General features: G+C 75.5%; 57 protein-coding genes, 1 tRNA gene and 2 pseudogenes (1 of these 60 running past the window's edge). 23 read left to right on the forward strand and 37 right to left on the reverse strand.

The features are described 5' to 3' along the window. Positions 1-813: pseudogene (locus tag F1544_RS11165) on the reverse strand (hypothetical protein); the annotation flags it as partial. A gap of 177 nt (positions 814-990) precedes the next feature. On the opposite strand from F1544_RS11165, the gene F1544_RS11170 reads away from it, so the two are divergent. After that, complete coding sequence (locus F1544_RS11170; protein ID WP_167585358.1) at positions 991-1,419, forward strand: MerR family transcriptional regulator; 429 nt, start codon at positions 991-993, stop codon at positions 1,417-1,419. A 21-nt stretch (positions 1,420-1,440) separates the two neighbouring features. On the opposite strand, the gene F1544_RS11175 is transcribed toward F1544_RS11170, so the two are convergent. From F1544_RS11175 to F1544_RS11185, 3 genes are all read right to left on the reverse strand, one after another. After that, on the reverse strand, positions 1,441-2,295 hold the full coding sequence (locus tag F1544_RS11175; protein ID WP_167585267.1) for an SMP-30/gluconolactonase/LRE family protein: 855 nt from the start codon (positions 2,293-2,295) through the stop codon (positions 1,441-1,443). A 64-nt stretch (positions 2,296-2,359) separates the two neighbouring features. Further along, the gene (locus F1544_RS11180) at positions 2,360-3,067 is read right to left on the reverse strand and encodes a response regulator (RefSeq protein WP_167585269.1); all 708 of its coding nucleotides are present in this window, start codon (positions 3,065-3,067) and stop codon (positions 2,360-2,362) included. After that, the gene (locus F1544_RS11185) at positions 3,064-4,752 is read right to left on the reverse strand and encodes a sensor histidine kinase (RefSeq protein WP_167585271.1); all 1,689 of its coding nucleotides are present in this window, start codon (positions 4,750-4,752) and stop codon (positions 3,064-3,066) included. Before F1544_RS11185 ends, F1544_RS11180 begins: the two co-directional genes overlap by 4 nt. A 33-nt stretch (positions 4,753-4,785) precedes the next feature. On the opposite strand from F1544_RS11185, the gene F1544_RS11190 reads away from it, so the two are divergent. The 4 genes from F1544_RS11190 to F1544_RS11205 all read left to right on the forward strand — a co-directional run bounded on the left by F1544_RS11190 (position 4,786) and on the right by F1544_RS11205 (position 9,137). Then, positions 4,786-6,144 (forward strand): cation:dicarboxylate symporter family transporter, encoded by a 1,359-nt coding sequence (locus F1544_RS11190; RefSeq protein WP_167585272.1) that lies wholly within the window; start codon positions 4,786-4,788, stop codon positions 6,142-6,144. A gap of 147 nt (positions 6,145-6,291) precedes the next feature. Beyond that, positions 6,292-7,116: a globin domain-containing protein gene (locus tag F1544_RS23485; RefSeq protein WP_208971697.1), complete on the forward strand. Its 825-nt coding sequence runs from the start codon at positions 6,292-6,294 to the stop codon at positions 7,114-7,116. A gap of 39 nt (positions 7,117-7,155) precedes the next feature. Continuing rightward, positions 7,156-8,298, forward strand: a complete 1,143-nt coding sequence (locus tag F1544_RS11200; protein WP_167585273.1) for a globin domain-containing protein — start codon at positions 7,156-7,158, stop codon at positions 8,296-8,298. Next, entirely contained in the window at positions 8,295-9,137 is an 843-nt protein-coding gene (locus F1544_RS11205) for a DivIVA domain-containing protein (protein ID WP_167585274.1), read from the forward strand. Before F1544_RS11200 ends, F1544_RS11205 begins: the two co-directional genes overlap by 4 nt. Positions 9,138-9,152: 15 nt before the next feature. Here the strand turns inward: F1544_RS11205 and metX are convergent, their stop codons facing one another. Further along, positions 9,153-10,346 carry a homoserine O-acetyltransferase MetX gene (metX, locus tag F1544_RS11210; protein ID WP_308470009.1) on the reverse strand — a complete coding sequence of 398 codons (1,194 nt, stop codon included), beginning with the start codon at positions 10,344-10,346 and terminating at the stop codon, positions 9,153-9,155. A gap of 41 nt (positions 10,347-10,387) precedes the next feature. Further along, positions 10,388-11,689: a bifunctional o-acetylhomoserine/o-acetylserine sulfhydrylase gene (locus tag F1544_RS11215; protein WP_167585364.1), complete on the reverse strand. Its 1,302-nt coding sequence runs from the start codon at positions 11,687-11,689 to the stop codon at positions 10,388-10,390. Positions 11,690-12,114: 425 nt separating this feature from the next. Here F1544_RS11215 and F1544_RS11220 point away from each other — a divergent pair, with 425 nt between their 5' ends. From F1544_RS11220 to F1544_RS11230, 3 genes are read left to right on the forward strand one after another with little or no spacing between them, the layout of a single operon-like run. Beyond that, a complete protein-coding gene (locus F1544_RS11220) occupies positions 12,115-12,492 on the forward strand; it encodes a hypothetical protein (protein WP_167585275.1) in 378 nt (125 codons plus the stop codon). Between the two features lie 25 nt (positions 12,493-12,517). Beyond that, complete coding sequence (locus F1544_RS11225; protein ID WP_167585276.1) at positions 12,518-13,882, forward strand: DUF2079 domain-containing protein; 1,365 nt, start codon at positions 12,518-12,520, stop codon at positions 13,880-13,882. Positions 13,883-13,899: 17 nt separating this feature from the next. Further along, positions 13,900-14,931 carry a zinc-dependent alcohol dehydrogenase gene (locus F1544_RS11230; protein WP_167585277.1) on the forward strand — a complete coding sequence of 344 codons (1,032 nt, stop codon included), beginning with the start codon at positions 13,900-13,902 and terminating at the stop codon, positions 14,929-14,931. Here F1544_RS11230 and F1544_RS11235 read toward each other — a convergent pair. Then, positions 14,928-15,551: a DedA family protein gene (locus F1544_RS11235; RefSeq protein ID WP_167585279.1), complete on the reverse strand. Its 624-nt coding sequence runs from the start codon at positions 15,549-15,551 to the stop codon at positions 14,928-14,930. The two genes, F1544_RS11230 and F1544_RS11235, sit on opposite strands and share 4 nt — an antisense overlap. Before the next feature lie 59 nt (positions 15,552-15,610). Here F1544_RS11235 and F1544_RS26320 point away from each other — a divergent pair, with 59 nt between their 5' ends. From F1544_RS26320 to hflX, 6 genes are all read left to right on the forward strand, one after another. Further along, positions 15,611-16,156 (forward strand): DUF6083 domain-containing protein, encoded by a 546-nt coding sequence (locus tag F1544_RS26320; RefSeq protein ID WP_167585281.1) that lies wholly within the window; start codon positions 15,611-15,613, stop codon positions 16,154-16,156. A gap of 72 nt (positions 16,157-16,228) precedes the next feature. Next, a complete protein-coding gene (locus tag F1544_RS11245; protein WP_167585283.1) occupies positions 16,229-16,774 on the forward strand; it encodes an RNA polymerase sigma factor in 546 nt (181 codons plus the stop codon). After that, complete coding sequence (locus F1544_RS11250; RefSeq protein ID WP_167585285.1) at positions 16,771-17,664, forward strand: hypothetical protein; 894 nt, start codon at positions 16,771-16,773, stop codon at positions 17,662-17,664. Before F1544_RS11245 ends, F1544_RS11250 begins: the two co-directional genes overlap by 4 nt. A 188-nt stretch (positions 17,665-17,852) precedes the next feature. Continuing rightward, complete coding sequence (locus F1544_RS11255) at positions 17,853-19,259, forward strand: M20/M25/M40 family metallo-hydrolase (RefSeq protein ID WP_208971698.1); 1,407 nt, start codon at positions 17,853-17,855, stop codon at positions 19,257-19,259. Then, positions 19,256-20,404: a carboxylate-amine ligase gene (locus tag F1544_RS11260; RefSeq protein WP_167585287.1), complete on the forward strand. Its 1,149-nt coding sequence runs from the start codon at positions 19,256-19,258 to the stop codon at positions 20,402-20,404. The genes F1544_RS11255 and F1544_RS11260 overlap by 4 nt, the downstream gene beginning before the upstream one ends. Before the next feature lie 63 nt (positions 20,405-20,467). Continuing rightward, the gene (gene hflX, locus F1544_RS11265) at positions 20,468-21,616 is read left to right on the forward strand and encodes a GTPase HflX (RefSeq protein ID WP_167585289.1); all 1,149 of its coding nucleotides are present in this window, start codon (positions 20,468-20,470) and stop codon (positions 21,614-21,616) included. 5 nt (positions 21,617-21,621) lie between these two features. On the opposite strand, the gene F1544_RS11270 is transcribed toward hflX, so the two are convergent. Further along, positions 21,622-22,023, reverse strand: a complete 402-nt coding sequence (locus F1544_RS11270) for an ester cyclase (RefSeq protein ID WP_167585291.1) — start codon at positions 22,021-22,023, stop codon at positions 21,622-21,624. Next, positions 22,020-23,207 carry an epoxide hydrolase family protein gene (locus tag F1544_RS11275; RefSeq protein WP_308470011.1) on the reverse strand — a complete coding sequence of 396 codons (1,188 nt, stop codon included), beginning with the start codon at positions 23,205-23,207 and terminating at the stop codon, positions 22,020-22,022. Before F1544_RS11275 ends, F1544_RS11270 begins: the two co-directional genes overlap by 4 nt. Positions 23,208-23,268: 61 nt before the next feature. On the opposite strand from F1544_RS11275, the gene F1544_RS11280 reads away from it, so the two are divergent. The 4 genes from F1544_RS11280 (at position 23,269) to F1544_RS11295 (ending at position 26,591) form a co-directional block, all read left to right on the forward strand. After that, on the forward strand, positions 23,269-23,799 hold the full coding sequence (locus tag F1544_RS11280; RefSeq protein WP_308470012.1) for a CGNR zinc finger domain-containing protein: 531 nt from the start codon (positions 23,269-23,271) through the stop codon (positions 23,797-23,799). A gap of 694 nt (positions 23,800-24,493) precedes the next feature. Beyond that, entirely contained in the window at positions 24,494-24,895 is a 402-nt protein-coding gene (locus F1544_RS11285) for a hypothetical protein (protein ID WP_167585293.1), read from the forward strand. Next, on the forward strand, positions 24,895-25,239 hold the full coding sequence (locus F1544_RS11290; RefSeq protein ID WP_167585295.1) for a hypothetical protein: 345 nt from the start codon (positions 24,895-24,897) through the stop codon (positions 25,237-25,239). The genes F1544_RS11285 and F1544_RS11290 overlap by 1 nt, the downstream gene beginning before the upstream one ends. Next, entirely contained in the window at positions 25,227-26,591 is a 1,365-nt protein-coding gene (locus F1544_RS11295) for a hypothetical protein (RefSeq protein WP_167585297.1), read from the forward strand. The genes F1544_RS11290 and F1544_RS11295 overlap by 13 nt, the downstream gene beginning before the upstream one ends. 170 nt (positions 26,592-26,761) lie before the next feature. Here the strand turns inward: F1544_RS11295 and F1544_RS11300 are convergent, their stop codons facing one another. The 11 genes from F1544_RS11300 to F1544_RS11345 form a co-directional block, all read right to left on the reverse strand. Next, positions 26,762-27,223: a hypothetical protein gene (locus tag F1544_RS11300; RefSeq protein WP_167585299.1), complete on the reverse strand. Its 462-nt coding sequence runs from the start codon at positions 27,221-27,223 to the stop codon at positions 26,762-26,764. A gap of 209 nt (positions 27,224-27,432) precedes the next feature. Further along, entirely contained in the window at positions 27,433-28,362 is a 930-nt protein-coding gene (locus F1544_RS11305; protein WP_167585301.1) for a hypothetical protein, read from the reverse strand. A gap of 5 nt (positions 28,363-28,367) precedes the next feature. Further along, complete coding sequence (locus tag F1544_RS11310; RefSeq protein ID WP_167585303.1) at positions 28,368-28,745, reverse strand: hypothetical protein; 378 nt, start codon at positions 28,743-28,745, stop codon at positions 28,368-28,370. Continuing rightward, the gene (locus F1544_RS11315) at positions 28,742-29,080 is read right to left on the reverse strand and encodes a hypothetical protein (protein ID WP_167585305.1); all 339 of its coding nucleotides are present in this window, start codon (positions 29,078-29,080) and stop codon (positions 28,742-28,744) included. The genes F1544_RS11310 and F1544_RS11315 overlap by 4 nt, the downstream gene beginning before the upstream one ends. After that, positions 29,077-29,517 carry a hypothetical protein gene (locus F1544_RS11320; RefSeq protein ID WP_167585307.1) on the reverse strand — a complete coding sequence of 147 codons (441 nt, stop codon included), beginning with the start codon at positions 29,515-29,517 and terminating at the stop codon, positions 29,077-29,079. The genes F1544_RS11315 and F1544_RS11320 overlap by 4 nt, the downstream gene beginning before the upstream one ends. Positions 29,518-29,797: 280 nt before the next feature. Beyond that, a complete protein-coding gene (locus F1544_RS11325; protein ID WP_167585309.1) occupies positions 29,798-30,205 on the reverse strand; it encodes a hypothetical protein in 408 nt (135 codons plus the stop codon). Positions 30,206-30,386: 181 nt separating this feature from the next. Beyond that, a complete protein-coding gene (locus tag F1544_RS11330) occupies positions 30,387-31,544 on the reverse strand; it encodes an AAA family ATPase (protein ID WP_167585310.1) in 1,158 nt (385 codons plus the stop codon). Further along, positions 31,526-31,837 carry a hypothetical protein gene (locus F1544_RS11335; RefSeq protein ID WP_167585312.1) on the reverse strand — a complete coding sequence of 104 codons (312 nt, stop codon included), beginning with the start codon at positions 31,835-31,837 and terminating at the stop codon, positions 31,526-31,528. Before F1544_RS11335 ends, F1544_RS11330 begins: the two co-directional genes overlap by 19 nt. Beyond that, positions 31,834-31,962 carry a hypothetical protein gene (locus F1544_RS25380; RefSeq protein ID WP_280114741.1) on the reverse strand — a complete coding sequence of 43 codons (129 nt, stop codon included), beginning with the start codon at positions 31,960-31,962 and terminating at the stop codon, positions 31,834-31,836. The genes F1544_RS11335 and F1544_RS25380 overlap by 4 nt, the downstream gene beginning before the upstream one ends. Continuing rightward, positions 31,959-32,273, reverse strand: a complete 315-nt coding sequence (locus F1544_RS11340; RefSeq protein WP_167585314.1) for a hypothetical protein — start codon at positions 32,271-32,273, stop codon at positions 31,959-31,961. Before F1544_RS11340 ends, F1544_RS25380 begins: the two co-directional genes overlap by 4 nt. A gap of 41 nt (positions 32,274-32,314) precedes the next feature. Next, positions 32,315-32,605 carry an excisionase family DNA-binding protein gene (locus tag F1544_RS11345; protein WP_208971699.1) on the reverse strand — a complete coding sequence of 97 codons (291 nt, stop codon included), beginning with the start codon at positions 32,603-32,605 and terminating at the stop codon, positions 32,315-32,317. Positions 32,606-32,722: 117 nt separating this feature from the next. On the opposite strand from F1544_RS11345, the gene F1544_RS11350 reads away from it, so the two are divergent. Together F1544_RS11350 and F1544_RS26845 are read left to right on the forward strand one after the other, a co-directional pair. Then, the gene (locus F1544_RS11350; protein WP_167585316.1) at positions 32,723-33,454 is read left to right on the forward strand and encodes a helix-turn-helix domain-containing protein; all 732 of its coding nucleotides are present in this window, start codon (positions 32,723-32,725) and stop codon (positions 33,452-33,454) included. 67 nt (positions 33,455-33,521) lie between these two features. Beyond that, positions 33,522-34,472: pseudogene (locus F1544_RS26845) on the forward strand (site-specific integrase); the annotation flags it as partial. A gap of 226 nt (positions 34,473-34,698) precedes the next feature. Here F1544_RS26845 and F1544_RS11360 read toward each other — a convergent pair. After that, positions 34,699-34,772: transfer RNA gene (locus F1544_RS11360), tRNA-Thr, on the reverse strand. A gap of 79 nt (positions 34,773-34,851) precedes the next feature. After that, positions 34,852-36,432 carry an alpha/beta hydrolase gene (locus F1544_RS11365; protein ID WP_167585318.1) on the reverse strand — a complete coding sequence of 527 codons (1,581 nt, stop codon included), beginning with the start codon at positions 36,430-36,432 and terminating at the stop codon, positions 34,852-34,854. 110 nt (positions 36,433-36,542) lie between these two features. Between F1544_RS11365 and F1544_RS11370 the strand changes: the two genes are divergently transcribed. Further along, on the forward strand, positions 36,543-36,935 hold the full coding sequence (locus F1544_RS11370) for a PPOX class F420-dependent oxidoreductase (protein WP_167585320.1): 393 nt from the start codon (positions 36,543-36,545) through the stop codon (positions 36,933-36,935). Positions 36,936-36,938: 3 nt separating this feature from the next. Here F1544_RS11370 and F1544_RS11375 read toward each other — a convergent pair whose 3' ends face one another. Then, positions 36,939-38,132 (reverse strand): DNA polymerase III subunit delta', encoded by a 1,194-nt coding sequence (locus F1544_RS11375; protein ID WP_308470013.1) that lies wholly within the window; start codon positions 38,130-38,132, stop codon positions 36,939-36,941. Beyond that, positions 38,129-38,821 (reverse strand): dTMP kinase, encoded by a 693-nt coding sequence (tmk, locus tag F1544_RS11380; RefSeq protein WP_308470014.1) that lies wholly within the window; start codon positions 38,819-38,821, stop codon positions 38,129-38,131. Before tmk ends, F1544_RS11375 begins: the two co-directional genes overlap by 4 nt. A 260-nt stretch (positions 38,822-39,081) precedes the next feature. Here tmk and F1544_RS11385 point away from each other — a divergent pair, with 260 nt between their 5' ends. Next, a complete protein-coding gene (locus tag F1544_RS11385) occupies positions 39,082-40,428 on the forward strand; it encodes a CARDB domain-containing protein (RefSeq protein WP_167585324.1) in 1,347 nt (448 codons plus the stop codon). A 79-nt stretch (positions 40,429-40,507) separates the two neighbouring features. Here F1544_RS11385 and topA read toward each other — a convergent pair whose 3' ends face one another. From topA to F1544_RS11410, 5 genes are all read right to left on the reverse strand, one after another. Beyond that, the gene (gene topA, locus F1544_RS11390; RefSeq protein ID WP_167585326.1) at positions 40,508-43,393 is read right to left on the reverse strand and encodes a type I DNA topoisomerase; all 2,886 of its coding nucleotides are present in this window, start codon (positions 43,391-43,393) and stop codon (positions 40,508-40,510) included. A 144-nt stretch (positions 43,394-43,537) separates the two neighbouring features. After that, positions 43,538-45,049, reverse strand: a complete 1,512-nt coding sequence (locus tag F1544_RS11395; RefSeq protein WP_308470015.1) for a DUF7059 domain-containing protein — start codon at positions 45,047-45,049, stop codon at positions 43,538-43,540. A gap of 88 nt (positions 45,050-45,137) precedes the next feature. Beyond that, positions 45,138-47,495, reverse strand: coding sequence for a sodium-translocating pyrophosphatase (locus F1544_RS11400; protein WP_373368074.1), 2,358 nt, complete (start codon positions 47,493-47,495; stop codon positions 45,138-45,140). Between the two features lie 245 nt (positions 47,496-47,740). Beyond that, positions 47,741-48,199, reverse strand: a complete 459-nt coding sequence (locus tag F1544_RS11405; protein WP_167585328.1) for an ATP-binding protein — start codon at positions 48,197-48,199, stop codon at positions 47,741-47,743. A gap of 3 nt (positions 48,200-48,202) precedes the next feature. Then, the gene (locus tag F1544_RS11410; protein ID WP_166607747.1) at positions 48,203-48,571 is read right to left on the reverse strand and encodes an STAS domain-containing protein; all 369 of its coding nucleotides are present in this window, start codon (positions 48,569-48,571) and stop codon (positions 48,203-48,205) included. A gap of 224 nt (positions 48,572-48,795) precedes the next feature. Between F1544_RS11410 and sftH the strand changes: the two genes are divergently transcribed. Beyond that, complete coding sequence (sftH, locus tag F1544_RS11415; protein WP_308470017.1) at positions 48,796-51,399, forward strand: DEAD/DEAH box helicase; 2,604 nt, start codon at positions 48,796-48,798, stop codon at positions 51,397-51,399. On the opposite strand, the gene F1544_RS11420 is transcribed toward sftH, so the two are convergent. The 8 genes from F1544_RS11420 to F1544_RS11455 all read right to left on the reverse strand — a co-directional run. After that, positions 51,369-51,824 carry an Rv3654c family TadE-like protein gene (locus F1544_RS11420; protein ID WP_167585330.1) on the reverse strand — a complete coding sequence of 152 codons (456 nt, stop codon included), beginning with the start codon at positions 51,822-51,824 and terminating at the stop codon, positions 51,369-51,371. The genes sftH and F1544_RS11420 overlap by 31 nt on opposite strands. Further along, positions 51,821-52,186 carry a TadE family type IV pilus minor pilin gene (locus F1544_RS11425; protein ID WP_167585332.1) on the reverse strand — a complete coding sequence of 122 codons (366 nt, stop codon included), beginning with the start codon at positions 52,184-52,186 and terminating at the stop codon, positions 51,821-51,823. The genes F1544_RS11420 and F1544_RS11425 overlap by 4 nt, the downstream gene beginning before the upstream one ends. Then, positions 52,186-52,452, reverse strand: a complete 267-nt coding sequence (locus F1544_RS23500) for a DUF4244 domain-containing protein (RefSeq protein WP_208971700.1) — start codon at positions 52,450-52,452, stop codon at positions 52,186-52,188. Before F1544_RS23500 ends, F1544_RS11425 begins: the two co-directional genes overlap by 1 nt. A gap of 148 nt (positions 52,453-52,600) precedes the next feature. Continuing rightward, entirely contained in the window at positions 52,601-53,230 is a 630-nt protein-coding gene (locus F1544_RS11435; RefSeq protein WP_167585334.1) for a type II secretion system F family protein, read from the reverse strand. Next, positions 53,227-53,871 carry a type II secretion system F family protein gene (locus F1544_RS11440; RefSeq protein ID WP_167585336.1) on the reverse strand — a complete coding sequence of 215 codons (645 nt, stop codon included), beginning with the start codon at positions 53,869-53,871 and terminating at the stop codon, positions 53,227-53,229. Before F1544_RS11440 ends, F1544_RS11435 begins: the two co-directional genes overlap by 4 nt. Beyond that, a complete protein-coding gene (locus F1544_RS11445; protein WP_167585384.1) occupies positions 53,868-55,055 on the reverse strand; it encodes a TadA family conjugal transfer-associated ATPase in 1,188 nt (395 codons plus the stop codon). The genes F1544_RS11440 and F1544_RS11445 overlap by 4 nt, the downstream gene beginning before the upstream one ends. After that, complete coding sequence (gene ssd / locus F1544_RS11450) at positions 55,052-56,176, reverse strand: septum site-determining protein Ssd (RefSeq protein WP_167585338.1); 1,125 nt, start codon at positions 56,174-56,176, stop codon at positions 55,052-55,054. Before ssd ends, F1544_RS11445 begins: the two co-directional genes overlap by 4 nt. A 369-nt stretch (positions 56,177-56,545) precedes the next feature. Beyond that, positions 56,546-56,768 carry the 3' portion of a penicillin-binding transpeptidase domain-containing protein gene (locus F1544_RS11455; protein WP_167585340.1) on the reverse strand. Its footprint extends 1,766 nt past the window's final position, so only the last 223 of its 1,989 coding nucleotides appear in the window; its start codon lies beyond the right edge, outside the window — the gene reads right to left on this strand; the stop codon is at positions 56,546-56,548.

Here is a 56,768-nt window from a genome sequence, read left to right on the forward strand (position 1 = left end):
GGCTTCGGCGGCGGCGCGGGCGGCGGCCTCGGCGCGGGCCTGCCGCTCGGCCTCGATGCCGGCCTGGCGCTGCACCTCGAGGTCCACCGACGTCTGGCGCAGCGCCGCGAGCCGGGAGACCAGCTCGCCGGTGCGCGCGCTGGTCGAGGCGACGAGCGCGTCGGCCGCGGCGGCCGCGTCCGCGGCACGGCGGCGGGCGGCGGCCATGGCGTCGGTCGCGCGCTGCTGCTGGGCCTGGGCGGTCGCGGCGCTCTCGGCGCTCGTGTGCGCCCAGATGCGGGCGGCGTCCATGCGCTGGGCGAGGTCGTCGCGCTGCGCGCCGAGCAGGTCCATCGTGGCCGAGCGGTCGATCAGCTCCTGCGGGCCGTCGGCGGCGAGCACGGCGGCGAGCGGACCGACGCCCGCGGAGTTCCCGCGGTAGCGCTGCGCGGCGAGCCGGCCCAGCTCGCGGCGCGCGTCGGCGAAGTCGCCCTGCGCCTTCGCGGCGGTCGCGGCGGCCGCGGTCGCCTCGTCGGTGCGCTGGGAGAGCAGCGCCTGCGCCTCGTCGTAGTCCTCCGCCGCGACCGAGAGCGCGGTCCGGCTCGCCTCGAGGTCGGCCTGCTGCCCGGCGAGCTGCACCTGCAGCGCCGCGACCTGCCCCGCGACGCCCTCGGCGGCGGCCTTGGCGGCGTCGACGTCGCCCTGGCTCGGGTAGGCGGGGTCCGCGGTCGCCGGGGCCGCTGCGACGCCGAGGACGGCGGGCACGGCGAGGCCGGCGGCGAGGAGCAGGAAGGAGCGACGACGCGTCTCACTCTGCGTAGTCGGCTGATGCACAGAGCGCAGGCTAACCGCTCATCCGGGTCACGTCACCCCCGTCCCCGTGGTCCCACCGCTCACACCGCCTCCACATCCCGGTCACCCGACGCACCTGCCGGGGTAGCGTGGCTCTCAACCAGGTGCCGGGTCGCGGCGCCCCGGCGGGGTGGAGGAGCGCGGGTGGCGGCGGGTCTGATGCAGATCGGTGAGGTCTCCGAACGCGTCGGCTACAGCCTGCGCACCATCCGCTACTACGACGAGATGGGCCTGGTCACCCCGTCCGCGCGCACCCCCGGGGGCTTCCGCCTCTACACCGAGATGGACGTCTACCGGCTGCTCGTCCTCAAGCGCATGAAGCCGCTCGACTTCTCCCTCGACGAGATGCGCGACCTGCTCGCGACGCTCGACGCGCTGGACGGCCGGCTCCCCTCGTCCACGCCCCGCGCCGAGCTGTTCGACCAGCTGGACGGCTTCCGCGCCGCCGCGGACGCGCGCGTGGAGAAGCTCCGCCAGCGCCTGGCCATGGCCGAGGAGTTCGCCCAGCAGCTGCGCGACGAGGCGGCCGGGCGCACCGACGGCTCCTCGCCCGCACCGGAGCCCCCGGTGCGGACGACCTCCGCCTGACGCGCGCCCCGCGCCCGGCCCTCAGCCCGCGAAGGGCAGGACCGGCAGGCCCTTCACGCCGGGGACGTACCGGAACAGCGACCCGGCGGCCGGGTCCTCGTCGCTGGGCAGGTTCTCCCGCGAGGTCGTGATGAAGAGCTCGCCGAGGTCGTCGCCGCCGAAGGCGCAGGCCGTGACCTGGCGAGCGCCGACGTCGACGACCAGGTCGAGCGTGCCGTCGGGGGCGTAGCGGCGGACGGCGGAGCCGCCGAACAGCGCGACCCACACCCCGCCCTCGGCGTCGACGGTGAGGCCGTCGGGGCGGTTCTGCTCCGCGTCCTGGACCTCGGCGAAGACGCGGCGGTGGGTCAGCCCGTCCTCGCGCTCGTAGTCGAAGACGTCGGTGCGGCCCGTGCCCGTGTCGTTGTAGTAGGCCAGCCGGCCGTCGGGGCTGAAGCCGAAGCCGTTGGAGACCGTCACGTCCTGCAGCACGGTCGAGACCGTGAGGTCGGTGTCGAGGCGGTAGAACGCACCGGCGCCCGGCTCGCCGCCCTTGATCGACCCGCAGTAGAAGCGGCCGTCGGGGTCGCAGCCGCCCTCGTTCATGCGCAGCGGCGGGTCCGCGGCGAAGACGTCGGGCAGGCGCTCGAGCTCGCCGTCCGGCCCCTCGAGGACGAAGCCCCGCTCGACCGCGACGATCGCGCCGCCGCCGGTGCGCGGGCGCACGACGGCCGCGACCTCGCCGTAGGTGCGGCGGCTGACGCTGCCGTCGGCGGCCAGGCTCACGACGTCGCCCGCGAGCATGTCGACGAAGCGCAGGCCCCCCCACGAGTCTGACCAGCAGGGGCCCTCGCCGTGGTAGACGATCCGGTCGGTGATCCGCTCTGCGCTGGGCACGGCAGGAGGTTACCGGCGGGGCCCGCCCGCAGCGCGGCGGTGCCTGCCGGCGCGCTGCGGCGGCCTAGAGCGCGGCGGTGGCGAGGTAGGCGAGCTCCGGGCGCCCCGAGCCGCCGTAGCGGGGTTCGCGCCGCGCGCGCCCCGCCGAGGCCAGGTGCTCGAGGTAGCGGCGGGCGCTGACCCGCGACAGCCCGGTCGCCGTCGCGGCCTCGGCGGCCGAGAGCCCCTGCGCGGCGGGCGCTGCCCGCAGCGCCTCCACGACGAGGCCGAGCATCTGCGGCGTCACCCCGCGCGGCGGCGTCGAGGACGTGCGCAGCTGGCCGAGGGCGGCGTCGATCGCCTGCTGGTCCAGCGCCCCGCCGTCGGAGCGCTCCGCGACCCGGGCGACCTCGTCGCGGAAGCGGGCGTAGGCGCGCAGCCGGTCCTCCAGCGCCGCCGCCGGGAACGGCTTGAGCAGGTACTGCACGACCCCCATCGACAGGGCCTGCCGCACGACGGCCTGGTCGCGCGCCGCGGTGACGGCGATGACGTCGGCGGGCACGGCCGCGGCCCGCAGCGCGCGCAGCACCTGCAGGCCGTCGACGTCGGGCAGCGTCATGTCGAGCAGCACGAGGTCGACGCCGCCCATCCCGACGGCCGCGAGCGCCTCGCGCCCGGAGTTCACGGCCGCGACGACCTCGAAGCCGCTGATCCCGCCGACGTAGCGGGCGTGCGCCGCGGCGACGACCGGGTCGTCCTCCACGACGAGCACCCGCACCGGGCCCGCGCTCACCCCCGCACCGGGGCAGGCCCTGAGGCGGGCACCGGCACCGGCAGGACCACGACGACGGTCCCGCCGCCGTCGTCGACCGTGACGGGCTCGACGACCTCGACGCGGCCGCCGTGGCGGCGCACCACCTGCCCGACGAGCGCGAGGCCGAGCCCGCGGCCGTGGGCGCCGTCCTGCGTGAGCACCTGCTCCTTGCGCGACCAGCCGCGGCGCATGGCCTGGCGGAGGCCCTCGGCGGGGAACCCCGGCCCGGAGTCGGTCACGCGCACCTCGACGGGGCCCGCGGCCGCGGAGATCTCCACGCGCACCCAGCGGGGCTCCTCCCCGCCGAGGGCCGCCTCGACGGCGTTGTCCAGGAGGTTGCCGAGGACGGTGACGAGGTCGCGGGCGGGCAGCAGGCCGGCGGCCAGCGACGTGCCCGGCTCCACCTCGAGCTCGACCCCGCGCTCGGCGGCCTGCGCGGACTTGCCGATGAGCAGGGCGGCGACGGCCGGGTCCGCGACGTCGGCGACGACGAGGTCGGTGAGCTGCTGGGCCTCGGTGAGCTCGGCCGTCGCGAACCGGACGGCCTCGTCGGCGCGGCCCTGCTCGACGAGGGTGACCACGACGTGCAGCCGGTTCGCGGCCTCGTGGGCCTGCGAGCGCAGGGCGTCGGCGAGGCCGCGGACCGCGTCGAGGTCGCGGGTCAGGGCCTGCAGCTCGGTGTGGTCGCGCAGGGTCAGGACGGTGCCGACGCGGCGGCCCTCCCAGTGCGCGGTCGTGTGGTTGACCAGCAGCACCCGGTCGTCGGTGACCTGCAGGTCGTCGGCGACCTCCTCCCCCGCCTCGACCAGGCGCCGCACGGCCGGCGGGAGCACGACGCCGTCCTCCCCCGCCGGCAGCAGGCGCCGCGCCTCGTCGTTGACGACCTGCACGCGCCCCGCGGGGTCGAGCACGACGAGGCCCTCGCGCAGGGAGTGCAGGACGGCGTCGTTGACCTCCCACGCGCGCGTGAGGTCGGCGGGTTCCATGCCGTGGGTGCGGCGGCGCACCCAGCGCGAGAGGGCGAGGCTGCCGAGCACCGACAGCAGCAGGGCCAGCGCGACCGCCCCGAGCAGGACGGGCAGCTGGGCGGTGAGCTCCCGCGTCACCGACCGGGTGGTGATGCCCACGGCGACCGCGCCGACGACGGGACCGCTCGTCGCGGACGTGCCGGCCGCGCGCACGGGCACGACGGCGCGCACCGAGGGGCCGAGGGTGCCCGTGTAGGTCTCCACGACGCGCCCGCCGGCCAGCGCGGCCTCGGCGTGGCCGATGAACGTGCGCCCGATCTCCGCGGGGTCGGGGTGCGACCAGCGGGTGCGGGAGGTGTCCATGACGGTGACGAAGTCGGTGCCCGTGGTGGTGCGGACCTCCTCGGCGTGGCCCGCGACGACGGCCCGGGCGCCGGGCGGGGCGTCCCGCGCCGTCAGCGCCTCGCGCACGTCGGGCGAGCCGGCCACCGAGAGGGCGACGTCGGTGACGACGGTGGTCGCGTCGGCGCGGGTGTCGGTGCGCACGTGCCAGACGACGGCGCCGGCCGACGCGAGCACCACGAGGGTCACGACGGCGAGCTGCAGCGCGAAGATCCGGCCGGCCAGCGTCCACCGCCGGCGCCGGCCGTGAACGAAAGGTGCAGAAGCTCGCCGTGGCCTCGACGCTGTGAGCACGATCACCTCCACCGTTCCCCCCAGGAGGGTCCCATGAGCAGAGACGCTCACCAGACGGTCGCGCAGCCCAAGCGCGACCGCACGCACGTCCTCTACATCGCCGTGATCGTGGCCGTGGTCCTCGGCATCGCCGTCGGGCTCGTCTTCCCCGACGTCGGCAAGGCCCTGAAGCCGCTCGGGACGGGCTTCGTCGACCTCGTCCGGATGATGATCTCGCCGATCATCTTCTGCACCATCGTGCTCGGCATCGGCTCCGTGCGGAAGGCGGCCTCGGTCGGGAAGGTGGGCGGCACGGCGCTGCTCTACTTCGTCGTGATGTCGACGTTCGCGCTGGCGATCGGCCTGGTCATCGGCAACCTCCTGCCCGTCACCGACCTGCAGCTCACCGATGCCGTGCGCGGCGCCGGGAGCAAGCTCGCCGAGGAGCCGACCAGCACCACGGAGTTCCTCCTCGGGATCATCCCGACCTCGCTGCCCTCCGCCCTCACCGACGGCTCGGTGCTGGAGACCCTGTTCGTCGCGCTCCTGGTGGGCTTCGCGATCCAGGGCCTCGGGACGGCCGGCGAGGGTGCGCTCAAGGCCGTCGAGGTCATCCAGAAGATCGTGTTCAAGGTGCTCGCGATGGTCATGTGGGTCGCGCCGATCGGGGCCTTCGGCGCCATCGCCGCGGTCGTCGGGGAGACGGGCGTCGACGCCCTCAAGGCGCTCGGCACGGTGATGCTCGGGTTCTACGCGACCTGCGCGGTGTTCATCTTCGTGGTGCTGGGCGTGATGCTGAAGGTCGTCACGAAGGTCTCGATCTTCTCGCTGCTGCGCTACGTGGCCCGGGAGATCCTGCTCATCGTCTCCACGTCGAGCTCCGAGACCGCGCTGCCGCGGCTCATCGCGAAGATGGAGCACCTGGGCGTCAGCCGCTCCACCGTCGGGATCGTCGTGCCGACGGGGTACTCCTTCAACCTCGACGGGACCGCGATCTACCTGACGATGGCGTCGCTGTTCATCGCGAACTCCCTCGGCGACCCGCTGTCGGTCTCCGAGCAGATCTCGCTGCTGGTGTTCATGGTCATCGCGTCCAAGGGCGCGGCCGGCGTCTCCGGCGCCGGGCTGGCCACGCTGGCCGGTGGCCTCGCGTCGCACAAGCCCGCCCTCCTGGACGGGGTCGGGCTCATCGTGGGCATCGACCGGTTCATGTCCGAGGCCCGCGCGGTGACGAACTTCATCGGCAACTCGGTCGGCACCCTGGTCATCGGGACGTGGACGCACCAGATCGACCGGGCCCGGATGGAGCTCGTGCTCTCCGGCGGGGCGCCGTTCGACGAGCGCACCATGGACCCGAGCGTGAGCCGGGTCGACGCGCGCACCGAGGAGCGGGCCTCGGCGACGACCCTGTGAGGCGCTGATCCGCCGCGATGAGACCCCCTGCGTGACAGCCCGATCACGCAGCGGAGTAGTTGCGGCGGATCCGCCCGATGGGGGTGCCCGGGGGGTGATCGGCTGCGTACGCTCCGGCGGACCGGTCACCCATCCGAGGAGAGTGCGATGACGCCCCCCGCGACCACCACCCGCGCCCCCGGCGCGAGCGGTCCCGTCGTCCACGACGGCTCCCCCGTCGCCGCGCAGGCGGCGCGGCTGCTGCAGCTCGCCCAGCGCACCGCGGACGAGGCCGTCGCCGAGGCGCGCTCGGAGGCGGCGCTCGTGCTCGCCCGGGCCGGGGAGCGCGCCGCGGCGCTGGAGGCGGAGGCCGGGCGCCGGGCCCAGGCCGTGGAGCAGGCCGCCCGCGACGAGCGTGACCGGCTGCAGGCCGAGATCGACCTCCTGGAGTCCTCCCGCGCGCAGGTCCGCACGCACGTGCAGCAGCTCACCGCGCTGCTCACCGACGTCCTGGACCGCACGGACCCCGCCGCTCCCGCCGCCCCGACCGGGGCCGCCCCGACCGGGGCCGCCGCGCAGGAGCACGAGCAGACCGTCGAGCAGGCACCCCAGCAGGAAGAGGCCCCCGTGTCGATCTACGAGCAGCTCGGCCGCGAGCACGGCATCGCGAAGGCCGTCCAGCACTTCTACGAGCGCGTCGTCGCCGACCCCCAGCTCGCCCCGTACTTCACGGGCACCGACATGACGACGCTGCGGCGGCACCAGACGGCCCTGCTCGTGCAGGTCACCGGCGGCCCGGTGCAGTACGAGGGCCGCGACCTGGCGAAGGCGCACGCCGGGCTCGGCATCACCTCCGAGCACTTCGACCGCGTGGTGGGCCACCTCGCGGGCACCCTGACCGACCTGGGCGTGCCGGCGGACGTCGTCGGGACCGTGGGCGGCGCCCTGGCGGCCCACCGCGACGAGATCGTCGAGCAGCCCGTCGCGGGCTGAGCGCCGGACCGCCACCAGCAGCAGAGGAAGAGGAAGAGCGTGGACATCCCCAGGATGCGGGCGAACTTCGCCCGCTCCGCCGCGGCCGGTGACGAGGCCCCGCTGTTCTTCTACTCCCACCTGTTCCTGAGCCACCCCGAGACGCGGGCCCTCTTCCCGGTCTCGATGGTCCACCAGCGCGACCGCCTGTTCCGGGCCCTCGGGCAGGTCGTCGACCTCGTGGACGACCTGGACTCGCTGGTCCCCGTGCTGCAGGCGCTGGGGCGCGACCACCGCAAGTTCGGCACCGTCGCGGAGCACTACCCCGCGGTCGGCGCGAGCCTGCTGGTCACGCTGGAGCACTTCGACGAGGACTGGGACGCCGAGCTCGCCGCGGACTGGACGGCGGCCTACGGCCTCGTCGCCCAGGTGATGGTCGAGGCGGCGCAGGAGGACTCCGCGGCCCCGGCCTGGTGGGACGCCGACGTCCTGTCCGTCGAGCGCCGCACCCTGGACCTCGCCGTCCTGCAGGTGCGCCCGCGCACGCCGCTGCCCCACCTGGCGGGTCAGGCCGTCTCGGTGGAGACCGCGCTGCGGCCGCGGCTGTGGCGCTACTACGCCCCGGCCAACGCCCCGCGCCCGGACGGCACCCTCGAGCTGCACGTGCAGGCCCACGACGGCGGCCCGGTCAGCTCCGCCCTCGCCCGCCAGGTGGTCGCGGGCGACGTGCTGCACCTGGGCCCGGCCGTCGGCACCTGCACCCTGCCCGCGGACTCCGACCGCGACCTGCTGCTGGTGGCCGGCGGCGTCGGCCTGGCCCCGCTGAAGGCCCTGCTGGACCAGGTGGCCCGCGAGGGGCCGGAGCGCCGGGTGGACCTCGTCCTCGGCGCCCGCACCGGGCGCGAGCTCTACGACCTGCCCGCCCTGCGCGAGGCGGAGCAGAAGCACCCCTGGCTGACCGTGACGCCCGTGGTCTCCGACGACGAGCTCGCCACCGGCGTCGAGCACGGCGAGCTGACCGACGTCCTGCGGGCCCGCGGGCCCTGGACGAGCCGGGAGGCGTTCGTGGCCGGTCCGGAGCCGCTGGTGCACGACGTCGCCGCGGCGCTCACCGCCCACGGCCTGCCGCCGGCCCGCGTGCGCACGCAGGCCTTCACCCCCAGCCGACAGAGTCCCACCGTCGAAGGAGAGGTTTCCGCATGAGCGGCGACGAGCAGCCGGAGAGCCCCGCGGAGTGGAGGCTCACGCCGTCCGTCGTGCAGGACGTCCGCTTCAACCGCGCGACCCGGATGCACCCCGGGTACGCGGACTCCGAGGTCGACACCTTCCTCGCGCGCATCCAGACGGAGCTGCAGCGGCTGGTGGCCGAGAAGGCCGAGCTGCGCGAGCAGGTCCACGCCCTGCGCTGGGCGGCCGACGAGCGCGCGCGGCAGGAGCGCGAGGCCCGCGAGGCGGCGGACGCCGAAGGGGTGGGCGCCGAGGGAGTGGTCGACGCGACGCCGCCGCCCCCGGCGCGCGACGAGGTGACCGTCCAGGCCGTGCACATCCTGGCCGCGGCCCAGCAGACGGCGGACCAGTACGTCGCCGAGGCCGAGGACTTCAGCCGGCGCCTCGCCCAGGAGGCGCGCGAGCACCACGAGAAGGTGGTGCAGGAGGCGCGCGCCGAGGCGGACACCGTCCTGCGCCAGGCGGCCGCCCTGGCCGCCGTCGCCCGCGAGGCGACGCCCGTCCCGGAGCGCGACACGAAGGAACTGCAGGAGGAGGTGGCCTACCTCAAGGCGTTCGGGCAGGCCTGCCGGACCCAGCTGCGCTCCTACCTCGAGGCCCTGCTGGACGACGTGGAGCACGAGTGGGGCCGCGCCGACCCGCACGCCGTGACCCCCCGCGCGCCGCGCCCGCCCGCGACGGTGGACCTCACCGCGGTGGAGGGACCGGCGGCGCAGCGCCCGACGGCGGGCGCCTCGCCGGACGGCGCGGGCGCTTCGCCGGACGGGGCGGGCGCCACGGCGGTCAACGGCAGCACGGTCGTCGACGTGCGCTGAGCGGGCCCCGCCCCCTCAGCGCGCGCCGAGCGCCAGCGTCTCCGCGAACAGCGGGGCGATCTGCTCGAACTCCAGCAGGAACCCGTCGTGGCCGTAGGGCGAGCGCACCGTGCGCAGGCCCCCCACGGTCGAGCCCGCGGCCTCGGCGATGCGCCGGGAGTCCGCGAGCGGGTAGAGCCGGTCGGAGTCGACGCCCGCGACGACGAGCGGGACGGTCGTCGCGGCGAGAGCCGCCTCGGTGCCGCCGCGCCCGAGGCCGACGTCCCACGTGTTCATGGCGTCGGTCAGCGTGACGTAGCTGCCCGCGTCGAAGCGGTGCACGAGCTTCTCGGCGTGGTGGTCGAGGTAGGACTGCACGGCGAAGCGGCCGGGCCCGTCCGGCGACCAGGGGTCCTCGCCGAGCTGGGCCGCGCGGCCGAAGCGGGCGTCGAGCTCCTCGGCCGTGCGGTAGGTCAGGTGCGCGAGGCGCCGGGCGAGCCCGAGCCCCGCGTGCGGGCCCGCGCCGTCGGGGAGGTCGTGGTAGTCCCCGCCGTTCCAGCCCGGGTCGGACAGCACGGCCGTGATCTGCGCGGACTGCGCGCCGATCTGGTCGGCCGTGGACGCCGCGCAGGTGGCCAGCACGAGCGCCGCGCCGACCCGGTCGGGCTGCGCCGCAGCCCACTCCAGCGACCGCATGCCGCCCATCGACCCGCCGAGGACGGCGGCGAAGCGCCGCACGCCCAGCTGGTCGGCCAGGCGCGCCTCGGCGGCCACCTGGTCGGCGACCGTGAGGCGCGGGAACGCCGAGCCCCACGGGCGGCCCGTCCCGGGCCGGCGCGCGGCCGGCCCGGTGCTGCCCTGGCAGCCGCCGAGGACGTTGGCGGCCACGACGAACCAGCGGTCGGTGTCCAAGGCGCGCCCCGGGCCGACGAGCGTCTGCCACCAGCCCGGCGTGGGGTGCCCCTCGCCGGCGGGGCCGGTGACGTGGGCGTCGCCCGTGAGGGCGTGCTCGACGAGGACGGCGTTGGAGCCGTCCGCGGCGAGCGTGCCCCACGTCTGGTACGCCAACCGCACCTGCGGGAGCGTCCCGCCGAGCTGCAGCCGCAGGTCGCCGACGTCGGCGAAGCGCCGCTCGCCCACCGGGTCACCCTCGCGCCACGCGCCCGTCGCGGGCGGTGCGGGCCGGTGGAACCGGGCCCTCACCTGCGCGTCCTCCACGTCGACGACCACCGCTCCTCCAGACCCCGGACCCTGAACCGCAGGAACCAGTGTCACCCCTGCGCAGCGGCCGCGAAGCCCTGGTCCAGGTCGGCGAGGATGTCCTCGATGCCCTCGATGCCCACCGCGAGGCGCACCAGGCCCGGCGTCACGCCGGAGGCGATCTGCTCCTCCGGGTTCAGCTGGCTGTGCGTGGTGGACGCCGGGTGGATGACGAGCGAGCGGACGTCGCCGATGTTCGCGACGTGGCTGTGCAGGACGAGCGCGTCGACGAACTTCTTGCCCGCGGGCAGGCCGCCCGCGATCTCGAAGGCCAGGACCGCACCGGTGCCGTGGGGGGCGTACTTCTTCGCGACGGCGTGCCACGGGGAGCTGGACAGGCCCGCGTAGTTCACGGACAGGACGTCCTCGCGGGCGTCCAGCCACTCGGCGACGCGCTGGGCGTTGGCGACGTGGCGCTCCATCCGCAGCGACAGCGTCTCGATGCCCTGCGCGAGCAGGAAGGCGTTGAAGGGCGCGATGGCCGGGCCGAGGTCGCGCAGCAGCTGCACGCGGGCCTTGGTCAGGTAGGCGGCCGGGCCGACCGCGTCGGTGTAGACGACGCCGTGGTAGCTCGCGTCGGGCGTCGTCAGGCCCGGGAAGCGGTCCGCGTGCGCGGCCCAGTCGAAGTTGCCCGAGTCGACGATGGCCCCGCCGATCGCGGTGCCGTGTCCGCCCAGGTACTTGGTCGCGGAGTGCACCACGATGTCCGCGCCGTGCTCGAAGGGCCGGATGAGGAAGGGCGTCGCGATGGTGTTGTCCACGACGAGCGGGACGCCGGCCGCGTGGGCGACGTCGGCGATGGGCTCGAAGTCGAGGACGTCGCCCGCGGGGTTGGAGATCGTCTCGGCGTAGAACAGCTTCGTGTTGTCCGCCACGGCCGCCCGCCACGACTCCGGGTCGTCCGGGTCGGTGACGAAGGTGGTCGTGATGCCGAGCTTCGGCAGCGTGTGGTGCAGCAGGTTGTAGGTGCCGCCGTACAGCCGCGGGCTGGCGACGACGTGGTCGCCGGCCTGCGCGATGTTGAGGATGGCGAGGGTCTCGGCCGCCTGGCCGCTGGCCACGAGCAGGGCCCCGATGCCGCCCTCGAGCGCGGCGATGCGCTCCTCGACGGTGCTCTGCGTGGGGTTCATGATCCGCGTGTAGATGTTGCCCGGCTCGGCCAGCCCGAAGAGGGCGGCCGCGTGGTCGGTGTCGCGGAACGTGTAGCTGGTCGTCTGGTAGATCGGCAGGGCGCGGGCGCTCGTCGCCGGGTCCGGGGCCTGGCCGGCGTGGACCTGCTTGGTGGCGAAGCTCCACGTCGTCGGGTCGTGCACGGTGCTGGGGTCGTGGACGGTCGACTCGGGGGCAGGGCTGTTCTCGGTCACGGGGTCCTCTTCGGGGGCTGGGTCGGGTGTCGGGGGGCGGGGTCAGCGGCCCGGTCGACACCAGCAGTCGAAGAGGTAGGGACGGCGGGAGGGCCAGAACGGGTCGAGGACGACCGTTCGCACCGCCCCCAGCACAGGACCCGACATGCAGTGATGGTGCCCGCGCGCGCCCTCAGGGGGCAACTCGTTCCCCGAACGGCGCAGCGCCACGCCGGGGAAGATCCTTCGACGCGCCGACCAATCCACCGTGTGTGTCGGACCGAACACGGAGCGAAAGAGAGGCGCGTCTGGCAGTCTGGGCGCCAACAACTGTGCGCGACCGCGCGATCACCGTATGCCACTTGCCTTGAGTGCCCTCAGCCATTGGAGCGTCGATGGACGACCAGCACACCCCCTCCGACGGCGGATCCGCCCCCGTGCCCGGGACCACCGCGGGCGTCCGCGACGACGACGTCCAGGTCATCCGCTGGGACACGCCGGCCTGGGCCTCGCAGGGCCTGGAGGTGGAGGGCGGCTGGCTGCACTCCTACGAGGCGCGCGTCGTGCCCCTGGAGGGTGACGAGGGCGCCGAGCGCCCCTGCCCCGTCCGCCTGGAGAGCACCGACCTCGCCTACGCCGAGGGCGGCCAGACCGTCGTGCGGCGCTTCGGCCCCCGCGTCTTCATCGGCGACATCGCCCAGCTCTCCCTGCCCGAGGCGCAGCGCCTGGTCCTCGCGCTGACCGAGGTCATCCAGCGGGTCGAGCGCAGCTGACGCGGGGCGGGCACCATGGGGGCCCGTGCCCCCGCGTCCCGCCCGCCTCCTGACCCTCGCCGCCGGCGTGGTGTCGGTGCTCGTCTGCGCGGGCATCGGCACCGGCCGCTACCAGGCCGGCGAGGCGCACACCTATGACCTGGCGATCTTCAGCCAGTCCGCGCAGTCCTGGGCGCAGCTGCGCTGGCCGACGGCCGACGTGCTCGCCCCCGGCCGCCCCCTGCTCGGCGACCACTTCTCCCCCGCCACGGTGGTCTTCGGCCTGGCGTGGCGGCTGTGGGCCGACCCGCGCTCCCTGCTGCTGCTGCAGGCGCTCCTGCTCGGCCTCGGCACGGCCCTCGTCGCCCGCTGCGCCGCGCGCCACCTGCGCACCGTCCCGGCCGTCGCCGTCGCGGTCGGCGCGCTGCTGGCCCACGGCACGCTCGCCGCGGCCCGCTTCGACGTCCACGAGGTGGCCCTCGCCGTGCCGCTGCTCGCGCTGAGCGGGACCGCCCTGCTGGAGCGCCGCGACCGCGCCGCCGCCCTGTGGTCGCTGCCGCTGCTGCTGGTCAAGGAGGACATGGGCGCGACCGTCCTGGCGGTCGCGGCCGTGCTGTGGCTGCGCGGCGCGCGGCGCCTCGGGGTGCGCCTTGCCCTCGTCGCCGTCCTCGGGGTGGCCGTCGCGCTGGCGACCATGTGGGCCGTCGACCCCGACCACGACCTCAGCCGCGTCGGGTCCTTCTCCGACCCCGGCTCCGGCGTGCTGCCGCGCCTCGGGCTCGTCGCGGCCGTCGTCGCCGGCGGCGGACTGCTCTGGGTCGCCTCGCCGATCGCGCTGCTGGCCCTGCCGACCCTGGCCTGGCGCCTGGTCAGCTCCCAGCCCAGCTACTGGTCCTCGCAGTTCCACTACGACGCCGTGCTCGTGCCCGTCGCGGCCGTCGCGCTCGTCGACGTGCTGCGCCGGCACCCGCGGCGGCAGGCGCCGCTGGCCGTCCTCGCGGCCCTGGCGTGCGTCGCGACGACCGCGGTGGTGCTGGACGTGCGGACGCTGCCCTCGCCCCTGGCCGCCTCGACGTGGCGCCCCTCCCCCGTCGTCACCGACCTGCGGGCCGCGGCCCGGGCCGTGCCCGCGGGGGCCCCGCTCGCCGCCGACAACACCTCCGGCGCCTACCTCGTCACCGGCCACCGCGTCTCGACGTGGTCGCCCGACCAGACCGACGCCGAGCTCGGCCCCTGGGTCGTGCTCGACACCGCGCGCAGCTCCCTGTCGACCACGCCCGCGCAGAAGGCGGCCTGGATCGACGCCGCCGTCGCACGCGGCGGGGAGGTCGTCGCACGGGTGGGCGCCACCAGCGTGCTGCGCCTGCCCGTGGCAGGATCCCGGGCGACCCCGGCCGCGGAGGCGGGGTGAGGAACTCCGGAGGACGCATGAGCACGCAGACCGCCCGCACCGCCCAGGCCGTGCGCATCACCGCGCCCGGCGAGCTGGAGGTCGTCCAGGTCGACGTGGCCGCGCCCGCACCGGGCAACGTCCTCGTCGAGGTCGCCTGGTGCGGCATCTGCGGCTCCGACCGCGAGATCTTCGCCGGCACCCGCCCCGCGGAGTTCGTCCGCTACCCCGTCGTGCCCGGCCACGAGTGGTCCGGCACGGTCGTCGAGGTCGGCGAGGGCGTGCCCGCCGAGCTCGTGGGCCGCGGCACCGTGGGCCAGGGCATCCGGACCTCCTCGACCGCCCCCGCCTCCGTCGCGGGCGACACGGCCGCGTGGCCGCAGGAGTACGAGGAGACCGGGTTCACGCTGCCGGGCGGCTGGGCGCAGTACCTGGAGCTGCCCTCGCGCTACCTGCACCTGCTGCCCGAGGGCGCCGACCTGCGCTCCGCCGCCGGCATCGAGCCCGCCGCGTGCGTGGCCGAGGCCGTCCTGCTCGCCGAGATCACGGTCGGCAGCCGGGTCGCCGTCATCGGGGCCGGCGCGCTGGGCCTGCTCGCCACCCAGCTGCTCAAGGGGGCCGGCGCCGAGGTGACGGTGCTGCACCACAACGGCTCCCGCGAGGAGCTCTCGCGCACCTGCGGCGCGGCGCACTACGCGCTGTCCGCGGACGCCGAGGCCGACGGCCTGCTCGGCACCTTCGACGCCGTGGTCGAAGCCGCGGGCGTGCCCGGCATCGCCCGGCTCGCGGTGCGCCTCGGCCGCCCCGGCGCGCGCGTCGTCCTCACGGGCATCCCCGCCAACGACGCGGACGACCTGTCCTCGCTCGAGCTCGTCTCGCGCCTGGTCCAGGTGAAGACGGTCTTCGGGGCGCCGACCCGCGCCTGGGCCTACGCCGTGCGCGCCTTCGCCCTCGGCATCCTGGACCCGTCCGTGATCGTGACCCACGAGTTCCCCCTCGCCGAGGCCGGCGCGGCCCTGGAGGAGCTCGGCAGGCGCTCCGGCGCGCTGAAGGTGCTGCTCAAGCCCTAGCGGGACGCGTGCGCGCGCCGGGCGCGCAGCCGCTGGACGAGGCCGACGACGCTGGAGGCCACCAGCCCGAGGACGAGGGCCACCGCGACCCCGGCCAGCGGCCGGTCGGAGACGCTGCGCCCCAGCAGGCCCAGCAGCGCGTAGGCCACCGTCCAGGTCAGGGCGGGCACCACGTCGGCGACGGCGAAGCGGCGCACGGGGTAGTCCACGGACGCCGCCGCGAGCATCACCGGGACGCGGGCGCCCGGCAGCAGCCGCGACGTGAGCAGGGTCCGGACGTCGTGGGTGACGAGGCGGCGGCCCAGCTCCTCGACGTGGGCGCTCGCGCGGCCCGCGAGCGCCCGGCGCTCGAGCAGGCGGGTCAGCCCGGACTCCGAGCGGTGCAGCAGCGCGTACAGGACGACGTCGCCCGCCCACGCGGCGGCGGCCGCGACCACGAGGACCGAGCCGAGGGCCTCGGGCGAGCGGTGGTGGGCCAGCGCCGCCATCGCGCTGACCGCGGCCCCCGTCGGCACCACGGGCAGGACGGCGCCGACGGTCACGGCCGCGAGCAGGACGGCGAGCGCCGCCAGCCAGGACCCCTCCGCCGCGGCGGCCGGGTCCAGCAGGTGTCCCAGCACGGGGCCACTCCACCACGGCACCGTCCCGGCGTGTCGCCGCGGTGCGGCATCCTGTCGGCGTGAGCGAACTCCTCGCCGAGGACCCCGGGCTGACCTGCGCGTTCTGCCGCTCGGGCGTCGACGTGGGGGTCGAGGAGCGCCTCGGCGTCAGCGTCGCGGTGTGCGCGGCCTGCGCGGCGCGCTTCGCGGGCGCGCGCACGAGCGCCCCGCCGCCCCCGCCGCGCGAGCGCGTGGACGACCCGGCGCTGCCCCCCACGATCGGCCAGGGCGTCACGGCGGTCGCGCAGCACGTCGCGCGCATGGCCGAGCGCCTCGCGGCCCGGCCCTACCGCGACGACACCTGCGGGCGCTGCGACGCCGACGTCGAGGTCTACCGCGACCCGGCCGGCGCCGACGTCGTCCTCGCGCCCCAGAAGGTGCTGGCCGACGTGCTGCCGCTGGGGGACCGCTGGCGCGTCGACGAGGGCCGGGCCGTGCTGCTCACCGAGGACGACCCGGACCAGGTGGGCGCGCGGCTGCTGCACGAGCTGGTGTGCGCCGCCGGGCCCGCTCCGCTGAACGCGCGGCTGCGGCAGGTCTGGAAGGACAACACGACCATCGCCTGAGGCTGCGCCGGCGAGATCCCGGCCCTGCCGGACAGGGAGGGGCGACGGGGCGGACGCGGCGGTGGGGGCGGCATGCAGGACGAGGACTTCAGCGCGCTGTACGCCGGCACCTCCGGCGACGTGTGGCGCTTCGCGCGCCGGCGCACCGCGTCGTCGGCCGAGGCGGACGACGTCACGGCCGAGACCTACGCCGTCGCGTGGCGGCGCCGGGCCGACGTGCCCCCCGAGGCCCCGCGGCTGTGGCTGTTCGGCGTGGCCCGCAACGTCCTGGCCAACCACCGCCGGGAGCTGTCGCGGCGGCGCGGCCTGCAGGTGCGGGTGGCGACCCTGCACCCGACGCCCGACGTCTGCGACGCCCCCACCGGCGAGCCGGCCGGGTCCGCGGTCTGGCCGGCGCTCGCCGCGCTCGGTGCGGAGGACCGCGACCTGCTGCTGATGCGCGCGTGGGACGGGCTGCCGGTCGCCGACATCGCCGTCGTGCTGGGCGTGCGGGCGGCGACGGTCTCCTCTCGGCTGCACAGGGCGCGCGGGCGGCTGGCGCGCGAACTCGCCCGGCGAGATCCCGACGCCGCCGGACACGTGAGGGACGGACACCACGACCTGAGGAGCAGCTGGTGAGCGACGTAAGAGAACCGTGGGAGGCCGAGCTCGAGAGCCTCGACCCCACGCTGCACGACGCTCCGCCGGCCCTGGGGTCCACCCGTTCCCACGCGATCCTGGAGGCAGCGATGCACGACACCACGACCCCCACCACGACCCCGGCCCGGCCCGCGGACCGGCGGCAGCTCCGCCGGCACCGGCGCGGCACCTGGGCGGCGGTCCTCGTGGGCGCCGCAGCGGCGGGGGCCGTCGCCGTCGCCGTGCTCCCGGGCACCGGACCGGGGCCGACCCCCGCCGTCGTCGCCGTTCCCGCTGCCCCGCAGCAGCTCTCGGACATCGTGTTGACGGCCGCACAGCGCACCGCGGGCGTGACGAGCCTGCGGGCCGCGCTCACCGCCACCGGCGAGGGGTACCGCGACGAGGCCACCGGTGAGTTCGCCGGTGCGGACTCGGTCGTGCGCGAGACCGTGCCCGGGGGCGGCACCCTGACGACCACGGTCGTCGGGGGCACGATCTACACCACGGGCGCGGACGGCCGCACGACCGCGGAACCCGAGCGGCCCGCCGACACCATGGCGCCCTTCGCCGAGGCGGCCGGCGCACTGGTGGGGGCGGCCGTCGACGGCGGCCGCGCACAGGAGGTCGGCACGGAGGTGGTCCGCGGGGCCTCCGCCGTGCACTACCGGGTCACGCTCGACGACGCGTCCCGCTCCGCGCTGGCGGCCCTGGGCGCCTCCCGGCTCGCCTGGTTCGACCTGGAGGAACCGCAGCTGGCGACCGCGGTCGACGTCTGGGTCGGCGACGGCCTGGTGCGCCGCATCGACGTCGCGGCCTCCGGGACGACCACCCGGACTGAGTTCTTCGACCTCGGCGCCGACGTCACCGTCACCGCACCGGCGCTCGACTGAGGCGCGCCCGGCTCCCCCGCCGGCCCGGGCCCTCCGCCCGGCGCCGGCGCGGCGCGCAGGCGGGGTTCCGCCCCCCGCACGACACCGGGAGTTCACCTCTCCCGGCTGGCGGGACCGTGGCGGCAGTGCTGGCATGGGTCCGGGACGTCCAGGGGCGCGGCTCCCCGCTGCTACCGCGGAGCCGCACCGTGACCACCACCTCCGACCGCACCGACGAGCTCACCGCCGTCCGCGCCCACGTCGACGCCCACGCCGGCGAGCTGATCGAGCACCTGACGGGCTGGGCGCGCATCCGGTCGGTGTCCGCCGACCCGGACAACGCCCCGGACATGGTCCGCTCGGCGCACTGGCTCGCGGCCGTGCTGCGGGACACCGGGTTCCCCGAGGTCGAGGTCTGGCGCACCGAGGGAGCGCCCGCGGTGTTCGCCCGCTGGCACGAGGCGCCCGGCGCGCCCACCGTCCTCGTCTACAGCCACCACGACGTCCGGCCGGCCAAGGACGACCACTGGGAGCAGACCCCGCCCTTCGAGCCCGCGCTGCGCGACGGGCGGCTGTGGGGCCGCGGGACGTCCGACGCCAAGGGGCAGGTGCTCGCCCACGTGTGGGCCGTGCGCGCCCACCTCGCCGCGACCGGCCGGACGGCCCCCGCCGTGAACCTGACCGTCCTCGTCGAGGGCGAGGAGGAGGCCAGCTCCACCCACCTCGCCGACCTGCTGGACACCCACCACGAGCAGCTGCGCGCCGACCTGGTCGTGCTGTCGGACACCATGACGTGGGCGTCCTCGGCGCCCGCGGTCTGCACGGGGGTGCGCGGGTCCGTGAGCGCGCAGCTGCGCGTGCTGGGCCCGATGCGCGACGTGCACTCCGGGGCCGTGTCGGGGCCCGCGCCCAACCCCGTCCTGGAGCTCGCGCGCCTGCTCGGGCAGCTGCACGACGCCGACGGCCGCATCACCCTGCCGGGGTTCTACGACGACGTGGAGGAGGCGGGCCCGCAGGAGCGCGAGGGCCTGGCGGAACTGCCCTACGACGAGGCGGACTGGCTGGAGCGCAGCAGCACCCGCTCGGTGGGCGGGGAGCGCGGCTACAGCGTTCCGGAGCGGCTTTACGTCCGGCCGGCGCTGGAGGTCACCACCCTGCTGGCCGGTGACCCGGTCGGGCCGTCGGAGGGCGCGATCCCCGCGGTGGCGATGGCCGACATCAGCATCCGCACCGTGCCGCGCCAGACCGTGCGCGGGGTCGCCGACCAGGTGCGCCGGTGGGTGGCGGAGACCATCAGCGACCGCTTCGCCTACGACCTGCAGATCTCGCCGGAGAAGGGCCAGGAGCCCTACGTCACGCCCGAGGACCTCCCGGCGCTCGGCGTCCTGCGGGAGGCGATGGAGGAGGGCTTCGACCGCCCGGTCGGCCGGATGCGCAACGCGGGCGGCTCCCCCGCCAGCCTGCTCGTCTCCTCGGTCGGCGCTCCCCTGGTGTTCTTCGGGACGGGCCTGCCGGAGGACAACTGGCACGACAGCGACGAGTGCGTCCAGGTCGACGTGCTGCTGTCCGGGGTCGTCACGCTGGCCCGGCTCTGGTCCCGCCTGGCGCAGGCGTGAGCGGCACCCCGCTCCCCGGGCCCGTCGGGGCGACCCTCGGGGTCGAGGAGGAGTACCACCTCGTCGACCGCGCGACGCTGGCGCTGCGCGACGACCCCCGGCTGAACGCCGAGGCGCTCGCCGGCCGGCTCGGCCCGCGGATCTCCGCCGAGATCGGCACCACCCAGATCGAGATCGGGACGGCGGTCTGCCGCACGCTGGCCGAGGTGCGCGCCGACCTCGCCTCGGCGCGCGCCGAGGCGTGGGCCGCGGTGGAACCGTTCGGGGTCCTGCCGCTGCCGGCCTCGACGCACCCCTGGGCCGGCTGGGAGGACCAGCGCGTGACCCCGCGCCCGCGCTACCTCGACCTCGTGCAGCGCTGGGGCCTGCTCGCCCTGCAGCAGGTCATCTGCGGGTGCCACGTCCACGTCGGGGTCCCCTCCCTCGACGTCGCCGTCGCCGTGCTGGACCGGGTGCGCCCGTACCTGCCGGTGCTGCTGGCCATGACGGGCAGCTCCCCCTTCCACGAGGGCACCGACACCGGGTACGACAGCTACCGGACGCAGTGGTTCGCCCGCTGGCCCATCACCGGTGCGCCGGAGCAGCTCGGGGACGCGCAGGGGTTCCGCGACGTCGTGGAGTCGCTGCGCGTGGCGGGGGTCGTCGACGACGCCTCGCACCTCTACTGGGACGCCCGGCCCTCCCTGCGCTACCCCACGCTGGAGTTCCGCGTCGCCGACGTCTGCCCGCGGCTGGACGACGCCGTCCTGCACGCCGCGCTGTGCCGCTCCCTCACCCGGGTGCTGGCGCGGCGGGCGGAGGCGGGCACGCCGGTGCCGGCGCTGCGCCCCGAGACGCTGCGCGCGGCGCGCTGGCGGGCCGCCCGCCACGGCCTGTCCGACTCCCTCGTCGACCCCGGCACCGGAGCCCTCGTCCCCGCCCCCGCCGCCGTGCGCGGCCTGCTGGCGGAGCTGCGCGACGACCTCACCGACGCCGGGGAGTTCGACGAGGTCGCCGGCCTCGTCGAGCGCCTCCTCGCCGACGGCACGTCCGCCACCCGCCAGCGCGCGGCCCTGCACCGCAGCGGGGACCTCGCGGCCGCGACCCGCGCGGTGCTGCGCGACGCGGGCCCGCCCGACGCGGGGGCGCGCGTCCCGGCCGCGTGAGCCCCCGACCGCCACGCGGATCCCCCAGACCACGAGAACCGCTTCCCACCCCGAGGAGGGCACGTGCCCGGAACCTGGCTCACCGGAACCCCCGTGGACGGCCGGCCGCGCAGCGCGCGCGACGGCGGGCCCACCGCCGTGGCGCTCGCCGTCGACACCGGCGACCACGACGTCGACGGCTCGCTGCACGAGCTGCACCGGCTCGCCGAGACCGACGGCGTGCAGGTCGTGGCCGACGTGCGGCAGACGCGCGACCACCCCGACCCGGCCACCTACCTCGGCACCGGCAAGGTCTCCGACGTCGTCGCGGAGCTGGAGCGGACGGGCGCCGACCTCGTCATCGCCGACGACGAGCTGACCCCCGCCCAGGTCCGGACCCTCGAGAGCCGCACCGGGGTCCGCGTGGTCGACCGCACCGCGCTCGTCCTCGACATCTTCGCCCAGCACGCCCGCAGCAGCGAGGGCCGCACGCAGGTGGAGCTCGCCCAGATCGCCTACCAGCTGCCCCGCCTGCGCGGCAGCGCCCGCAACCTCTCCCGCGTCGGCGGCGGGCGGGTCGCAGGGGGGCAGGGCATCGGCGTCCGCGGGCCCGGTGAGACGCGGCTGGAGGCGGAGCGCCGCCGGTTGCGCCGGCGCGCCCGCGACCTGCGCCGCAAGGCCACCGACATCGCGCAGCGGCGCGAGCGGACCCGCGACCGGCGGGCCCGCAACGACGTGCCGGCGGTGGCCCTGACCGGTTACACCGACGTCGGCAAGTCCGCCCTGCTCAACCGCCTGGCGGGCGCCGACGTCGAGGTCCGCGCGGAGCTGTTCGCGACGCTCGACCCGACGGTGCGCCGGGTCGTCGTCGACGACGTCCTCTTCACCGTGACCGACACGGTCGGCTTCGTCCGCAACCTCCCGCACCAGCTCGTCGAGGCCTTCCGCTCCACGCTGGAGGAGGTCGTGCGCGCCGACCTCGCCCTGCACGTCGTCGACGCGGCCGCCCCGGACGCCTGCGACCGGGTGAGCACCGTGCGCGGGGTGCTGCGCGAGATCGGCGCCTCCGACGTCCCGGAGCTGCTGGTGCTGAACAAGATCGACGTGGCCCCGCCGGAGTGGGTGGACGCCCTGCAGCGCATCTACCCCGAGGCGCGGGCCGTGTCCGCGCTGACGGGCGAGGGGGTCGCGGAGCTGCGGGAGGAGCTGGCCCGCCGGGTCCGCCCGGCCTGACCCGGTCAGGACTCCGGGCGGCCCAGCTGCCGCTGCAGGGCGGCGACGTCGAGCAGGGACCAGACCTGGACGATGCGGTCGTCCCGGAACCGGTAGAAGACGTGCTCGGTGAAGACCACGCGCGACCCGGTGGGCTCGAACCCGTGGAAGGTCTCCACGGGCGTGCAGTCGAAGCGCAGGCGGGCGGCCACGTGATCGCCGGCGACGACGAGGTGCTGCACGTCGAAGGACAGGTCGGGGATCCGGCGCACGTCGTCCTCGAGGAGGGCGCGGTACCGCGCGGCGCTGAGCGACGCCTCGTTGTACGTGAGCTCGTCGGCGACGAACGCCGGCAGGTCCTCGAAGCGCCGGTCGTCCAGCGCGGCGAGGTAGTCCCGGTAGTGCCGCTCGAGGGCGCCGCCGTTCACCGCGCCTGCTCCGCCGGGCGGAAGAACGCGGTGATGTCGTCGGCCAGGAGCCCGGGCTCCTCGTGGGCGGCGAAGTGCCCCCCGCGGGGCATGGGCGTGTACCGCGTGAGGTGGTAGCGGCGCTGCACCCAGCTCCCCGGCGGCGGCGCGCCCAGGTCGGCGGGGAACAGCGCGAGGGCGGTCGGCACCTCCACGCGCTCCAGCGTCGACACGAGGCCGTGGCCCCGCTCGTAGTAGGGCCGGAACGAGGTGGAGATGGTGCCGGTGAACCAGTAGAGCGAGGCCTGGGTCAGGAGGTAGTCGTCGCTGAACCGGGACGAGACGTCACCGCCGCAGTCGCTCCAGGCGCGGTGCTTCTCCAGGATCCACGCGAGCAGACCGGACGGGGAGTCGCTCAGCCCCTGCGCCAGCGTCAGCGGGCGGGTGCTCTGCTGGTGCGCGTAGGCACCTTCCTCCGCCGCCCACGCCGACACGTCGTCCAGGAAGGCCCGCTCCTCGCCCGTCAGGTGGCCGTCGTCCTCGCGGGGCGTCGAGTCCGCGGCGAGCAGGTGGATGCCGACCACCGACTCGGGGTGGGCCTGCGCGAGCCGCCCGGTGATCCCGGCCCCGAGGTCGCTGCCGTGGGCGCCGTAGCGCTCGAACCCGAGCTCGTCGTGCATGAGGCGGTGCCACAGCTCGTGGGTCGGCAGCGCGCCGCCCGGGCCGGGGTGCCCGGCGGCGGAGAGGGGGAAGCCGGGCAGCGACGGCACCACGACCGTGAAGGCGTCCTCCGCCCGCCCGCCGTACCGCGACGGCGTGGACAGCCGCCGGGCGAGCTTGACCAGCTCGCAGGCGGTGCTGGGCCAGCCGTTGGTCAGCACGAGCGGCAGGGCCCCCTCGCGCTCGGCGTCGAAGCGCAGGTGGTTCACGCGCGTCCCGTCGAGGTCGGCGGAGCGGGACGGCAGCGCGTTGATCTCGCGCTCGTGCCGGCGCCAGTCGTAGCCGTCGGCCCAGAGCGCGACCAGGCGCCGCAGCTCGGCGCCGTCGGTGCCGGCCTGCCACGGCTCGACCGACCACGGCTCGACGGGCCACGACGCCGCCCACCTCGTCGCCCGCAGTCGGGCCCTCAGGTCCTCGAGGTCGCCGTCGGGGACGGCGAGCAGGGGGCGGTGGTCGGGGGTCGCGGCATTCGTCGTTGTCGACACCGCTGAAACCTAGAGCTGGTGTCGCCGACCGTCAACACCTGCTTCGACGTAAGCTGGTGTCGTGGTGCGCACCGCAGGAGACCTGGACCTCGTCGAGCAGTTCCTCAACACCCTCGACGAGCGGACGTTCAGCCGGCACGGGGAGCAGCACGTCGCGGCGGACGAGCTGACCTCCCCCGGCGCCCTCGCGACGTGGCTGACCGCGCACGAGCTCGCGACCGCGGACGCGCCCCTGCGGGCGGGCGACCTGGACACCGCGCTGGCCCTGCGCGCCGCGCTGCGGGACGCCGCCGGCGGCGCCGGTCCCGGGGCACCCCTCCCGGACGGCGTCCGCCTGCGGCTGGTCGCCGATCCCGCCGGCGGGCTGCGCCTGGCCGCCGACAGCGGCGTGCCGGGTCTGGACGTCCTCGTCGAGACGGTGGCCGCGCACGTGGCCGGCGGCGGCTGGAGCCGCCTGAAGCTGTGCGCGGCGGCCGACTGCCGCTGGGCCTTCCACGACACCTCGCGCAGCGGCGGCGGGCGCTGGTGCTCCATGGAGGTCTGCGGCAACCGCCACAAGACGCGCACCTACCGCCGGCGGCGGGCGGACTGACCCCGGCCTCGGGCGTCTCCACCCCGGACGCACGAAGGCCCCTGGTCTCGTCCGGGGACGAGACCAGGGGCCTGGGTGAGCCACCTCCGGGATTCGAACCCGGGACCTACGCATTACGAGATTGACCGTCCGCAGTCTCGGCAGGTGTCAGTAAATGTCGGGCAGTGCCACGTTAGGGGACGTCGTCGCAGGTCAGGGGCCTGTGTGCAGGGTTTTGACACTCCCTGAAACCCGCCGACATGCACTCACATGGAGTGACACGTGCAAGATCGTTCCCACCACTGGCAACCACGCTGGCACCGTCGGCCGTTGACGTAGGGGTGGCCAGGAGCCGGGTGGTCGCCGGTGCCACCCGGGGTCTTCCCCACCCCGAGCAGCACCGACGGCCAAGGCACAGCAGACCATCCGCCACTGACACGACCCGGTCAGCTGTCGTACCCAGGGGGCAAGATGGCGATGTGCCCGACGCTCCCAACCCCCGCCGCGGGCAGCGGCCACAAGCACCTATTCGCCCCGGTCGACATCGGCCGGGCCCACCTCGAGCTGCGCCGGCTGATGAACGTGCAGAGGCTGCGGGCGCCGTGCGTGCCGTGCGGGGTGGTCCTTGACCTGACTGCCGCCAAGCCCGCCGAACGGCCCGTGAGGCGGGCCGCAGGCCCGTCTGTACCCGTCGCGGTACAGTCCGTGGCCCGAAGTGAACCAGCCGAACATAGGTGGGGGCGACGTGTGGCTTGTCTCGGCAACCGCTGCGCCCGCCGCTGAGTTCTCTACCGGGCAAGCCTTGGCCGCCTTGCTCGCGGCCGAGTCGTTCCTGTTAGCGACGGTCAGTCTCACGGTGACGCTCGCCACGCCCGGGCGGCGCCGTCCCGCACGCCTGCCCCTCGGCGCCTTCCCCTTCGCCATGACCGCGGCCATCGTGGTTGCCGTCGCGGCAGTCGGGGCAGGCACCGCCTGGGCAGTCATCTTCGGCGGGGAAACGTTCAGGCCACTGCCAGAAGTGATCATCGCGACCTGCCTCTTGGTGGCGATCCTCGCGCAGCCCCTGCTCGCACTGGGTCTCGCCCTGGCTCTCCGGTCAGATCGCGACGACGACTGATGGCGTTCCGCATACCGGTCGAACTACAAGAGGTGGCGAAGGCGTTCGACCTCAAGAGGTGGACGAAACCCAAGAGCTTCCCGCGGGACGCATACTACGAGACGATCGACGACTTCCGAGCAGCCCTCAAGCGGTTTGATCCAGATGATGAGGTCAACAAGAAGCACCTGGCCACGATGTTGGCCGCGACGATCGCTACAGAGGGTGCGCTCGAGACACACGCACTGGCCACTTCGATGGAAATCGGCAACGCCGAGAAGTGGACGCAGGTATGCACCGCAGCCGCCTGGGTGATCATGCAAGCTTACGAGACCGCCGTCACGAAGGGAGAGTGGCCGAAGTGAAGCGTACTAGCCCTTCGACGGTTGTCACGAAGGAAGAGTTGGACGATGCAGCGCACGATCTGATTGAGCTTGCAAAGGCCCGAGGCATGGAGCTTCGTCGCCTCCCCGGTCGTCGAGTCTTCACAAGCTCACCGAACACTCCTTCTATCGATGAGTTGCTGAGGGATAACCTTCGCACCGCCCTCGAGGACGAGGTGATAGCTGCCAACCCAACTGCGGACGGAGAGATCGACGGCAACGAACTCGACCATGAGCTGATCAAGAAGGCCTTGATCGGCCTTCGCTTGTCAGCACTCCGTTCGGTCGCACGCGAGCGGGACCTCCTGGTCTCAGGCAACAGCGAGCAAGTCGCCTCGCGGATCGCGCAGGAACTTGGTTGGGACGCTGACGCGATTGCTCGACTTGTGCTCGCTCACGAAGAAGAGCCCACAGCTGAACGGGGGCACATCTCGCGAATCTTCCCCACACAAGAGACCGTCGATACTGCCCTAGCGGGGGAGCTGCTGGAGCTCGTCTCAGGACGCTATGTCCGCGTCGGCGTCGCTCGTTGGTTCGTGTTCGAAGAGTTGGCGTTTGATCCCGCCCGCCTCGAAGTTTCCGGAACGTTCCGCTCCTACCGGGCGACGGTCGACGACGTGCGAGGGGAGGCCACCCTGACACCGGTCCCCAGCCGGCAGTCGGCGCAGGTGGTTGCCGATACGGGGGCGGCGGCCATGGAGGTGCGCGGCCCGGGACTGCAGGCTGCCCGGGCCGCCGCAGGGGCTGTCCAACTCGTCACAGGCACGGACCTGCGCGGCTATGTGCCACGTGCCGAGCTTGCGGCTGAGGTTGGTAACGGTTTGCACCCTGCTTCCGACTTCATACTGGACCTAGTCTCAACGCGATTCGATCAGGTTGGCCTGTTTGACCGGAACATTACTGTCGCGCGGTTTCGAGTCGCGGAAGGCGAGCCTGAGGAGGATTCGACCTTCTCTCGTCCAGCCCTCAGAGCTGTCCGTTTCGAGGGCATACACCTGCTTGACTCGATCGCCGCCTGTCGGCTCTTGGCTCACGAGCGTCGACCGCTCGTTGAGATTGCCTTGCAGGTGTCGTACAAGTCGAACGAGGATGGTCAGCTAGTTCGGCTTCCTGTGAAAATTGGGGTCGAGACTGATCACGTCCTCATAGCCACTGGCTACGGAAGCGATCCGCAACTATCGCTTGACGCACACAGAGCGCTTGTGAACGCGGTCAAGGCAGAGATCGCAGAGGGCGTCGCCGACGACGACGCGCTCGCGATACTGGTCGCTCGAATCGGCGCCCGCGCTGACGAGATCGATGATCCCGAAACCGCGACCATGCTGACTGACTGAACGAAACCTCTTGAGCTGGACATCCACGGCGAGCTGAACCAGCGGTTGACGCGAGCATGCACTCAGCCACTGGTTCAGCGGTCCGGTCGTCCCATCGGGGCCGTGGCGGCACCGCTGCCCCACGCCGCCGGGGCGGCAGGTGGAGGCACCGGCGAGCAAGGGCAGAGCGGTCAGGTGTAGCGGATCCGCCCGGCTAGCGCAGCCCGCACGTCATCGTCGAGGAGCCCGATCCCGCCGCCGATCGGGGAGCCGGGCAGGTAGCGCACCTCGATGCCGCCAGCGTCGAGGACGGACGTCGTGACTCGGCGGCCGGGCCCGACGCTGACCTCGACCTGCAGGTGCCCGACGCGGCCCCGCTCGGCGATCTGGCGGCCGTCGGTGGCCGCGGGGTCGTAGGGCCCCCACAGGTGGGTGACGGCCTCGACGGGCTCCCCGTCGGCGTCAAGCTTCGTCGCCGGCGCGCTGACCTGCGCGACGACCGTGCCGGATGGCAGCGCTCCGCCGGGGAAGCGCAGCGCCCCGAACAGGTTCCCGTCGAGGGTCACGCCGCGGGTGGTCTTGTAGCCGCTGAGGTCACGCACCCATCGCCGATCCGGGGCGGACATGCTGCGGTCGACTGTGGTCTCGGTCATGGCTGGACTCCTCGTCTCGTGCTGGTCAGGTAGGGGGCGGCAGGACCCCGGTCGGTGCCCATCGCGGGCACCGACCCGGGCCCCACCGCGGGGGGTCCGTCGTGCGCAGGGGTGCCGTGGGCCGCGCGGCTCGCACCCCTTCGATCCGGCGCCGGGGACGACATCGCGCTGAGCAACCCGGGCCGGTGACGTTGACGCACGACGGCCGATCAGGAGGCGACGACCGGCGGCTGCAGCGCCGACGTCGTCGCGGGCATGGCGTGAGTCTTGCGCGCCTCGACCTCGCGGCGGGCGTACTCCGCCTCACGGCGACGGGCCTCGCGCGGGTCGTCGACGATGCTCCGCAGCGGCGGGCGACCAGCGTCGGCGAGCTCGGCGACCGACGGGCACCAGTCCGGGCGCACCCCCGCCAGGACGAGCCGATCGAGGTCGCTGCCCTCCACCGGGCCGCCGACGGGGCGGTCGAACAGCCCCGCCCGCTCCCACTCCCCGAACTGCCAGTTGTCGACGCGGACCACGACGAGGTCGCGGTGCAGCTGGCGCACCTTGCGCAGCCGCGCGGCGACCTCCCGGGCACCGTGCATGGCCTCACGCCCGGCGACGTCGTCGAGCTCGACGAACAGCTCCGAGCGTCGCGGGTCGCGGTCCTCGAGCGCCTCGAGCAGCGGCTGCCAGTCCCGGTTCAGCGCCTCGAGCAGCGGCGCGACGGCCGTGGCGATCATCTCGTCGACGCTGCCGCTGACCTCAAGGGTCACGGCGCTTCCGGTGCCCTCCACGAACCCCTCGAGGGCGGCCGTCACGCTCTCCTCGGCCAGGTCCTCGAGGCGCGCCTGCCGCAGCGCCTCGACGTCGTCGTGGTCGAGGTCCTGCCCGACGTCCAGCTGCTCCCGCAGCCGCTGCTGCACCGTCCGCAGCGCCGTCGGGAACCGGTCGGGCACCTCCTGGCGGTGCGCCCGCAGCGACCGCAGCGCCGCCCGGTGCGAGGCCAGCACCTGCGCGACCTCCGGGGGCGGATCGGCGATCAGCCCCGCGTCGATCGCCTCGACCACCTTGCGCGCGGCCAGGCTTGGCAGCAGCGCTGGCGGCAGCCCGGCCTGCAGCTCCTTCGTGCTCACCTGCGGCGTCGAGACGCTCCTCACGGCCCTCACCGCCCCGCCCGCATCCGGGCCAGCGACCGGGCGACCGCGTCGTCCGCCGGCGCCACCTCAGCCGGGGCCGGGTCGGGCAGCCCGAGACCGCGCCGCATCCTCCCCGCCGCGGCAGCCGTCGCCACCTCGAGCGCAGCCGCCTGCTCAGCGACCTCCTGCTGCTCCGTCATGGTCGTGTCTCCCTCTGTCCGTTGACGTTCGATCTGTGCCACCAGCGCCGCAGCCAGCGGCGCCGCGACCTCCCGCAGCGCCGCGGCCTCCCGCCCGGCGCGCTCTCGCGCCAGCACCGCGGCCGCCTCCTGACCACGCCTCGCCGCCTGGCGCCGCTGCTCTTCGAGCACGGCCCGCGGCGGCCCGAAGCTGATCCCGCTCACGAGCTCCTCCCCTCTGCCGACGCCGAGGCGTCGGCGGTCTCCACCCGCACCGGCGGCACGGGTGCGCGGTCGACGTCGTCGGTCAGCAGCGCGCCGAGGACCTCCGAAGGCAGGTCGCCGAACAGCCCGAGCGACACCTCGAGGCGCCGACGCCGCTGCCGCTGCGGGCCCGTGACCGACCGCCTCGAGCGCCACACCGCGACCTGCGCCACCGCCGACCGGTCCTGCCGCGTCCACCCCGCGGCCGCCGGGGCACCCCACAGCAGCCGCCACTCGAGCTGCGCCTCGACGTCGAGATTCGGCGGGATCGCCCGCAGCCCCGCCCGCCGGCTCACGCCCGAGCCCCCGCACGACGCAGCGCACGACGACCCGCGGCCGTCAGCTGCCCGAACTGCTCGAGCAGCACCCCACTCGTGTTCCACACCACGACCCCCGCCGCGGGCTCGTCGACGAACGCCGACACGACGTCGGCCGCGACCGTCGAGCCGGGTGTGAACAGGTCGCCCTGCACCGCGACCCCGGCGTGCCGACGAGCGATCGGCGTCAGCAGGAGACGGCTCTCGAGCTGCCCCTGCACCATCGCGTTGCGGGTGCCCGGACGGTTCCCGGCGGCGTACATCGCCGCCAGGCGCGCGACCTGCTCATGCTCCGACGCGGTCCACGCCTCCGCCGACGGCAGCTCCCACAGCCGGTGCCACTGCTCGAGCCCGGCCGGGTCGTCGGTCAGCCACGCAGGCGGCGCCGGGACCGGTGCAGAGCGCCCGGTCAGCACCCGACGAGCAGCCACGACAGAGGCCCGGTTCGGCGACGGCACCCTCAGCACCCCCCGAACAGGGGCCCACGGGCCGCCACGAGCCGGGAGCCCCCTGGGGGGGTCCTACGGGCACGCGACGCACGCGGGACAACCCTCACGGTCGCCTGTCCCCTTCTAGGCGATCTTGTGGCCCCCACCCCCCTCGGCCTGCTGCGCAACGGGCCTCGCGTCGCGTCGTGTGAGGCCTCGTCGTGCAGGTCCTCGTCGCCGTCGAGCTCGACCACGCGTCGGCCTGTGCTCACGCGCTGGCCTCCGCTCGGGCTCGGCGGGGTCGGCGCTCGAGGGTGGCGAGGTCGGTGGCCGCGGTGCGCAGGAGGTGCGTGGCCTCGAGGACGCGGCGCACGAACGCGGGCCAGTCGGTGTGGCGGTACCAGTCGCGTTCGGACAGCACGAGGGTCCACACGAGCAGGGCTGTGCTGGTGCGGGCCGCCTCGATGGGGAAGCGGTAGCCGGCGGCCTTGGGCAGCGGGTTGCAGCGGCGGTGGTGCGCAGCCCACCTGGCGGGCTCTGAGCGGCTGCCGTGGCGGTGTGCGTGCACCTCGGCGTAGGCGACGTGCAGGTCCCCGGCGAGGTCGCTGATCAGTCGGGCGCACCCGTCGCAGCGGTAGGTCAGCACGGGCCCTGGGGCGCTAGTGGTGGTGGGCATTGTCGGTCCTCTCGGGTCGGGCGACCGGTCCCCCGGGAGTGGTGGGGAGCGGTGGGATCGCTGGGAGTGGCGGGTCAGGTGACGGGTCGGAGGCCCCGACCTGTCACCTGGACCTGTCACCTGGACGTGTCACGTAAGTAGGTGAGGTGACGCGATGACGCGTCACCTGTCACATGACGCGTCACCTGTCAGGTGACGGGTCGGGGGGCTCGGCCACGACGCTCCACAGCGACTCCCGGCCGCTGTCGAGACGGTCGACGAGCCCGCGCCGGGCGAGGTCGTTCAGGTGCGTCGAGCACGTCCCGCGGGCCAGCCCGTGCCCGTGCTTCTCGGCGATCAGGTCGACGAGCTCCCGGATCGTGCCGGGGTGCCCGAGGCGACGGACGGCGTCGAGCAGCTTCTCGGCGGCCGGGTGCAGGTCCGAGCGCTCGTCCTCGACGGCCGCGGGCTCGTCCTGGACGACGTCGACGGCGTAGACGAGCGGGCTGTCGAGGTCGTCAGGGTCGACGGCGTACACCGTGCGCCGGACGCGGAGCGTCAGGTCGGGCACCTCTCCGCCGGTGACGTGCAGGTCGCTGACGACCGTTGTGGCGAAGGTCTCGGGGTCGGTGCGGCGGGAGACGATCGCGGCCGCGAGCAGCACCCGGCCCCACTCCGCCGGGCCGGCGCCGGTGAACCGGGCGGCGCCATGCAGGTCGCGCTGGCGGTTGAAGTGGGTCACGACGAGCAGCGCGGCGCCGACTGCGTCGCACAGCCGCTGCGGTGTCTGTAGGACCGCGCCCATCGCGTAGAGGTCCTTCGCGTCCGCGCCGGCGGCGGACAGGTACAGCGGATCCAGGACGACCAAGCGCGGGCGCAGGGCCTGCAGCTGCTCGGCGAGCTGCGCCATGTGCCCGACGTCGTTCAGGTGCGGGGCGCGGGTGGTGATGACGATCGGCAGGGTGTCGGCGGTGATGCCGCGGGCGGTGGCGATCGCGCGCAGCCGACGCACGACGTTGCCCTCGCCGCCTTCACCGGCCAGGACTAGCACGGGGCCCGGGTCGTCGACGTCGAAGCGCCCGAGCCACGGGGTGCCGGAGGCCACGGACACGGCCAGGTCGAAGGCGTTCCACGTCTTGCCGGCCTTCGGCTCAGCACCGAGCACGCCGTAGGCCGCGGCCGGCCACACGGAGCGGATCAGGTAGCGGCGGGGTCCGGCGGCGTCGACGCGGACGCACAGGTCGGCGAGGGTGTCGAAGCGCAGGAGGTCGGCGCTGCGTTGCTGCTCGGCTGGCTCGTCCCACGGGGGCGGCACGGCGCCGTCGTAGGCCTCGACGGTCGTCATCGGGTGGCCTTCCACGCCCGCAGTGCAGGCTCGAGGACGTCGTTCGTGGCGGGGCAGCCGTCCTCGTGCTCGACACGCACCGTGGTGAAGGTGCCGCCACGACGGGCGGCCTGGCGGCGCTGGGCACGGTTCGGCATGACGAGCACCGCCCCGCAGCGGCAGCGGCCGGTGGTGGCGGTGATGCGCCGGCGGGCGATGCCCTCGCGCAGGACCTCGGGTGCGTCGTCGGGAACGTCGGGCAGGACGAGCAGCCCCTGCTCGTCGTCGACGGTGGCGGGGTGCGCGGTGTGCCGCAGGTGCCCGTTCACGACGGGTCCTCGTCGGGGGTCCGCAGGACGTAGATCGCGTAGAGCCCGGCCTCGCCGGGCAGGTCGTGGACCTCAAGGCGGGCGGCGTCGAGGAGGTCCTCGGGCGTGAGGCGGGCGAGGGTCACCGGGGCGTCCCCCAGCCGCCGAGGGCCTCGACGAGCTGGTCGCGACGGTGCCAGTCCTGGCGGACGGCCTGTGCTCGTGCGGGGCGGCCGCGGCGTTCCTCGAGGACGTCGCGCGGGGGGACACCGGCGACGCGGCGGGCGACGTCAGCCCCGCAGGCGGCGGCTGCGCGGCGGTCGGCCTCGACGTCGGCGCGCTCGTCGTGGGCGCCCTCAAGGTAGCCCGCCTCCCAACCCCGCAGCCACAGCCACAACTCCCGCGGGTTCAACCGGGCCAGGTCGAGCACAGGCCGCGCGGTGGAGTTCGTGGTCATTCGGTGCCTCTCGGGTCGCTTCAGAGTTCGGAGGACCGCCCTCACGGCGTGCCCCGCTTCGCGAACCTCGACCCGCTGTTGCGCTCGGCCACAGTGGGTCGTTCAGGACGCCTAGGGATCGACGCGTCGTCCGCCGCCTGCGCCTCGAGCTGCGCCACGTACTCACGCAGGGCCGCAACGGGGATGCGACGCAGCCGCCCGATCTTCACCGACCGAAGCTGCCCAGCTCCGAGTACGCGGAACATCTGCGACCTGCTGATCCCCAGCCGTTCGCCCGCCTCTTCGATGTCCAACAGCAACGCAGTACTGCCAGTCGATCCGCCGTCGTCCACGCTTACCCCCTTCAGGGACTCACTGAGCGTTCCTTGAGCTCGCTGAGAGTCAAGGGCATCGCCCGCTCAGGTGTCAAGCACTGGCGAAGCAGTTCCTGAGGCGGCTACGGTGTCAACGTGCAGACGAGTGCCGGGAAGTTCCATGTGGTGTCAGAGCGCGAGCTGATCGGGGAACGGGTTCGTACCCGCCGACAGCGCAGAGGTTGGCGGCAAGTCGACCTGGCCAACCGGATGGGACAGCGACACGTGCCGTGGACACAGTCGATCGTGAGCGGTGTCGAAGGTGGCGACCGCGACCTCCGCATGAGCGAGTTCTCAGCGCTGTGCGTCATCTTCCGTCAGTCAGCCTCGGAGCTGTTGAGGCTGGAGCCGGACGAAGTCGGCCACGTCTTCGACGGCCGAACATGGCCCACAGGGCAAGTGGCGGTCGACCGCGGCGACGACGGCCCCTACTGGCCTGCATGGGCGATCGGGGATGGCCTCGCCGCCTCTCCGGCGACGGCGTGGATCGACCGCCGCCACGGCGGTCCCGTCGACCACGCCGAGCTCCCACCCGATCCGATGACCCTGAAGCTCGCCACGGCCATGGGCGTCCCGCCGATCACTGTTCACGCAGCTGCAGCAGCCCTGTACGGGCATCGGCCAGAACGCGAGCGCGAAGAACGGCTCGCGGCTGCCAACGCTGCCGAGTTGCCTCCCCGAGCTCGGCAAGCCAGACGGGGTCACGTCAGCCGGCAGATCCGCGCGGAGCTCGAACGCGCCATCGAGGGGGCAGCCGCGATGGATGTCACGTTCACTTCGTCCTTCACCGTCAAGGACGCCAAGGGGGTGCCCGATGCCGCGCGGTGAACGAGCGGCGGCCGGGGAGTCGTCGATCCATCAGGACGACGCCGGACGGTGGCACGGCTACGTGTCGATGGGGCTCGCCGATGGTGGCAAGCGCGACCGGCGACACGTCTCGGGAACCCGCCGCGCCGACGTCGTCCGCAAGGTGCGGGCGCTCGAACAGCAGCGCGACGCAGGTACCGCTGTCACAGCGGGCCGACCACCGACTGTCGAAGCCTGGCTCGACCACTGGCTGACGAACATCGCGCAACCGAAGCTGCGCCCCCGGTCCTTCGACGACTACCGTTCGAAGATCACCACCCGGGTCGTCCCCTACATCGGGCACCACCGAATCGACCGCCTACAGCCGGAGCACCTCGAACAGCTCTACGCTCGCCTCGCCGCCGAAGGACTCGCACCGGCGACGGTGCTCAAGGTCCACCGCATCGTGAGCAAGGCACTGAAGGTGGCCCTGCAGCGCGGGCGAGTCGGCCGCAACGTCGCAACGCTGGTCGACGCTCCGAGCGCCGAACGCATCGAGGTGCAACCACTGCTGCCTGACGAGGCCCGAGCAGTCCTCGCGGCAGCCACGGGGCAGCGCAACGCGGCCCGATGGTCGGTCGCGCTCGCGCTGGGGTTGCGGCAGGGCGAAGCGCTCGGGCTGCAGTGGGACGACGTCGACCTCGACGCGGGCGTCGTCCACATCCGACAGCAACTGCAGCGGCAGCGCGGCAAGGGGCTTGTGCTCACGTCGCTGAAGTCGACGGCGAGCCGGCGCGCGATCCTGCTGCCCGGACCCCTGGCGGCGGCGCTTCGGCTCCACCGGACCGCGCAGCTCGAGGAGCGGCTCGCGGCCGGTCAGCTGTGGGAGGACCACCGGTTCGTCTTCGCGCAGCCGAACGGCCGCGGGATCGACCCGTCGCGGGATCACGCCGCGTGGAAGAAGCTCCTGACGACGGCCGGGGTTCGTACTGCCCGACTGCACGACGCCCGGCACACCGCGGCGACGCTGCTGCTGACGCAAGGGGTCCCGGCGCGCGTGGCGATGGGGATCCTGGGGCACTCGCAGATCAGTCTGACGCTCGGGACGTACAGCCACGTCGTGCCCGAGCTCGCGGCCGAAGCAGCATCTCGCATGGGTTCCGCACTGTGGGGTGAGACGTCAGGGACTACTCCTCTGGCGCCAATCGGCACCGCTGGCAACCACGCTGGCACCGCGACGACGAACGGGGATGCTCCGATCGGAGCATCCCCGCAGGTCACACGCGAGCCACCTCGGGGATTCGAACCCCGGACCTACGCATTACGAGTGCGTTGCTCTGGCCAGCTGAGCTAAGGCGGCGCATGCCCTCTCGGGCACGGACAGAGACTCTACCCGACACTCAGCGTGCCTCTCACCTCCGCAGCGCCCGCCCGTCCCCTCAGCAGCGGGCACCGTCCTCGGGCGGGGTGCCCGCGACGAGGTAGGCGTCGACGGCCGCGTCGATGCACGAGCTGCCGCGGCGGTAGGCCGTGTGCCCGTCGCCGTCGTAGGTCAGCAGGTGCCCCGAGGACAGCTCGCCCGCCAGGGACTGCGCCCAGGCGTACGGCGTCGCCGGGTCGCGTGTGGTGCCCACGACGACGATGGGTCCCGCCCCCTCGGCGGTGACCGGGCCGGGGGTCCCCACGGCCGGGATCGGCCACGTCGAGCACGGCAGGGAGCTCCAGGCCAGGAAGCGGCCGAAGGTCGGCGACGTCCGGGTCAGCTCGCCCGCGATCCGCTCCACGTCCGCGGGCGTGTCCGTGTCCCCGCGGTCCAGGCAGTTCACGGCGTAGATGACGGTGTTGGCGTTGTTCGCGTACGAGCCGTCGGGGCGGCGCTCGGAGTAGGCGTCGGCGAGCGCCAGCATCGCGGACCCGTCGCCGGAGAACGCCTTCGTGAGGGCGCTCGTCAGGTCCGGCCACAGCTGCTCGGCGTACAGCGGGTAGGCCAGCGCCAGGTAGGTCAGGCCCTCCGTGAGGGGGCGCCGGGTGCCGGTGCGCAGCGGCGCCTCGTCCACGCGGGCGAGCAGCTGCTGGACCTGCGCGACGCCGTCGTCCACGGTGCCGCGCAGCGGGCACGCGTCACCGTCGAGGCAGTCGGCCACGTAGGCGCGCAGCGCCTGCTCGAACCCGCCGGCCTGCCCGGCGTTGACCTCGTCGCTCGTCAGCGCCGGGTCGATGGCGCCGTCGAGGACGAAGCGGCCGACGCGCGCGGGGAACGCCTGCGCGTAGGTCGCGCCGATGAACGTGCCGTAGGACTTGCCGAGGTAGCTGAGCTTCGCGTCGCCCAGCGCGGCGCGCAGGACGTCGAGGTCGCTCGCGACGCTGCGCGTGTCGACGTGCGCAGCCAGCTCGCCCGCCGCGGCGCAGCCCTCGCCGAGCTCGCGGCCCTCGTCCTGCAGCGTGTCGACCTCGGCGTCGTCGTCGGGGGTGGGGTCGGCCGCGAGGAACGCGTCGACCTGGGCGGCCGGCAGGCACTGCAGCGGGTCGGACGCCCCCACGCCGCGCGGGTCGAAGCCGACGACGTCGAAGTGGGCGCGCACCGCGTCCGAGACGACGCCCTCGGCACCGCGGGCGTACTCGACGCCCGAGCCGCCGGGCCCGCCGGGGTTGAGGACCAGGGAGCCGAGCCGGTCCGCCCCCGTGGCCGACGTCGGCAGGCGCACGACCGCGAGCGTGGCCGTGGCCCCGCCCGGGTCGGCGTAGTCGACGGGGACCTTCAGCCGGCTGCACTCGAAGCCGCCCTGGCAGCCGGCCCACTCCAGCCGCTGCCCGTAGAACGCCTGCAGCGCCGGGTCGTCGGCCGGGGCGCCGCTCACCGCGGACGGCGTACCGACGGGGCTGGGGGCCGGGGCGTCGGCGTCGGTGAAGGCCGAGCAGCCCGTCAGCAGGAGGAGGGAGGCGAGGCCCGCGGCGAGCAGCGAGCGGCCTGCGAGGTGCGACGACGCCGTGCGCCGGGCAGGGGCGGGGGTGCGCGACATGGTCCTCGCAGGCTACGTGACACCCCCCGCCGCGGGCCTGTCCGCTCCGTCGCGCGCCGCGGCTCCCCCGCGTGCAGGATCATCGGGACCCCGAGACCGAGGAGATCACCGTGGACCTGCCCGAGGACCTGCTGGCCCTGCTGCGCCAGCCCAGCCCCTGCTACGTGGCGACGACGATGCCGGACGGCTCGCCGCAGCTCACGCAGACGTGGGTGGACACCGACGGCAAGCACGTGGTGATCAACACGGTCGAGGGCTTCCAGAAGCTGCGCAACGTCGAGCGCGACCCCCGCGTCTCCGTCGCGGTGTCCGACCCGGCGAACCCGTTCCGCTACTACGAGGTCCGCGGGCACGTCGTCGCCCAGACCACCGAGGGCGGCACCGAGCACATCGAGGCCCTGTCGCAGCGCTACACCGGCAAGCCCTACCCCTGGTACGGCGGCCGCGACCAGGTGCGCGTCATCCTCACCATCGCGGCCGACAAGGTGCAGACGGTCGGCTGAGCCTCAGCGCGCGGACGGCCGCAGCTCCAGCGCCATCGCCTCGACGGCGAGGACCGGTGAGACGTTCTGCTGCAGCCGTTCCCGCGCGAGCTGGACGGCGTCGGTGCGCCGGAGCGTGTCCTCCGGCGTGCTGGAGCCGGCCAGCGACCGCACCCCGCCGGCCATGTCGCCGTTGACGAGCTCGACGGGCGCGCCGAGCTGCACGACGAGGACGTCGCGGAAGAACCCCAGCAGGTCCACCAGCGCCCGGTCCAGGACGTCGGTCTGGGCGCGGCGGGCCCGCCGCTTCTGGTCCTCCTCGAGCTGGCGGACCTGACCGCGCACGGCGGGCGGCGGCGTGGCCGTCCCGTCGGCGCCCAGGGCGCGCAGCAGCTCGGCGCGCTCGGTGGCGTCGCGCTCGGCCGTGGAGGCCTTGGCCTCCTCGGCGGTGATCTCGACGAGCTCACCGGCCGCGACGACCGCGTCGCCGACCCCGCGCAGCCGCTCGACGAAGGTCAGCACCTCGCGGCGGCGGATGCGCGCACCCTCGTCGCGGGCCAGGCGCCGCGCCAGGCCCACGTGGCTCTGCGCGGCGCGCGCCGCGAACGCCGCCATGGCGGGGTCGATGCCGTCGCGGCGGACGAGGAGCTCGGCCACCGCGTCGGCTGGTGGGATGCGCAGCGGCACGTGCCGCGAGCGCGAGCGGATCGTGGCCAGCACGTCGTCGACGCCCGGGGCGCACAGCACCCAGACCGTCTGCGGCGGCGGCTCCTCGATGGTCTTCAGCAGGACGTTGCCGGAGGTCTCGTTGAGCCGGTCGGCGTCCTCGACGACGATGACGCGCCAACGGCCGACGGAGGGCCGCCGCTGCGCCACGGCGATGAGCGGCTCGACGTCCTGACGGCGGATCCACGTGTGCTCGGTGCTGAACACCGTGACGTCGGCGTGGGCGCCGGAGAGGGCCGTGCGGCAGCCCGCGCACGTGCCGCACCCGACGACCGCCGGGTCCGTGCACTCCAGGGCGGCGGCGAAGGCGCGGGCGGCGACCGAGCGCCCCGAGCCGGGCGGGCCGGTGAGCAGCCAGGCGTGGGTCATCCCCGAGGCCCCGCCCGGGGTGCCCGCCACCGCACCGCGGCGGGCGGCCGCCGCGGCCCGGGCGAGCACGGCCACGGCCGGGTCCTGGCCGACGACGTCGCCCCACACCCCGCCGGCGCTCACGGGCGGGCCCCGGCGGGCGCGGCGCTGCGCAGCAGCGGGGCGAGGTGCTCGCGGAGCCGGCGCTGCACGTCCTCGGCGGCGTCCGCCGCGTCCAGCACGAGGTAGCGCCCGGGCCGGCGGGCGGCGAGGGCGAGGAACTGCTCGCGGACGCGGGTGTGGAAGGCCAGCGACTCGGCCTCCATGCGGTCTTCGCCCGTGCGGCCCGCGTCGCGGCCGCGGCGGCCCGCGGCGGTGGCGGGGTCGACGTCGAGGACGACCGTGAGGTCGGGCTGCAGGCCGTCCGTGGCCCAGCGCGAGAGCTGCTCGACCTCGTCAGCGGGCAGCGCCCGTCCGGCGCCCTGGTAGGCGAGGGAGGAGTCGACGTAGCGGTCGGTGACGACGACGGCGCCCCGCCGCAGTCCCGGGAGCACGACCTCGGCGACGTGCTGCGCCCGGTCGGCCGCGAACAGCAGGGCCTCGGCGCGGGGCGACAGCGCGTCGCCGTCGGCCCGCCGCGCCAGCAGGACCGCCCGCAGCGCGGTGCCGGTGGCCGTGCCGCCCGGCTCCCGCGTCACCACGACCTCGTGGCCGCGCTCGGCGAGCCAGTCCGCCAGCAGCCGCTGCTGGGTCGTCTTGCCGCTGCCGTCACCGCCCTCCAGCGCGACGAAGAACCCGTCGCCGGGGTTCCCGCTCACCGCTGGTCCGCTCACCCGGTCAGGGTAGTTGCCGGTCCGGACACCTCCCGGTTCGGCCGAACGGGTGACGCTGACCCCTCCTGGCGCAACGGAGCGTGCCCAGATGGGCACTTTCCGCCCCGCGCAGCTCGTTCAGCCCTACCGTTGTGACTGTCAGCAACGGAAGCCACCCGGACTGACACGCCTCGGGGGAGGCACCCGCACCGGTCGACCAGCGCGCCGCCGCGCGGCCGACCGGCCGCACCGAACCACCACCACGTTCCCGGGGGGGACCCATGACCGCCACCGCTCGCCGCACGACGCTCGTCACCGCCGTCGCAGGTCTCGGCCTCGTCGCCGGGGCCGGGGCGGCCACCGCCGCTCCCGTCGCGCTGCCGGACCTCGTGGTCAGCGGCATCTCGGCGGTCACCACCACGCCGGGCTCCCCCGTCACCTTCGCGGCCACCCTCACCAACCGGGGCACCGCCGCCACGCCCACCGGGGTCGTGCAGGGCGTCGCGTTCTCCGTGGACGGCCACGTCGTCACCTGGTCCGCGGACCGCCGCACGTCCCTGGCCCCCGGCGCCTCCGCCGTGGTGCGCGCCAGCGGCGGCCCCGCGGGGTCGACCTGGACCGCCACCGCCGGCCCGCACGTCGTGACCGCCGTCGTCGACGACGTGTTCCGCATCCGCGAGAGCGACGAGCGCAACAACTCCCGCACCCTCGGCTTCACCGTCCCCGGCCTCGTCCCCGTCGCGTCGGGAGCCGGTGCGGTGCAGCCGGTCAAGGCCGTCACGGCCGCGCCCGCCACCTCCGAGACCACCTGGCGCGTCACGCACGACGACGCGCTCGCCGTGTCGTGGACGGTGCCCGCCGGTCAGCCCGCCGGCACCCGCTACACGGTCGTCGAGCACGCCACCTCCCCCGGCACCTCGTGCGCGGGGCGGCCGGACTCCGCCGTCGCGGGCACCACGACGGGCACGACCCTCACCGTCGACCCGCACGTCGGCGACACCTGCTCCGGCCACGGCGGCGGGCACGACACCTGGTACTCGGTCACCAGCACCGACCCCGCCGGCGGGAGCGTCCCGTCCGTCGCGAGCGGCTCGTGCTCGAGCTACCGCAACGCCGAGTTCGGGGCGACCGGCATGGTCGACGCCTTCACCCTCTCGTGCACCGGCGGGGCCTCCTACGCCGACCACGCCCAGGCCCTGTCCACCGACGCCGTCCGCATCGACGCCGGGTCCGCCACGGGCGCCAACGGGTACGCCGCCGACCGCGGCTCCACGGGCGGCCAGGCCTACGCCTCCGCGACCGGCCTGAGCGCCGAGCTGACCACGTCGCGCTGGGGCTTCAGCAGCTACCGCGTGCCGGTCGCGTCCCCCGGCCGCCACCTCGTGCGCCTGCACCTCGTCGACCCGACGTTCGCCACGGCGGGCCGGCGGGTCTTCGACCTGGCCGTGAACGGCACCCCTGTCCGCACGGGCCTCGACATCGCCGGCACCGTCGGGCGCAACGCCGAGCTGGTCGTCGACGCCTACGTCGACACCCCGGACGCGGCGGTCGTCGTCACCGCCACCCGCCGCGTCGACAACCCGATCGTCGCCTCGATCGAGGTCCTGGCCACCACGCCCGGCTACTGACCTCCCCCCTCCTCCCGCACGACGACGGGGGCGCAGCGCACCTCGGTGCGCTGCGCCCCCGTCGTCGTGGGTGGCGGTCCTAGCCCTGCTTCGCCGCGGCCGTCTTCTTCGCGGTGGTCTTCTTGGCGGCCGTCTTCTTCGTCGCCGTCTTCTTCACGGCGGCCCGCTTCTTCGGCGCCGGCCCCTTGGCCCGCTTCTCCGCGAGGAGCTCGACGGCCCGCTCGAAGGTCAGCGTCTCGGGGTCGTCGTCCTTGCGCAGCGTCGCGTTGGTCGTCCCGTCGGTGGCGTAGGGCCCGAAGCGGCCCTCCTTCACGACGATGGGCTGACCCGACTCCGGGTCGGCCCCGAGCTCCTTCAGCGGCGGCTTGGCGACCTGCCCGCGGCGCATCTTGGGCTGGGCGTAGATGGCGAGGGCCTCGGAGAGCGTGACGTCGAAGATCTGGTCCTCGCTCGTCAGCGACCGCGAGTCCGTGCCCTTCTTCAGGTACGGGCCGTAGCGGCCGTTCTGCGCCGTGATCTCGTCACCGGACTCGGGGTCGGCGCCCACGACGCGCGGCAGGCTGAGGAGCTTCAGCGCCTGCTCCAGCGTGACGGAGTCGACCTGCATGTCCTTGAACAGCGACCCGGTGCGGGGCTTGGCCTTCGCGGCCTTCTTCGTCGCCCGCTTCGCGGTCTTCTTCGCGGGCGTGCCCGCCTCCTCCAGCGCCACCGGCGCCGGGGCGTCGTCCTCGATCAGCTCGGTGACGTAGGGGCCGTAGCGGCCGACGCGCGCGACGACGGTGCGGCCCGTCTCCGGGTCCTGCCCGAGCACGCGGTCGCCGTCGGACTGCGAGGTGAGGAGCTCGCGCGCCTTCTCCACGGTCATCTCGTCGGGCGCGATGTCCTCGGGGACGCTCGCCTTGAGCATCTCGCCGCTGTCGACGTCGGGGCCCTCGAGGTAGGGGCCGTAGCGCCCGACGCGCAGCACGATGCCCTCGCCGATCTCGATGGTCGAGATCTCCCGGGCGTCGATGGCGCCCAGGTCGTCGGCGAGGCCCTTGATGCCGTCGTTGACGTGGTCGCGGGCCGCGCCGCCGGAACCGTCGGTGTCCGGGCCGCTCTCGCCGCCCACGGCGCTGCCGTCCGCCCCGCCGCCGCGGTGACCGCCGGGGCCGTCGGCCCCGAAGTACCACTGCGTGAGCCAGTGGACGCGGTCCTCCTCGCCCCGGCTGATCGCGTCGAGGTCGGACTCCATGGCGGCCGTGAAGTCGTAGTCCACCAGGCGCGGGAAGTGCACCTCGAGGAGCCGGATGACGGCGAAGGCCAGCCAGCTCGGGATCAGCGCGTTGCCGCGCGCCGTGACGTAGCCGCGGTCCTGGATGGTCGCGATCGTCGCCGCGTACGTCGACGGGCGGCCGATCCCGCGCTCCTCCAGCGCCTTCACGAGGCTGGCCTCGGTGTAGCGCGGCGGCGCGGACGTCTCGTGGCCGTCGGCGGTGAGGGAGTTCACGTCCAGCGCCTGGCCGCGGGTCAGCTGCGGCAGCCGGCGCTCGGCGTCGCCGCCCTCGTCGTCGCGGTGCTGCGACTCGTCGCGGCCCTCCTCGTAGGCGGCGAGGAACCCGCGGAACGTGATGACGGTGCCGCTGGCGGAGAACTCCGCGTCCCGGCCGTCGGACGTGCTCGCGCCCAGGCGGATCGAGGCCGTGGTGCCCCGCGCGTCGTTCATCTGCGAGGCGACCGTGCGGCGCCAGATCAGCTCGTAGAGGCGGAACTCGTCGCCGCGCAGCTCACCCGCGAGCTGGGCCGGGGTGCGGAAGGACTCCCCCGACGGACGGATCGCCTCGTGGGCCTCCTGCGCGTTCTTGGACTGCTTGGCGTAGACGCGGGGCCGCTCGGGCACGAACTCCGGGCCGTACAGCTCCGCGGCCTGGCTGCGGGCCGCCGTGAGGGCCTGCTCCGACAGCGTCGTCGAGTCGGTCCGCATGTAGGTGATGTAGCCGCCCTCGTACAGCGACTGCGCGACGCGCATCGCCTGCCGCGCACCGAGACGCAGCTTGCGCGAGGCCTCCTGCTGCAGCGTCGAGGTGATGAACGGCGCCGCCGGGCGGCGCGTGTACGGCTTGTCCTCGACCGAGCGCACCGCGAACGACGCGCCCTCGAGCGCGGCGCGCAGCGTGGTCGCGGCGGCCTCGTCGAGGTGGGTGACGCCGCTGGTCTTCAGCTGCCCGACGTCGGAGAAGTCGCGGCCCGTCGCGACGCGGGAGCCGTCGACGCTCACGAGGCGCGCGGGGAAGGCGTTGCCGCCCTCGCTGGGCGCGAACTCGCCGCGCAGGTCCCAGTACTGCGCCGCGCGGAACGCCATCCGCTCGCGCTCGCGCTCGACGACGAGGCGGGTCGCGACCGACTGCACGCGACCGGCGGACAAGCCCGCGCGGACCTTGCGCCACAGCACGGGCGAGAGCTCGTAGCCGTAGAGGCGGTCCAGGATGCGGCGCGTCTCCTGGGCGTTGACGAGCTCGGCGTCGATCTCCCGGGTGTCGCGCACGGCGCGCTGGATGGCGTCGCGGGTGATCTCGTGGAAGACCATGCGGCGGTAGGGGATCTTGGGGTTCAGGGCCTCGACGAGGTGCCACGCGATGGCCTCGCCCTCGCGGTCCTCGTCGGTGGCGAGGAGGAGCTCGTCGGCGTCCTTGAGGCGGCGCTTGAGGTCGTTGACCTTCGAGCGCTTGTCGCCGTCGACGACGTAGTACGGCTCGAAGCCGTTGTCGACGTCGACCGCGAACTTGCCGAAGGGCCCCTTCTTCATGTCGTCCGGCAGCTGGGAGGGCTGGGGCAGGTCGCGGATGTGGCCGATGCTGGCCTGCACGTCGTAGCCGTCGCCCAGGAAGCCGCCGATCTGGGTCGCCTTCTTCTGCGACTCCACGATCACCAGCCGGCGCAGGCCGTCGCTGGTCCCGGCCCCGTTCCCGTTCGACTTGCCCGCCACTGCACGCCCTGCCTCTCCGCGCCTTCTCGCGCCCCACCGGCGGGTGCCGGTGGTCCTGCCGTTCCCCCGCACTGTCGCACGGGTGCCGTCTTCAATGTCGCACGCGGTGCGGCCCCCCGGTGCCGCAGCGGCGTGCGAAGCGGCTCACCACGGGCTCAGCAACCCGTCGGCGACGAGGTCGCGGACCCGCGGCAGCAGCGTCGCCCGCAGCTGCGCCTGGTCGACGTCCAGCAGCACCGCGAGCCCGGCGACGACCTGCCCGACGGCGAGCTCGCCGTCGCAGGCGCCGACCAGGGCGGCGACCTCGGTGCCGGCCTGCACGGTCCGGCGCAGCCCCCCGCCCTGGCGCAGCAGCAGCACGCGCGGGTCGGGCTCGCCGGGGGTGTGGAAGCGCTCGTCGCTGACGTCGCCCGCGACCCGCAGCCGGGCCGCGGCCAGGGCCGCGTCGTCGGTGCGCCGCAGCCAGTCGTGCGCCGCTAGCCCCGCGGCGAACGTCTCGCCGAGCGGCTGTCCGACGGCGCCCTGGACGTCCTCGAGGCGGCGCAGCGTGCCCGGGCCCTCGACCGGCCGGCGCAGCGTGACGATCCCGAAGCCGACGCCGGTGACGCCGCGGGCCTCGAAGTCGTCGAGCCAGGCCGCGTAGAGCTCGTCGAAGACCGGGCCGGGGCGCTGCCCGCCGTCGCGGATCCAGGTCTCGGCGTAGCGGGCGGGGTCGGTGACCTCGCGCTGCACGACCCAGGCGTCCAGGCCCGTGCCCTCCAGCCACGACCCGACGCGCTCGGTCCAGTCCTCGCCGTCGCGGTGCTCCCAGTTGCCCAGCAGCTGCGCGACGCCGCCCGGGGCCAGCACCCGCGCCACGCCGCCCACGAGCTGCGCCACGATCGCGTCGCCCGCCAGGCCGCCGTCGCGGTACTCGTAGGTCGGCACGCCCGCGACGCGGGGCGTGATGACGAACGGCGGGTTGGACACGACGAGGCCGAACTCCTCGCCGGCCTCGACCGGGTCCAGCAGGGAACCGTGGCGCAGGTCCAGCGCGACGTCGTTGAGGGCCGCGTTGACGGCCGCGAGGTCGAGCGCGCGCTCGGAGGTGTCGGTCGCGACGACGCGGCGCGCGTGGCGCGTGGCGTGCAGGGCCTGCACGCCGCAGCCCGTCCCGACGTCGAGGACCCGGTCGACGGGCGTGCGCACGGTGGACTGCGCCAGCGTCAGGGACGCGCCCCCGACGCCCAGGACGTGGTCGGTGCGCAGGGCCTCGCCGGTCGCGAGGTCGCCGAGGTCGGAGACCAGCCACCACTGGGCGGTGCCGGCCGCGTCGACCGCGGCGTAGGGCCGCAGGTCCACGAGGGCGCGGACCTCGTCGCCGGGGCCCTCGCCCGCGGCCTCGACGAGCCCCACGGAGCGCGCCCCGGCGGTCCCGACCTGCGGCAGGGCGGCGTCCAGGGCCGCGCGCGGCACGGGACGGCCGAGCGTGAAGCAGCGGAGCAGCACGGCCGCGGCGTCGGTGCTCGCGGCGGTGAGGCGCAGCGCGGGGACGGCCTGCTCGCGGTCGAGGGCCTCGGAGGCGACGGGCCCGAGCACGGCGTGCAGCCCGTCCACGGTGTAGTCGGCGCGTTGGAGGTCCTCGCGCAGGCGGGCCAGGAGGTCGGCGGGGTTCACGGTGGGCCATCCTCGCGCACGCGCCCCGTCCTGCCCTCCCCCTCCGTGATCAAGCAGGTATCACCTGCATGATCACGGAGGGCAGGGGTCAGAGGACCTTCTTGTCCGCCGTCTCGTCGGCGCGGAGGTCCGCCCCCCCGGTCGGGGCCGCCATGTCCACGCGGCGGCTCTTGCTGACGACGATCGCCACCACGATGATCACGACGCTGACGATCGCGATCCCGTAGCGGAGCACCGCGTTGGCGTCCTCGCCGATGCTCAGGGTCACGACCGCGGGCGCGACCAGCAGCGCGACGAGGTTCATGACCTTCAGCAGCGGGTTGATCGCCGGGCCGGCCGTGTCCTTGAACGGGTCGCCGACGGTGTCGCCGATGACCGTGGCCGCGTGGGCGTCGGAGCCCTTGCCGCCGTGCAGGCCGTCCTCGACGAGCTTCTTGGCGTTGTCCCAGCTGCCGCCCGCGTTCGCGAGGAACACGGCCATGAGGACGCCGGCCGCGATCGCGCCGCCGAGGAACCCGGCGAGCGGGGCGACCCCGAGGCCGAACCCGACCGCGATCGGCGAGAACGCCGCCAGCAGACCGGGGGTCGCCAGCTCCCGCAGCGCGTCGCGCGTGCAGAGGTCGACGACGCGGCCGTGGTCGGGCTGCTCCTCGCCCGTCATGATCCCGGGGTGCTCGGCGAACTGCCGGCGCACCTCGAGCACCACGGCGCCGGCCGAGCGGCCGACGGCGTTGACGGCGAGGCCCGCGAACAGGAACACCACGGCCGCCCCGAGCAGCACCCCGACGAGGGTCGTGGGCGTGGAGATGGAGAAGTCGCCGAGCGTCGTCTTCGCGTAGGTGGACGCCCCCGTCACGGCCTCCTGGGACACGGTGTCGAGGCGGTCGACGACCGCGTCGCGGTAGGAGCCGAACAGCGCCGTCGCGGCGAGGACCGCGGTGGCGATGGCGATGCCCTTGGTGACGGCCTTCGTGGTGTTGCCGACGGCGTCGAGCTCGGTGAGGACGGCGGCGCCCTCGGCGTCCACGTCCCCGCTCATCTCGGCGATGCCCTGCGCGTTGTCGCTGACCGGGCCGAACGTGTCCATCGCGACGATGACGCCGACCGTGGTCAGCAGGCCGCAGCCGGCGAGGGCGATGAGGAACATGCCCAGCGCGAGGATGCCGCCGGCCAGCAGGAACGCCAGGTAGACGGCGCCCGCGATGACGAGCGTCGTGTAGACGGCCGACTCCAGGCCGAGGCCGATGCCCGAGAGGACGACGGTGGCCGCGCCCGTGAGGGAGGAGTCGGCGACGTCGCGGGTCGGCTGCGACTCGGTGCCCGTGTAGTGGCCCGTGATCCAGAGGATCATGATCGCCAGCAGGATCCCGAGGCCGACGGCGCAGAGCGCGACCAGGCGCGGGTCCCCGTCGAGGCCCGTGACGGTCGCGTCGCCGCCGGTCAGGCCGTCGAAGGAGGACGGCAGGTAGGTGAAGCAGGCGACGGCCGTGCCGACCAGGGCGACGGCCGCGGACAGGTAGAACCCGTTCTGGATCGACGTGAGCCCGCTGACGCCCGCCTTGGCGCGCACCAGCACGACACCGAGCGCGGCGGTGATCGCCCCGATCGCGGGGATGAGCAGCGGCAGGACGAGGCCCGCCTCGCCGATCGCCGTCTGCCCGAGGATGACCGCCGCGACGATCGTGACCGCGTAGGACTCGAACAGGTCGGCGGCCATGCCGGCGCAGTCGCCCACGTTGTCGCCGACGTTGTCGGCGATGGTGGCGGGGTTGCGGGGGTCGTCCTCGGGGATGCCCTGCTCGATCTTGCCGACGAGGTCGGCGCCGACGTCGGCGGCCTTGGTGAAGATGCCGCCGCCGACCCGCATGAACATGGCCAGCAGGGCGGCGCCGAAGCCGAAGCCCTCCAGGACGGTCGGGGCGTCGTCGCCGAAGGCCAGGACGGCGACCGAGGCGCCCAGCAGGCCGAGGCCGACCGTGACCATCCCGACGACCCCGCCCGTGCGGAACGCGATCCGCATGCCCGTCTCGCGGCCCGCGGCCCCGCTGCGCGCCGCGGCGGCGACGCGGACGTTGGCCCGCACCGCCAGCGACATGCCCAGGTAGCCGATCGCGGCGGAGAACACGGCGCCCACGACGAAGGCGACGCTGCGCGAGGCGCGCAGGACCCAGTCGTCGGCCGGCAGGGCCAGCAGCAGCAGGACGACCGCGACGGCGAACCAGACCAGCGTCCGGAACTGCCGGCGCAGGTAGGCCGCCGCCCCGGCCTGCACGGCCGCGGCGATGGACTGCATCTTCTCGGTGCCTTCGTCGTGCACGAGGACCTGCCGCCGGAAGACGAAGGCGGCGACCAGGGAGGCGACGGCGACGACCGCCACGGCGACGACCACCGCCTGCCCTGATCCGGTGAGTCCGCCGGTCTCCGCGGGGGTGGACAGCCCGGGCAGGGCGGCGGGGGCGGCACTCAGGGCAGGAAGGGGCACGCGTCCTCCTCGACGTGGGGTGAGCCGACGTCCGGGACTGCGCTCGCTCCCGGCGCCATGATCACCAAGTCGCCCAAGCCTAGGGCAGGAGGACGCAGGGTGCCCAGAGATGACGCCGCGTCGGGACGCGCGTCCGTTCGGGTCGGGCGTGCCGGGTCAGGCGCTGCGCCGGTCGCCCGCGCTCGGGTGCGCGGGTTCCGCGGCGCAGGTCAGGTGCGCTGGCGCGGCTGGGGTGCGTGCAGCACGCCGGGGGACGTCACCGGTGCCGGGTCGCTCAGCGCCCACGCGAGCCGCACCCCGGCGCGGCGCTCCTCCACCCCGGGGAGGGTGGTGCTGCCGGCGACGGAGACGTCGTCGGCCATGCCCTGCAGCAGCGCCAGGGCCAGGGGGTCCTCGTTCTCGTCGGTGGCGGGCAGGACCTCGCCGTCCGCGCCGCGCTCGACGACCGTCACCTCGAGGCGGGAGGAGTCGTCGCACAGACGCATGTCGACGAGGCCGCCGGCCGTGGTGCGGCCGACGGCCCTCGCGCACGCCTCACCGATGGCGATGCGGATCTCGTCGAGCTGGCCCTCCTCGAACCCCGCCCGCCGCGCCACGGACACCGCGACGAGTCGCGCGGTCCGGACGTGCTCGGCGAGGGGGCTGAAGCGGAGGGCGATGGTGGGCACGGGTCAGGACGCCGCGCCGGCACCGTCCACGGACGCCGAGGCCGCGATCGCGTCGGCGACGGTGTCGTGGATCGGGAAGACCTTGGTCAGACCCGTGATCCGGAAGACCTTGAGGATCTTCTCGCGCTGGCAGACCAGGTGCAGGGAGCCGTCGTGCGAGCGCACCCGCTTCAGCCCGCCCACCAGGACGCCGAGGCCCGTGGAGTCGAGGAACTCGACGCCCTCCATGTCCACCACCAGGTGGTGGTGGCCGGCCCCGACCAGTTCGTTGAGCCGCTCGCGCAAGGTCGGTGCGGTGTAGACGTCGATCTCACCGGACACCTCGACGATGGTCCGGCCGCTCTCTTCGCGGCTCGTCACCGACAGGTCCACGACCCCTCCTCGCTGCTCGCGTCGAGCATGCCGAACGGCACACCCGCCTCTGGCATTCAACCATCGCTCAGGGTGAGGAGCGCGTCCAAGGCGCGACGACACAGGGCCGTCCGGGCCTGCGGGGCAGCGCAGCCGCCCCAGGCGCCGCACGCGTCCCACCCCGGCGGGCGCCCCCGCCGGAGCGTCGCGCGGGTCCCGGGGCGCACGGGGAGACAATCGTGGCCGTGAGCGGTGCACGGGCGGCGGCAGCGGGGGTCGGCGGGACACCCGCGCCCCGGCCGCACGACGCGGGCGCCGACGGCGGCCCGACCCCCGGCGGCCCGACCCCCGGCTCCCCGGCCTCTCCCGGCACCGCCACCGCGCGCGACCGGGACTCCGACGCGCTGGCCCCGGCGCTGGAGCGCGTGCTGGCCGACGGGCGCCGCCGCGACCGGCTGCGCCACGTCGAGCAGCTGCCCGCGCGCCCGGGCGTGCGCGTCGACTGGCCCGCGTGGGCGGACCCGGAGGTCGTCGCGGCCCTCGAGCGCGGGACGCGGGGGCTGCCCTGGCGCCACCAGGCCGTCGCGGCGGAGCACGTGTGGGCCGGGCGCTCGGTGGTGCTGTCGGCCGGGACGGCGTCCGGGAAGTCCCTCGCCTTCCAGCTGCCCGTCCTGACCGCGCTGCGCCGGACCGCCGAGGCGACCGGCCGCGGCGCGACCGCCCTGTACCTCTCCCCGACCAAGGCGCTCGCGGCCGACCAGGAGGCCCGGCTGCGCGCGCTGCGCCTGCCCGGCCTGGAGGCGGCGACCTACGACGGCGACACCCCGCCGGAGGTGCGGCGCTGGATCCGCTCCCACGCGCAGCTGGTCCTCACCAACGTCGACATGCTGCACCGCTCGGTGCTGCCCGGGCACGAGCACTGGTCGAGCTTCCTGCGGCGGCTGCGCTACGTCGTGGTCGACGAGTGCCACTCCTACCGGGGCGTCTTCGGCTGCCACGCCTCCGCCGTGCTGCGGCGGCTGCGGCGGCTCGCGGCGCGCTACGGCGCCGATCCCGTCTTCGTGCTGGCCTCGGCCACCGTCGCCGAGCCCGCGACGACCGCGCGGCGCCTCACCGGCGTCGACGTCGTGGCGGTCACCGAGGACGCCTCGCAGCGCCCGGCCGTCTCCGTCGCCCTGTGGGAGCCGCCGCTGCGGACGCTGCCCCCCGCGGCCGCCGTCCCGCCGCCGGACCCGCAGGACCCGTGGGCGCCCGTCGACCTCCCCGCGCAGGAGCCGCCCGTCGAGGAGGCCCGCGACCAGCGCCGGACCGCCACGGCCGAGGCGGCGGACCTGCTGGCCGACCTGGTCGTCGGCGGCGTGCGCGCGCTGGCCTTCGTCCGCAGCCGCACGGGGGCGGAGTCGGTCGCCGCGGGCGCCCGCCGCCGCCTCGCGGAGGTCTCCCCCGAGCTCGCGCAGCAGGTCGCGGCCTACCGCGGCGGCTACCTGCCCGAGGAGCGGCGGGAGCTGGAGGAGGCGCTGCGCAGCGGCCGGGTCCGCGGCCTGGCCACGACGCGCGCCCTTGAGCTGGGCGTCGACGTCGCGGGCCTGGACGCCGTCCTCGTCGCCGGCTGGCCGGGGACGCGGGCCTCGTTCTGGCAGCAGATCGGGCGCGCCGGGCGCCGCGGCTCCCCCGCGCTGGGCGTCTTCGTCTCCCGGGACGACCCGCTGGACACCTACCTCGTGAACCACCCCGAGGCGCTGTTCGGGGTGCCCGTGGAGGCGGCCGTCCTCGACCCCGACAACCCCTACGTCCTCGCCCCGCACCTGTGCGCGGCCGCGCAGGAGCTCCCCCTCACCGAGCCGGACCTCGAGCTCTTCGGCCCGGCTGCGGCGGAGGTCGTCGAGCTGCTGGTCGGTCGCGGCATGCTGCGCCGCCGCTCGACGGGCTGGTACTGGACGCGCCGCGACCGCGCCGTCGACCTCACCGACCTGCGCGGGGCGGGCGGGACCGTGCGCATCGTCGAGGCCGGCACGGCCCGCGTCCTCGGCACGGTGGACGTCGCCTCGGCCGACAGCACCGTGCACCGCGGCGCGGTCCACGTGCACCAGGGCCGCAGCTACGTCGTCGACGAGCTCGACCTCGAGGAGCAGCTCGCGGTCGTGCACCCGGAGACCCCCGAGCACACCACCCACGCGCGCTCGGACTCCGACGTCCGGGTCCTCGCGGTCGACGGCACCCGCCGGGCCGGGCCGGTGACCCTGTCCAGCGGGGTCGTGGAGGTGACGTCGCAGGTCACGGGCTTCCTGCGGCGCCGGGTCGGCACGGGGCAGGTCCTCGGCGAGGAGCCCCTGGACCTGCCGCAGCGCCGGCTGCGCACGCGCGCCGTGTGGTGGACGCTCGAGCCCTCCGCCGCCGACGCGGCCCTCGCGGACAGCACCGACCCCGACGACCCGCGCCCGCCGTCGCACCGCCTGCCCGGGGCCCTGCACGCCGCGGAGCACGCCGCGATCGGCCTGCTGCCCCTGCTCGCGACGTGCGACCGCTGGGACCTCGGCGGCCTGTCGACGGCGCTGCACCCCGACACCGGGCTGCCCACCGTCTTCGTCCACGACGCCGTGCCCGGCGGCGCGGGCTTCTCCGACCGCGGCCACGACCGCCTCGTGCCGTGGCTGCGCGCCACCGTCGAGGCCGTGCGGAGCTGCCCCTGCGCGAGCGGGTGCCCGGCGTGCGTGCAGTCGCCCAAGTGCGGCAACGGCAACGAGCCCCTGGACAAGGCCGGGGCGGTCGCCGTCCTCGACGTGGTCCTGGCCGCCCTCGGCAGCCCCCGGTCGGCCGCTCACGGCGTCCCCGCCGTCCCCGCGGCCTGACCCGGCGCCTCACCCGCCGCCGGAAGGGCCCCTGACACCGGACGACCGGCCCGGGCGGTGGCGCGGGCCGCGCCGAGCGCCGCGAACCGGCCCCGCACCCCGACGCGGGCGGTGACCTCGACCGTGCCGTCGGCGCCCACCGCGCAGGACACGGCGCTCGCGCCGGCCGCGGCGAGCACCCCCGCGGCCCGGGAGCACGGCTCGCCGGGGGCCCGCCCGAGGAGGACGTCGGCGCCCGCGAGCGCCGCCAGGTCGGCCGCGGACTCGGCCCGGTGCCGGGCCGTGACGGCGGCCCCGAGGCCGAGGACCGCGAGCACGAGGGTCAGGGCCACGGCGCAGACCCCGAGGACGAGGACGGTGCCGCTGCCCGCGTCGCCGGCGTGCTGGTCCCCACGCCCGCAGCGGGCGGGGCGCGGGCCCCTCACGGCGCGACACCGGCCGCGGCGGGCTCCACCGCGGCGCGGGCGGTGGCCCCCGTCAGGACGGCCCCGCCGAGGCGGCCGAGGACGGCCCGCCGGGAGGTCACCTCCACGACGACCGTCCCGGCGCCGCCCCGGACGGCGACGGACGCCCCGGCCGGCGCCAGCGACTGGGCGCTCGCGCGGACGACGGCCGCAGTCTCGCCCCGGGCGGCGGCGCGCGCCCCGGCCCGGGCGGCGTCCACGCAGTCGACCTGCGCCACGACGACGTCGGCGGCGCCCAGCACGACCGCCAGCAGGAGGACGACCGCGGGCATCGCGACGGCGAGCTCCAGGGTGGCCGACCCGCGGTCGTCGCGGCGGCGCATCAGCCGAGCGCCAGCGCCTGGCGGATCACGCCGAGGAGCAGCTGCCGGACCTCGCTGCTGCGCAGGATCGCGATGAGCAGCCCCGCGAAGCCGCACGCGGCGAGCGTGGCCATGGCGTACTCGGCCGTGGCCATCCCCGCGTCGCGCGCCGAGGGGCCGGCTGGGACGAGCGCCCGGCCGGGAGCCTGTGCGAGCGGGGCGACCTCGGTGTCGTCGGTGTCGATGTCGATGTCGGTGTGCGTGTCGGAGTCGTTGTGGTGCAGCACGTCTCGTCCTCTCGTCGGGTGCGGCCGGAGGGCCGCGGGTGCGGTCCGGCCCACCGACCCTCGTCGCACGGGCCCGCCCGCGGGCGGTGCGGGAGCGGGCGTGTGGACAGCCCGCGGGCGGTGCGGGGTGTGGACGCGGCGGCGGTCCTCACCCGGTGAGCAGGCTCCCGGCGAGGGTGAGCACGACGGGCACGACGCCGAGCAGCAGGAACGACGGCAGGGTGCAGAGGCCGAGCGGCAGGACGAGCAGGGAGCCCAGCCGCGCCGCGGCCTCCTGGGCGGCGCGGCGGCGCTCGCGCCGGGCCTGGCCCGCGGCCGACAGCAGGAGGTCCGCGGCCGGGGCCCCGGCCAGGGCGGACAGCAGCAGGGCGTCCGCCAGCGGCGCCAGGTCCGGACCCGCTCCCGCCCAGGCCGTGCGGGGGTCGGCGCCGAGGCGCAGCTGCGCGCAGACCCCCTGCAGCGCCACCGCCGACGGGTCGGCCAGCGGGCCGGGGCGGGTGCTCTCGACGGCCGCGAGCGCCTCCTCCACGGCCGTGCCCGGGGGCAGCCCGGCGGTGACGGCGGCCGCGGTGAGCTCCAGCAACAGCGGGACGTCGAGGACGGGGCCGGGTGTCGCGCGAACCGGGCGCCGCAGACCGGCCCGCGCCCGCGGCACCACCTCGTCTGCGGAACCCCGCCGGACGGCGAGGCGCCCGCCCCGTCGTCCCGAGCTCCGCCCGGGTACCGCGAGGACCGCCAGCACCAGGAGGACGGCCGCGAGCGCGGCGGCCGCGGTCACCCCAGCCCTCCGGCCGCCGAGCGGACCATCCGCCGGGTCCAGCTCCGCCCGGCCAGCAGCAGGAGCGTGCCGACGACGGCGCACGCCCGCCCGGGCGTCGTGGCCAGCAGCGTCTGCCACGGCGGCGCACCGAGGACCGCGCCGAGCGCGAGGCCCACCAGCGGCAGGACTGCGACGGTGCGGGCGCTGACCCGGGCCCCGGCGGTGGCGACGCGCAGCGCCGCGTGGGCGTCGGCGTCCGCGCGCAGCCCCGCCGCGCAGGCGTCGAGCGCGTCGGCCGCGGGGGCCCCGGTGCGTTCCGCGAGCCGCCAGACGGCCCGCACGGCGGGCGGGGCGTCACCGAGGTCGACCCCGTCGGTCGTCGTCCCGGACGCGGGGGCCCCACCCGTCGCGTGCCGCCACGCCGTCGCGGGCGCGACCCCGGCCCGCAGCAGGGCCGCGGCCCGCTCGGCCAGCCGCGCACCCGCCAGCAGCTCGTCCTCGGGGCGGGCCGGCGACCGCGGGCCCGGCCGGCGGCGTCGGAGCGGCGGGAGACGGACCCCTCCCGTGCCCGCGGGGGCGCGGGCGCGGACCGGGCGGAGCAGCAGCACGGCCACGAGCAGGAGAGCCGCGACGAGCCAGCCGGCCCCGGTCGCGCTCACGCCCCCACCTGCCCGACGTCCGGCCCGAGCCGGGCCGCGAGCAGGGGCCAGCCCGGACCTCGGCGGAGGACACCGTCCGCGCCGACGGTGAGCGCGGCCGGTACCGCGACCCGCGCAGCCCCCCCACCGGCGGCGACGACCGCCACCTCGACGAGCTGCCGCCCGCCGTCGGCCGCAGCCCGGCGCTCGACGTGCAGGACCACGTCGACCCCGGCGACGAGCTGCGCGTCGACGGCGTCGGGGCTGGAGCCCGCGGCCGCGGCGAGCGCGTGCAGGCGCGGGACCACGTCGGCGGCCGTGTTGGCGTGCACGGTCCCGGCCCCGCCGGAGTGGCCGGTGTTGAGGGCGGCCAGCAGGTCGCGGACCTCGGCGCCGCGGCACTCGCCCACCACGAGGCGGTCGGGCCGCATCCGCAGCGCCTGCCGGACCAGGACGTCCAGGCCGATGCCGCCGCGCCCCTCGACGTTGCCGTGGCGCGCCTCCAGGCGCACGACGTGCGGGTGCTCGGGCCGCAGCTCCCCGGAGTCCTCGACCAGGACGATGCGCTCACCGGGCCCGACCTCGCCGAGCAGGGCCTGCAGCAGCGTCGTCTTCCCGGCGCCCGTCCCGCCGCTGACCAGCAGCGACAGCCGCCGGGCGACGACCGCGCGCAGCACCGGCAGCAGCGCCGGCGCGAGCCCGCCCGCGACGACGAGGTCGGCCAGCCGCCAGCGCCGCAGGGCCGGGACCCGCAGGCTGACGTGCGTGCCCTCGGGCGCGAGCGGCGGGAGGACCGCGTGCAGCCGCGTGCCGTCGGGCAGGCGCGCGTCCACGAAGGGGCTCGCCTCGTCCAGCCGCCGCCCCGCCCCCGCGGCGAGCCGGACCGCGAGGGCCCGCACCTCGGCCTCGCCGTCGAGCCGCAGGCCCGCGGGGCGCAGACCGGCGCCGTCGTCGACCCACACCGCGCCGCCACCGTTGACGAGGACGTCGGTGACGCCGTCGGCGCGCAGCAGCTCCTCCAGCCGCCCGGCGCCCGTGAGCTCCGCCCGCAGCGCGTCCACGAGGCGCAGCAGCGCGGGGGCGCCCAGGACGACGCCCTCGGCGGCGGCCGCGGCCGCGACGGCGTGCGGGTCGAGGCCCTCCCGGGCCGGCTGCCCCGCCGCGACGAGCCGGGACCGGACGCGGGCCGCGACGTCGCCGTTCAGGACGGCACCGGCGAGAGGTCGCGGAGGCTGGCCTCCTGCGCCCAGCGCAGGGCGAAGGCGCGCAGCGGGGTCCGGCGCCCGCGCGGCAGCCCCTCGCCGCGCTCGAGGGCGGCGTCGAGGTCCCGGTCGGTGCGCAGGCTTCCGGCCAGGCGGGCCCCGACCACGTCGGCGACGGTCTCGGCCGCGACGTCGGCGCCGACGTCGCGCACCAGCAGCCGCAGGGCCTGCGGGGAGCGCAGCGCGGGCCGCACCGCGTCCAGGACGCAGCAGGCCGCCGCTGCGGCGCGGTAGGTCGCGGGCACCACGAGGAGGACCTCGTCGCAGTGGGGCAGGACGGTGGCCAGGGCCGCGGGGTCGCGGCGGGGCAGGTCGACGAGGACGAGGTCGTGCAGCCGGCGCGCCGCGGTCAGCACCGACTCCAGCGCCGCGGGCCCGGGCGCCCCGCCGCGGCGCCGGTCCCCGGCCAGCAGCTGCAGGCCGTCGCCCACGGAGACCGTCGCGCGCAGCACGTCGGGGCGCAGCCGCCCCGAGACGCCCGTCAGGTCCGCCCAGCGCAGGCCGGGCAGCTCGTCGGCGCCGAGCACCAGGTCGAGGCCGCCGGAGAGCGGGTCGGCGTCGACGAGCAGGACGTCCGCGCCCTCCTCGGCGGCGGCCGTGGCCAGGGCGGCGGCCAGGACGCTGGCGCCCGCGCCGCCGCAGCCGCCGAGGACGCCGACGACGCGCCCGCGGCCGCCCGCGGCACCCTCGCCCGCGTCGGCCAGCCGCTCCAGGAGCCAGCTCTCGGCCTCCGGCAGGACGGCCGCGTGGTCGGCGTCGACCTCCGCCGCCCGGCGCCACCACGCGGCGTCGACGGGAGCCAGCCCGACGAGGACGGTCTCCGCGGCCTCCCCGCGCGCCCGCAGGACCTCGCCGGCGGGCACGTCGGCCCCGGCCAGCAGCAGCAGCGGGGCCTCGCCGGGCGGGCCGAGCGAGGGCCCGCTGTCGCGGCGCAGCGCGCAGCCGGCGGCGGCCGCCAGCCGGCTCACGGCATCGGCCAGCTCGTCGTCGTCGGTGAGCAGCACGGCGGTGCCCGTCGCGAGGGGCGCGGGCGGCAGCGGGCGGGGCGTTCGGGTGGTCGGCACGGTGTCCTCCTGGGGTGGCGGAGGACCACCGTCGGACCGCGGGGCGGGACGACGGCACCGGGCGGGCCCCGGGTGTGGACACGGGTGTCGCGGCGGCGGCTGTGGACGCGGGTGCCGCGCCGGAGGAGGAGACCCGGTGCACGGGGATCGACACCGTCACGCGCGGGGAGAGTGTGGAGACGGCCCCCGCTGGGGGGGAGCGGGGGCCGCCGACGGTCCGGCTCGGGGGGGATGAGCCGGGCCCGTTTGTGTAGCCCACAGGGCGTACTCCTGCATCTTCACCCCTCGGACACCTCCCTGGCAATTCTTCCGGGCAGGTGTCGGCGGATCTCCACCGATGAGGCGGCGGAGGTTCCCGCGGCGCCCCCCTCAGGCGCTCCCGGCGGCCGTCCGGGTGAGGAAGTCGCGGGCGATCGGCGCCGCGACGGCCCCCCCGCTCGTGCCGTCGGTGACGAAGACCGCGAAGGCCGTCGAGCCCTGCCAGCCGATGGTCCAGGCGTGCGTGGGCAGCGGGTCCGCCGACCCGTACTCGGCCGTCCCCGTCTTCGCCTGCACCGGGGCGCCGGGGACGTCCGCGAGCACGGTCGCGGTG

Source organism: Kineococcus rubinsiae (assembly GCF_011839805.1).
Classification (GTDB): domain Bacteria; phylum Actinomycetota; class Actinomycetes; order Actinomycetales; family Kineococcaceae; genus Kineococcus; species Kineococcus rubinsiae.

Bases quoted from the DNA above. Each gene is read 5' to 3' on its own strand.
- F1544_RS11325 (WP_167585309.1), bottom strand. From the start codon at position 30,205: ATGCCCACCACCACTAGCGCCCCAGGGCCCGTGCTGACCTACCGCTGC.
- F1544_RS11170 (WP_167585358.1), top strand. From the start codon at position 991: ATGCAGATCGGTGAGGTCTCCGAACGCGTCGGCTACAGCCTGCGCACC.
- F1544_RS11290 (WP_167585295.1), top strand. From the start codon at position 24,895: ATGGCGTTCCGCATACCGGTCGAACTACAAGAGGTGGCGAAGGCGTTC.
- F1544_RS11190 (WP_167585272.1), top strand. From the start codon at position 4,786: ATGAGCAGAGACGCTCACCAGACGGTCGCGCAGCCCAAGCGCGACCGC.
- F1544_RS11230 (WP_167585277.1), top strand. From the start codon at position 13,900: ATGAGCACGCAGACCGCCCGCACCGCCCAGGCCGTGCGCATCACCGCG.
- F1544_RS11300 (WP_167585299.1), bottom strand. From the start codon at position 27,223: ATGACCGAGACCACAGTCGACCGCAGCATGTCCGCCCCGGATCGGCGA.
- F1544_RS11245 (WP_167585283.1), top strand. From the start codon at position 16,229: ATGCAGGACGAGGACTTCAGCGCGCTGTACGCCGGCACCTCCGGCGAC.
- F1544_RS11340 (WP_167585314.1), bottom strand. From the start codon at position 32,273: ATGACCACGAACTCCACCGCGCGGCCTGTGCTCGACCTGGCCCGGTTG.
- F1544_RS23485 (WP_208971697.1), top strand. From the start codon at position 6,292: ATGACGCCCCCCGCGACCACCACCCGCGCCCCCGGCGCGAGCGGTCCC.
- F1544_RS11220 (WP_167585275.1), top strand. From the start codon at position 12,115: ATGGACGACCAGCACACCCCCTCCGACGGCGGATCCGCCCCCGTGCCC.
- F1544_RS11365 (WP_167585318.1), bottom strand. From the start codon at position 36,432: ATGTCGCGCACCCCCGCCCCTGCCCGGCGCACGGCGTCGTCGCACCTC.
- F1544_RS11425 (WP_167585332.1), bottom strand. From the start codon at position 52,186: ATGCGCCGCCGCGACGACCGCGGGTCGGCCACCCTGGAGCTCGCCGTC.
- F1544_RS11205 (WP_167585274.1), top strand. From the start codon at position 8,295: ATGAGCGGCGACGAGCAGCCGGAGAGCCCCGCGGAGTGGAGGCTCACG.
- F1544_RS11385 (WP_167585324.1), top strand. From the start codon at position 39,082: ATGACCGCCACCGCTCGCCGCACGACGCTCGTCACCGCCGTCGCAGGT.